Here is a 42,354-nt window from a genome sequence, read left to right on the forward strand (position 1 = left end):
TCAAATCCATGACGCCCAGCTTCTGCTCCAGAGCATCGTCGTAGGAGAGCTGGTCGTATTTTACGGCGTCGGGGTACTTCACCGGGTCCTTATTGTACACGCCGTCCACCTTGGTGGCTTTGATGACGACGTCCACGTCCACTTCGATACCGCGCAAGCAGGCGGCCGAGTCCGTGGTGAAGAAAGGGTTACCGGTGCCTGCAGAGAACAGCACCACGTCGCCGGAGGTCAGATAGCGAATGGCGGTGCGGCGGTCATAATGTTCCACCACGCCGCTCATGGGAATCGCCGACATCACCCGTGAACGAATATTGGAGCGCTCCAGCGCATCGCGCATGGCTAGCGCATTCATCACGGTGGCCAGCATTCCCATGTGGTCACCCGTCACTCGGTCCATGCCCGCTTCGTTCAACGCAGCGCCACGGAACAAGTTACCCCCTCCAATCACGATACCTACCTGCACACCGATCCCGACCAGCTGGCCGATCTCCAGTGCCATTCGGTCCAGTACTTTGGGGTCGATACCAAAATCATGCTCTCCCATCAGCGCTTCGCCCGACAGCTTCAGCAAAATACGCTTGTATTTCGATTTCGACTTGTCGATTTTCGTGGCAGCGGGGGCAGACTCTTGAATCTCACGTGACATGGCATCTCTCCTGAGGCAGACCTGGACACAGGTGGGCGAGACAGCACCTGTATTTCACAGGGGCCGGATACACGAAGGCGTGCGCTCGCGCGCACGCCATCATCTTACAGAAACCTCTGACCTTAGCGACGGCCAGCCTGTTCCATAACTTCTTTGGCAAAGTCGACTTCTTCTTTCTCGATGCCTTCACCCACTTCAAAGCGAATGAAGCTGACCACTTCGCCACCGGCTGCCTTGACGAACTCGGCAACGGACTGGTTCGGGTCCTTGACGAACGGCTGCTCGGTCAGGCTGTTCTCGGCCAGATACTTCTTCAGGCGGCCTTCGACCATCTTCTCGGCGATCTGCTCGGGCTTGCCCGCCATGTCCGGCTGCGCCAGGATGATGGCTTTTTCCTTGTCCAGCTCTTCCTGGGGCATGTCGGCCGGGTGGGCCACTGCCGGGTTGATGGCAGCCACGTGCATGGCAACGTCCTTGGCAACCTCGGCATTACCGCCTTTCAGCACGGTCAGTACGCCAATGCGGCCACCGTGAACGTACTCGCCAACCAGACCAGCGTCTACAGCGTTGACGACGACGGCACGACGCACGCCGATGTTCTCGCCGATTTTCTGAACCAGCTGCTCACGCGCAGACTCCAGATCACCCGCCATGACGGCCGCCACGTCTTCGCTCTTGGCAGCGAAGAAGGCATCCGCAATCTTGCCGGTGAAGGCAATGAAGTTATCGTCGCGGGCAACGAAATCGGTTTCAGAGTTGATTTCGACCATGACGCCGTAGCTGCCGTCTTCAGCGACACGCGTTACCACGGCGCCTTCTGCAGCGGTACGACCCGCTTTCTTAGCGGCTTTTAGGCCAGAGCTTTTACGCAGGTTTTCGATCGCCACGTCAATGTCGCCGCCGGCTTCGGTGAGTGCTTTTTTGCACTCCATCATGCCAAGACCGGTACGTTCGCGCAGTTCCTTAACCTGAGAGGCGCTGATAGCTGCCATGAGATTTCACCTCGGAAATGGTTCTAACTGAGAGTTAAACGCGCTACAGAGTATACCCACGATAGATGACCGTTGCGTATCACAGTGCAGAGCGCTTGCCGGCACCTGGTGTCCGGCGTGATCGGCCCGTTTGGGAGCACCCAAAGCGGGAAAAAGGGGGCATAAGGCCCCCTCTTGACGATGCGGCTCAACTGCCCGCCGCACCCACTGCCAGCGTTACTCGGCAGCAGCGTCAGCGTCGGCAGAAGCGGCTTCTTCCGTCACTTCGACAAACTCTTCGGGACGACCTTCTTTCGCACGGGTGCACGCGTCGGCAATCGCCTTCACGTAGATCTGGATCGCGCGGATGGAGTCATCGTTACCCGGGATCACGTAATCAACGCCATCCGGGTTAGAGTTGGTATCTACCACGCCAATGACCGGGATACCCAGCTTGTTGGCTTCGTTGATCGCGATGCGCTCGTGGTCAACGTCGATCACGAACAGTGCGTCCGGCAGGCCGCCCATGTTCTTGATACCACCAATAGAACGCTCGAGCTTCTCTTGCTCACGCGTGGCCATCAAGACTTCTTTCTTGGTCAGCTTTTCGAACGTGCCGTCTTCGCGCATGACTTCGAGGTCACGCAGACGCTTGATGGACTGACGAATGGTCTTGAAGTTGGTCAGCATGCCGCCCAACCAGCGATGGTTGACGAACGGCTGGCCAACACGGTTGGCTTCTTCCTTGATGATCTTGCTCGCGCTGCGCTTGGTACCAACAAACAGGATCTTGTTGTTGGAAGACGCCATCTTCTCGATCACGTCGATCGCTTCGTTCAGCGCCGGCAGAGTGTGCTCAAGGTTGATGATGTGAATCTTGTTGCGCGCGCCGAAGATGTATTTGCCCATCTTCGGATTCCAGTACTTGGTCTGGTGACCGAAGTGAGCGCCTGCCTTCAGCAGGTCACGCATATTGACGTGAGACATGGTAAAACTCCTGAAACTCGGGTTAGGCCTCCACGCACCCCATGGATCCGACCAGTAGCACCGCCAGGCGTTGCTAAAGGCACCCGGGACCATGTGCCGGTGCATGTGTGTTTTCAAGGCTTGCTATCTTGCAACCCAGCCATGCTGAGTTGCGCTCTTGTTGCCCTTGCCTGCCGCCTGCGCCAGCAAAAGAAGCTGCGGATGGCGATTGCAGGAAAGCGCGCGGCTTTATACCATAGATCATTGCCAAGATGAAGTCGCCGCTGCGTTTACCCGCCGAAAATGCTACTCATCACCTACTCTGAAGCCACATCGAGAATTCATGAACGTTCCTATCAAGACGCCTTCTGAAATCGAGAAAATGCGCGAAGCCGGACGCCAGGCCGCCAGCGTCATCGAAATGATCACGCCGCACATCCAGGCAGGCATCAGCACCGGCGAGATCGACCGCCTGTGCCACGAGTACATCGTCAACGAACTGGGCTCGGTCCCGGCACCGCTGAACTATCACGGTTTCCCCAAGGCCACCTGCACCTCGATCAACCACGTGGTATGCCACGGCATCCCGGATGACGCCAAAAAGCTGAAAAGCGGCGACATCATGAACCTGGACATTACCGTGCGCACCCCCGACGGGTACCACGGCGATTCCAGCGTGATGTTCGTGATCGGCGAGACCATCCAGGGCGAGCGGCTGTGCCGCATCACCCAGGAGTGCCTGTACAAGAGCATTGCCCTGGTCAAACCCGGCGTGCGTCTTTCCGAGCTGGCCCGCGTGATTCAGCAGCATGCCGAAGCCCATGGCTACTCGGTGGTGCGTGACTTCTGCGGCCACGGCATCGGTGCCGACTTCCACGAAGACCCTCAGTTCCTGCACTACGATGGCTACGCCCCGGATGCCGACATTCGCCTCGACGCGGGCATGTGCTTCACCATCGAGCCGATGATCAACGTGGGCGGCTACAAGACCAAAGTGCTGCGCGACGGCTGGACCGCGGTGACCAAGGACCGCAGCCTGTCGGCACAGTGGGAGCACACGCTACTGGTCACCAAGACCGGCGTGGAAGTGCTCACCGCACGCAGCAACGAAGACCTCGGCTTTTTGAACGCCTGATGCTACTACACCACTACCGGTTCGAGCCGGACACGTCGCTTTTCGACCTGGACCTGTTTCGCACCGAACTGTCCGGGGCGCGCTCACCTATCGCCCCGTTCAAGGCGGCGCTCAAGGAGATTCAGGCGCGCCTCGACGAACAGTTTCGCGCGGGTGCGGACATACGTGATCTGGTACGCGGCCGCGCGTGGTATCTCGACCAGCTGCTGGCAATTGCCTGGCAGCGCCACGCCTGGCCCGACGACGGCATTGCGCTGGTGGCGGTGGGCGGCTACGGGCGCGGGGAACTGCACCCCCACTCGGACATCGACCTGCTGCTGCTGCTCGAACACGATGACGACACCCCCTACCGGGAGCCGCTGAGCGCCTTCGTGACGTTCCTGTGGGACATTGGCCTGGAGATCGGCCATAGCGTGCGCTCGCTCAACGACTGCGAGCGGGAATCCGAAGCCGATGTGACGGTCATCACCAATCTTCTGGAGTCGCGATTGATCGCGGGCCCCGAGACCCTGCGCGAACAGATGCGTGAGCGCCTGAGCGCGCCCCACGTATGGCCCGCCAACCGCTTTTTCGAGGCCAAGTGGCAGGAGCAGATCTCCCGCCACTACCGCTACAACAACTCCGAGTACCACCTGGAGCCCAATCTGAAAAGCTCGCCCGGCGGCCTGCGGGACATTCAGATGATCGGCTGGGTCGCCAAGCGGCACTTCGGCACCGAGCAGTATACCGACATCGTCGCCAACGGGTTCATGAACGACGCCGAGCTGCGCATCCTCAGCCAAGGGCAGTCGTTTCTGTGGCAGGTTCGCTACGCCCTGCACATGCTCACCGGGCGCGCCGAAGACCGCCTGCTGTTCGACCACCAGCGCACCATCGCCGAGATGTTCGGCTTCAAGGACACGCCCGAGCGGCTGGCCGTCGAACAGTTCATGAAGCGCTACTACCGCCATGTGACGGCGCTGGCAGGCCTCAACGACATGCTCCTGCAGCACTTCGATGAAGTGATCCTGCGCGGCAAGGAGTCGCTGGAAACCGTCAAGCTCAACGACCGTTTCGAGATCAAGGGGGGCTACATTCAGGCCCGCTCGCGCAGCCTGTTTCGCGAACGCCCGGCCGCCATGCTGGAGCTGTTTCTGCTGATGGCCAAGCACCCGGAAATCGAAGGCGTGCGCGCCGACACCATTCGTTTGATCCGTGACCACCGCCACCAGATCGATGACCACTACCGGGAAGACCCGCGCCACCAGCGGCTCTTCATGGCGCTCATGCGGGCGCCGGGCAACGTGCCTCGTCAGCTCCGGCGCATGAACCGTTACGGCATTCTGGGCAAGTACCTGCCGGAGTTCGGCCGAGCGGTCGGGCTGATGCAGCACGACCTGTTTCATATCTATACCGTGGACGCCCACACCCTGCGCCTGCTGAAATTTCTGCACGGCTTCCGCAAGCCCGAGGCAAAGGACGACTTCCCGGTGGCCGCCAACCTGATCCACCAGCTACCCAAGCTGGACCTGCTGTGGATCGCTGGCCTGTTCCACGACATCGGCAAAGGGCGCGGCGGAGACCACTCGGAAATCGGCGCCCGTGACGTGGCGCAGTTCTGCCGTCGTCATCACGTCTCCCAGCACGATACGAACCTGGTCAGCTGGCTGGTCGAGCATCACCTGCTGATGTCGATGACCGCCCAGAAGCGCGACATCAGCGACCCGGACGTGATCCGCGACTTTGCGCTAGTCGTGCGCGACGAAACCCGCCTGGACTACCTCTACGTGCTCACCGTGGCCGACATCAATGCCACCAACCCCACGCTATGGAACGGCTGGCGGGCCTCGCTGCTGCGCCAGCTGCATGCAGAGACCAAGCGCGCCCTGCGCCGAGGGCTGAAAAACCCGCCGGACAGAGACGACTGGGTGAGAGAAACACGCACCGAGGCCCGCTCACTGCTGCAGACCGTTGGAGTGGATAGCCAGCAAATCGATCGGCTATGGGAGTCCCTCGGGGAGGACTACTTCCTGCAGTACGCCCCCAGCGAGATCGTGTGGCAGACCCAGGGTATTCTGGCCCATCAGCCCTCTCCCCTGCCGCTGGTGCTGATCAGTGCCCCCACCGCCGACATGGCCGAAGGCGGCACCAAGGTGTTCATCCACACCCGCTCCGTGGATGATCTGTTTGCCGCCACGGCCGCGGCCATGGAGCAGTTGGGGCTGTCCATCCACGATGCGCGGATCGCCACGTCTCATAACGACTGGACGCTGAATACCTTCATCGTGCTGGATAGCCATAGCCAGCCAATCCGTGACCCACAGCGCATCGAAGAGATGCGCAGCCACCTGGTGGAAGAGCTGGACGACCCGGACGACTACCCCGAGATCGTCACCCGGCACACCCCGCGCCAGCTGAAGCACTTCAAGGTGCCCACGGAAGTCGTCATCGAGCAGGACCCGGCCAATGAGCGCACGCTGCTGGAGCTGACCGCCCCTGACCGCCCCGGCCTGCTGGCCCGAGTGGGGCGTATCTTCATGGAGCAGGATATCGCCCTGTCGGCCGCCAAGATCGCCACCCTGGGTGAGCGCGTCGAGGACGTCTTTTTCATCACCACCAAGGCCGGTGAACCGCTCACCGACCCCGCCCGTCAACAGCAGCTTCGTGAGCGGCTGATCGACGTGTTGAGCGTCTAGCCCAAGTGCCTGGCCGAGCAGCCCCTGGTCGTTGGGTTTGAGCCTGCCCCAGGGGTTGCCTATAATCGGCGGTTCGATAAACGGTACGGACTCGCCATGAACTCAGACCTGAACGCCCTGCACCCCTATCCGTTTGAAAAGCTGGCCGCCCTCAAGGCGACGCTCACGCCTCCGGCGGGGCTTGCGCATATTCCGCTGACCATTGGCGAGCCCCAGCATGCCCCTTACCAAGGCGCACTGGACGCACTCATTGCCCACCAGCTGGAGATGGCGCGCTACCCAGCCACCAACGGCCTGCCCGCCCTGCGCGAGACCATTGCCGCCTGGGCCACCCAGCGCTTTGGCCTGGAGGGGCTGGACGCCGAACGCCAGGTGCTGCCGGTGAACGGCACCCGTGAAGCCATCTTCGCCTTCGTGCAGGCGGCGCTGGACCGCACCCGCCCCGCCAAGGTAGCGGTACCCAACCCGTTTTATCAGATCTACGAAGGCGCCACGCTGCTGGCAGGCGGCGAGCCGCTCTACCTGGACTGTACCGCCGACAACGGCTTTCGCCCGGACTTTTCAGCCGTCAGCGCCGACACCTGGCGCGACGTGCAGATCGTCTTTCTCTGCTCACCGGGCAACCCCACCGGCGCGGTGACCCCGCTGGCCGAGTTCAAGCAGCTCATTGCCCTGGCCGACGAGCACGACTTCATCATTGCCTCCGACGAGTGCTACTCCGAGCTCTACCTGGACGAAGCCACTCCGCCGCCCGGGCTGCTGCAGGCCTGCGCCGAGCTGGGCCGCGATGACTACCGCCGCTGCGTGGTGTTTCATTCGCTCTCCAAACGCTCCAACCTGCCGGGGTTGCGCTCGGGTTTCGTGGCGGGCGACGCCGATCTCCTCGCCCCGTTCAAGCGCTACCGTACCTACCACGGCTGCGCGATGTCACTGCCCCTGCAGCACGCCTCCATCGCTGCCTGGCAGGACGAAGCCCACGTGTGCGCCAACCGTGACGCCTACCGCGAGAAATTCAGCGCTGTCACCGAGGTTCTTGCGCCGGTCATGTCGTTCCCGACGCCCGAAGCCAGCTTCTACCTGTGGCCCGCCGTGCCGGGGGGCGACGATATCGCCTTTGCTCAGCGGCTGTTCAGCGAACAGCATGTCAGCGTGCTGCCTGGCAGCCTGATGGGCCGCCCAAGCAAGGAGGGGCATAATCCAGGCGCAGGTCGTCTACGCTTAGCGTTGGTGGCAGAGCTCGAACCGACCCTGGAAGCAGCCAAGCGTCTGCGCCAGCTGATCGAGCGCAGCTAACGCCGCCGATACCCCACGACAAGGAGGCTTTTCCATGCTGACGCTATATATCATCAACACCTGCGACACCTGCCGCAAAGCCCGCAAGGCGCTGGAGGAGAGCGGTATTCCCTTCAAGACCCATGACCTGCGCAAGGATGGCCTGTCGGCCAGTCTGCTGGAGCATATTCTCGAGCGGGTGCCGCTGCTGGAAGCCATCAATAAACGCAGCACCACTTGGCGCAACCTGCCCCAGGAGGAAAAGGATCAGCTGGACGCCACGTCGGCCCGTCGGCTGCTGCTGGAACAACCCACGCTGCTCAAACGTCCGCTACTCGAAGTCGACAACAGCACCATCCTGGTCGGCTACCGCGACGGCGATTACGACAAACTGAGCGGCTGAACGCCCCCTCTTAGACACACAACCTTGAAGGAAGCCCCGTTATGCTGAGCTTTGCGCTTGGAATTGGTACCCAAAACACCCAGGGTGACTGGCTGGAAATCTACTACCCGGCCCCGCTGCTGAACCCCGACGAGCGCCTGGTGGCCGCCGCCAGGGAAGCGCTGGGCGCCGCTGCCGAGAACAGCCCTGTCAGCTTCCTGCCGGAAGACTGCACCCGCCTGGCCAAGGCACTGGAAGCCGCGGGTCATTCCGAGCAGGCAGCGCTGGCCGAGTCTTTCGCCACCAGCCAGCGCCCGCTGGTAGCAATGTTCCTGGACACCGACCAGGCGCCGCAAACCGTGCCGGAGGTCTACCTCAAGCTGCACCTGCTGTCCCACCGTCTGGTGAAGCCCCACGGCCTGGACCTGACCGGCATGTTCGGCCTGCTGCGCAACATCGCCTGGACCAACGAAGGCGCCATCGACATTGAAGAGCTGCCGGCTCGCCGCCTCAAGGCACGCCTGGCAGGCCGCGCGCTGTCCGTTGACTGCGTCGACAAGTTCCCCAAGATGACCGACTACGTCGTGCCCACCGGCATCCGCATTGGCGACACCGCCCGCGTACGCCTGGGCGCCTACCTGGGCGAAGGCACCACGGTCATGCATGAAGGCTTCGTCAACTTCAACGCGGGCACCGAAGGCCCGGGCATGATCGAAGGCCGCATTTCAGCGGGCGTCATGGTCGGCAAAGGCTCCGACCTGGGCGGCGGCTGCTCCACCATGGGCACCCTCTCCGGTGGTGGCAACATCATCATCAAGGTGGGCGAAGGCTGCCTGATCGGTGCCAACGCCGGTATCGGCATTCCGCTGGGCGACCGCTGCACCGTGGAAGCGGGCCTGTACATCACCGCTGGCTCCAAGGTGACCGTCCTCGACGACCAGGGCCAGGAGGCCAACACCGTGGCCGCCCGTGAGCTGGCTGGCCAGGACGACCTGCTGCTGCGCCGCAACTCGCAAAATGGCCGCATCGAGTGCCTCACCAACAAGAGTGCCATTGCGCTGAACGAGGCGCTGCATGCCCACAACTGAGTCTGCTGCCCTGTCACCGACGCTCACCCTGGCCTTTGACCTGCTGGGTCGCGCGTCGGTGACCCCGGACGACGAGGGCTGCCAGGACCTGATGATCGAGCGCCTCACGGCGCTCGGCTTCCATGTCGAGCAGCTGCCGTTCGGCGATGTGAAAAACTTCTGGGCCGTGCGCGGCCATCATGGCCCGGTGCTGGCCTTCGCCGGGCATACCGACGTGGTGCCCAGCGGGCCGCATACCAGCTGGGAGTTTCCGCCCTTCGAGCCATGCATCGACGAGCAGGGCATGCTCTGCGGGCGCGGTGCGGCCGACATGAAAGGCAGCCTGGCCGCCATGCTGACCGCCGTGGAGCGCTTCGTGGCCCGCTACCCCGACCACGACGGCCGTATCGCCTTCCTGATCACCTCCGATGAGGAAGGCCCCGCCGTGGACGGCACCCGAGCCGTGGTGGAGCACCTGCGCGAGCGCAACGAACGGCTGGACTACTGCATCGTCGGCGAGCCCTCTTCCACGGCGCGGCTGGGGGATGTGATCAAGAACGGCCGACGCGGCTCGCTGGGCGGCGTACTGCATGTCAAAGGGGTGCAGGGGCATGTGGCTTACCCCCACCTGGCACGCAACCCCATTCACCAGGCGCTGCCTGCGCTCGATGCCTTGGCACGCGAGCACTGGGATGCTGGCAACGACTTCTTTCCCGCCACCAGTTTCCAGATTTCCAACGTGCGCGCGGGCACCGGGGCGACCAACGTGATCCCTGGCGACATCGAAGTGGTGTTCAACTTCCGCTACTCCACGGAAGTGACCCACGAAGCGCTGAAAGCCCGCACCGAAGCGATTCTGGATCGCCATGGACTCGAGTACCATGTGGACTGGACCCTGAACGGCGAGCCCTTCCTGACCGCCGAAGGCGAACTGGTCGATGCGGCCATTCGCGGCGTGGAAGCCGTCACCGGCGCGCGCCCGCAGCTGTCGACCAGCGGCGGCACCTCCGATGGCCGTTTCATTGCCACCCTGGGGGCACAGGTGGTGGAGCTGGGCCCGCTCAACGACACCATTCACAAGGTGAACGAGCGCGTGCTGGCCAGCGACCTCGATGCGCTCAGCCGCATCTACGAAGCCACCCTGCAGGCGCTGCTCACTACTGACGAGGTATGCGTATGATGGAGCGGTTTCCGGATATCGAAGTGTACCTGGCCCGCGTGTCGCTGGACGATCTCAACGCCTGGCTCAGCGAGGCGCTCGCCGCCCCACCGCTGGGCCCGGCGGGCAAGGGCAAGTGGAAAACCCGTGGCCAGCATCAGGGGGAAAGCGTCCCGGTGCTGCTGGTGGACAACGCCGCCGACGGCTTTGCCAGCCTGTGGTTCGACAGCGCCCACACCCCCTGGCACACCGACCAGGAGTGCGCGCAGCACGCGGCCGAAGCGCTCAACGTGGAAGTCCGCTGTTCGCTGGGCGGCTGGCACCCTGGCGATGACCCGGACCGCTTCTGGCAAGTGCTGCCCGGCGGCCAGGAAAAAGCCATCGAATGGCCAGACTCCGGTCGCTAAACGCAAAAACCCCCGCACAAGGCGGGGGTTTTCCTGTCAGCAACCGCGCCGGAGCGCTTATTCGATAATGCTGACATCATCGGCCTGAAGGCCACGGTCGTTCTTGATCACGTGGTAACGCACGATTTGGCCTTCGGCCAGCATGCGTGGGCCACGACCGCGTATCGCCCGAAAATGCACGAAGACATCTTCGCCATTGTCCCGGGTGATGAAGCCGTAGCCCTTGTTGGTGTTGAACCACTTGACCTCGCCCTCTTCACGGCCATCGTTGGGGTCGATGATATCCTCTTCTTCATCGTCCACCACGGGTGCTGCCTGGGGCTGACGCGTGGCAGGTTTGACCCTGGCCACATCGGCCTTTACCACCATGGGTGGTGCCAGAGCCGCAGCCGCCAGCGTACCGACGAACAACATTGCAAAACAGCCAAGTGCCACAGCGGCATACACACTGAAAGCAGCCTCGGCCAACCACTGTTCAGCCAGCGGTGCATTGGTTAAATGAACAATCCCCGCCAGAAGAAGCGGCGTGGGGGCGGCCAGTAAGATACTGATAAAGAAACAGCGAAAAACAACTTTTGGGTTCATGGATGATAAAAGCTCTCTTGTTGTATGGGTAACAGAAGCAAGACAATACTCGGCCTACCAGGCCCTTGCCTAACAGTACCGAGCATACTACATACGGTGACGATGTTATCATGACAAACGACTCAACGCCTGCCGAGCTCACTCAACGTCTTGAATCGTTGGAAAGTCGGCTGGCTTATCAGGAACATTGGCTGGACACCCTCGACCAGGCCGTCGCCCAGCAGGAGCGCCGCCTCGAAAAGCTGGAACAGCTGAGCGCCCTGATGCGTGAACGGCTCCGCGAACAGCATCAGGCGCTGCAAGCCAGCGACTCACAGGGCGGCTTTCGCCCCGAAGACGACATCCCGCCCCACTACTAATGGACTAACCGCTTCCTCGGGTCACTTCACCACGCTGGCCGGTTCGATGCTTTCCAGGCCAAACGCCTGGGCGACGGCCCGGTAGGTAATCTGGCCATCGTGGACGTTCAGCCCGGGCAGAAAATGGGCATCGTCTGCCAGCGCCTGGCGCCACCCCTTGTCGGCAAGCGCCAGCACGAACGGCAGCGTCGCGTTGGTGAGCCCCAGGGTAGACGTGCGTGCCACGGCGCCGGGCATGTTGGCCACACAGTAGTGCACGATGCCGTCCACGAGATAGGTGGGCTCGGCGTGGGTCGTGGGCTTGCTGGTTTCGAAACAGCCGCCCTGGTCGATGGCCACGTCCACCAGCACACTGCCGGGTTTCATTTCGGCCAGCATGGCACGGGTGATCAATTTGGGAGCTGCCGCGCCGGGAATCAGCACCGCGCCCACGATCATGTCGGCAGTGCGTGCCGCATGGTCCAGCGCATCGGCGGTGGAGTAGACGGTTTTGATACGCCCCTGGTAGCGCGCATCCAACGCTTCCAGCCGGGCCACCGAGGTATCGAGAATCGTCACCTCTGCCCCTAGTCCCAGCGCCATCCGCGCTGCGTTTTCCCCCACCACGCCACCACCAATGACCGTTACCTGCCCCGGTGCCACACCGGGCACACCGGGCAGCAGCACCCCCGAGCCCCCCTGGGCCTTCTCCAACCCGTGGGCACCGGCCTGTATGGCCATGCGCCCCGCCACGGTGCTCATCGGGGCCAGCAGCGGCAACCCACCGCGAGCATCGGTGATGGTTTCATACGCGATGCAGGTGGCTCCGCTTTTCATCAGCCCTTCGGTCAGTGCCCGCTCGGCGGCCAGATGCAGATAGGTAAACAGCGTGTGCGCTGGCGTCAGGCGCGCCACCTCTTCCGGCTGGGGCTCCTTGACCTTCAGAATCAGCTCGGCGCGTTGCCACAGCGCCTCGACGTCGGCCTCCAATGTCGCGCCCGCGCTTTGGTAGGCATCATCCTGAAAGCCAGCGCCTTCGCCCGCGCCTACCTGGACACTGACGGAGTGACCACGTCCAACCAGCTCACGCACCCCCGTGGGCGTAAGCGCAACGCGGTACTCGTGGTTCTTGATCTCTTTGGGAACGGCAATGTGCATGGCGGACTCTCCTTGGGTCATCAACATCACTGGGTGCTCAATGCATTACAGCACAGCAGGCGTGAACCACCAGCCCAAGGGAGCAAAACGAAAAAAACGCCGGTAAAGGCGTTTTTCAACAGAAAATTATAGCGCATAAAGCCATCGAGTGGAAAAATCAACCTTTACACTAGAGGCTGAGCCACAACCAGGCATGCCCCCCCATTAGTGCTACCCAACCGTGCTGCACAGTGTTTTTCCTGATGTTAGGATGATAACCACAGTCTCACTCGATACCGGTCATCCCGGCGAGCCAAATGGACTGGGTGTTGACGGAGACGAACAATGCATATCGAAACGATTCGAATTAAAAATTTCAAGAGTTTTCGCCACGCAAGGATGGAAGGCTTGCCACGCTTCTGTGTTGTCGTCGGTGCTAACGGCTCAGGAAAATCAACCCTATTTGATGTTTTTGGTTTCCTCAAGGATTGCTTAACCTTCAATGTTAAGCAAGCACTGCAGGTCCGTGGCGGGTTTAAAGAAGTACTTAGCCGTGGTGTAGACAGTAATGAATCCATTGAGCTGGAAATAAAGTTTCGTATGGATATTGCTGGCGTCGAACGATTGATCTCATACTTGATCGAAATAGGAATGGAAAATCGACAGGTGACAGTTAGGCGTGAAGTGCTTCGTTACAAACGTGGTCGCTATGGTTCACCTTATCACTTCCTGGATTTTTCAGGCGGCGTGGGCTACGCCATCACGAATGAAGAAGATTTCGACAAGCAAGATGAAGAACTTCAAAGGGAGCAGCAAAATGTTGGCAAAGATGCATTGGCGATTAAAGGCTTAGGACAATTCGAACGATTTAAAGCAGCCAATGCATTTCGTCAACTAATAGAAAACTGGCATGTTTCAGATTTTCATATCAATTTGGCTCGTGGTAGCAAAGAAGCCATTGGAGAATTCGAGCACCTCTCTATATCAGGTGATAACTTGCAGTTAGTAGCAAGAAATATTTATGAAAATCACCCTGGCATTTTTGACCAAATGGTCGAAGCGATGAAACATCGGGTTCCAGGCATTAATAAAATAGAACCCATCCAGACGCAAGATGGACGGCTGATTCTAAACTTTCAAGACGACTCATTCATCGATCCATTTATCGACCGGTATGTATCTGACGGCACCATTAAAATGTTTGCTTATCTAGTACTACTCTACGATCCTGAGCCACACCCCTTGCTTTGTATCGAAGAACCGGAAAACCAGCTTTATCCTACCTTACTGTGGGAATTGGCAGAAGAATTTCGTGCTTACGCTGAGAGAGGAGGACAAGTTTTTGTATCGAGTCACTCTCCTGATTTCCTTAATGCCGTACAGGTGGAGGAAGTCTACTGGCTCGTGAAAGAGAAAGGCTATACAAACATATGTCGAGCCAAGGACAGTCGACAGCTTGTTGCCTTTATCGAGGAAGGGGATCAGATGGGTTATCTTTGGAAAGAAGGTTTTTTTGAAGGGGCAGGACCAGAATAATGGAACTAGTTTTCTTTTTGGAGGAGCCCTCAGCCAAGGCAATGTTGCAAGGGATAATACCTCGCCTCTTACCAGGCATCGAAACTCGCTATATTGTTTTTGAAGGGAAGCAGGATTTAGAAAAACGCCTGCCGATACGTTTACGAGCATGGCAAAACCCAGAGTCATGCTTCCTGGTCATGCGTGATCAGGACTCAGGTGACTGCCTGCAAATCAAGCAGCGTCTAATGACGCTATGCAGCGAGGCAGGCCACCCTGATGCCATCGTTCGCATTGCCTGCCATGAGCTTGAAAGCTTTTATCTTGGAGACCTCAAGGCGGTTGCACAAGCCCTTGGGCCTGCCAGCTTGGCAAAGCAGCAAACGAAAGCCAAATACCGCACCCCTGACCGTCTGAATAACGCAGCCCAAGAGTTGAAGCGCATTGCTCCAAAGTACCAAAAGCTATCCGGCTCTCGTGCGTTAGGCTTAGCGATAGCACTGGAGGGGAATCACTCACAAAGTTACAACCAGCTATTGGCAGGTATTAAAAAGGCATGCGGCATTCGGTAGTCAACACTACCAAAACACGGCTGTTTATTCCGCCACCACCGCAGCGCCATAAATGCGCTGGTACTCCTCCGGCAAGCGCTTGGGGCGACCGCTGGAAAGCGCGACACAGGCAAACCGCGTGCGCGCCTTCAGCAGCGTCTTGCCGTCTGCTGGCCGTATCAGTTGAAAGCGGCGCGTCAGGCTGAAGCGGCCGTCGCAGTCGACGATCCAGGTGGCCAGGCAGAGCGTGTCGTCTTGAAAAGCAGGGGCGAGGTAGTCCAGCTCGTGGCGGTGGACCACCATCGCCCGGTCCAGCGCCCGATAGCGTTCCAGCGACAGCCCCAACGCCTCGGAGTGGGCCCAGCTGATCTGCTCTACCCAGCGCAGGTACTCGCTGTTATTGACGTGCCGGTAAGCGTCGATGGCTTCCGGCGCGACCTGCAGCGTGAGTACGAACGGCTCTGGCAATGCCCACTCCATGTGGCCACCTCCTTTCCTATGACGACGGCGCTCGACAGCGGGCGATGCTCAGTCGCGGAAGACCCGCACGCCCAGCGCTTTCAAGTAAGCAGTTTCGGGAATCGCCGGGTGCACGGGGTGATCCGGCCCTTGATGGCCCTGGAAAATCACCTGGCCATGGCGGTCCTGATGGCGCACGGCACCGCGCACCACATCCACCAGCCGCTCGTGGGCCAGATGCATGGAGCAGGACGCCGACAGCAGCAGGCCATCGCGCCCCAGCAGGCGCATTGCCTCGCGGTTGAGTCGTGCATAGGCGCGCTCACCGTTGGGGATATCCTTGCGCTTCTTGATGAACGCAGGCGGGTCGAGAATCACCACGTCGAACTGCTCGCCATCGGCTTTCAATGCGGCCAGCGCTTCGAAGGCGTCGCCTTCCCCCACGGCCACCTGCTCCTGCACGCCGTTCAGCTCGGCATTGCGCGCCACTTGTTCCAGGGCAACGCCGGAGGCATCCACACACAGCACTTCGGAGGCGCCGCTGGCGGCAGCCTGAACGCCCCAGCCACCCACATAGCTGAAGACGTCCAGCACGCGCTTTCCAGCAACCTGACTGTTCAACCAGGCCCGGTTGACGCGGTGGTCGAAGAACCAGCCGGTCTTCTGGCCGTTGAGTACCGGCACCGCAAAGGTCACGCCGTTTTCCACCAGCAGCACTTCGTCGGGCAGGGTGCCCTTGACCACTTCCACGTGGGCTTCCAAGCCTTCCTGGCGGCGGCCCCCGGTATCGTTACGGAATACGATGACCTCAGGCTTGATGACCTTTTCCAGCGCATCGACGATCTCGTCGGCCAGCGCCTGCATGCCGGCGGTATTGAGCTGCACGACCAGCACATCGCCAAAGCGGTCGATGATCAGTCCTGGCAGCAGGTCGCCCTCGCCATGAATCAGACGATAGAAGGGCTGATCGAACAGGCGCTGGCGCAGCGCCAGCGCCTGATTGAAACGGTGCACGAACAGCGAGCGATCCAGGCGCATTTCCGGGTCGCGGGACATGATCCGCGCACAGATCAACGAGTGCGGGTTCACGTAGGCCACGCCCAGGGTCTTGCCGTTGGAGGCCTCTATCAAGGCAGGCTCGCCCGCCTCGAAGGTCTTCAGCGGCGTTTCCTTGATATCGACTTCGTTGGAGTAGATCCACAGATGGCCAGCCTTCAAGCGGCGATCGGCATTTTTATTCAGGCGCAGGCGTTGAGTCACAACATTCTCCAGATAAACAAAACAGTTAGCCGCCCAGGGCGGCGCTCAGCGCTGGCAACCGGGGCAGAATACGCTGGCCCGCTGCCCCAGGGTAATGCGCTTGAGTTCGCTGCCACAGCGCAGGCAAGGCTGGCCATGGCGACCGTAGACATTCAATTGCTGGGCAAAGTAGCCCGGCTCCCCCTGGCCGCTGACGAAATCGCGCAGCGTGGTGCCGCCCTGGGTAATGGCCGCCGCCAATACTTCCTTGACCGCCTGGGCCAGCGCTTCGTAGCGCGCCAGTGAAATGCGTCCGGCGGCCCGGCGCGGGTCGATGCCCGCCATGAACAGCGCCTCGGCGGCATAGATGTTGCCCGCCCCCACGACCACGCGGTTATCCATCAGAAAAGGCTTCACGGCGACGCGCTTGCCGCGCGACAGTGCGTGGAGCCACCGGCCCGTGAAGGCATCGCCGAGGGGTTCCGGGCCCAGGTGTGCCAGCCGCGTATCGCACTGTGCATCGGCGTGCTGCCAATCGACGAAGCCAAAGCGGCGCGGGTCGTGATAGCGCAATACATGACCGCTGGCGGTGACGATATCCACATGGTCATGCTTTTTGGGCAGATCACCCAGCCGGGCAATCCGCAGGCTACCCGACATGCCCAGGTGCCACAGCAGCGTGGCGTGGCCGGTAGGCGTGGCCAGCGGGATCTGCAGGTATTTGGCGCGCCGGGCAAGCTCACCCACGCGAGCCCCGACCAGCCGCTCGGCCAGATCATCCGGCACGGGAACGCGCAGGCGCGGCTGGCGTACCAGCACTTCGGTAATCTCCTGCCCTTCCAGGTAGGGCGCGATACCACGCCGCGTGGTTTCCACTTCAGGCAATTCGGGCATGATGAAAGCCTATGATGACAGCACAGTGACAGCGATGCTAACACGCGAAACGCGAACGTTAGACATGCAAAAACCCGGCTTGGGGCCGGGTTTTTCAACAGGCGCTCGCCTGCAGTGAAAGCCGATCATCGTAACCGAGGTTACTTGATCTTGGCTTCCTTGTAGATGACGTGCTTACGGACGACCGGGTCGTATTTCTTGAATTCGAACTTATCCGGGGTGTTCCGCTTGTTCTTGTCAGTGGTGTAGAAGTGGCCAGTACCGGCACTAGACACCAGCTTGATCTTATCGCGCATGGTTTAACTCTCCCAAAAATGCTGAGCCAGAAACTGGCTTAGATAGCGTCGCCGCGTTTGCGGATGTCGGCCAGAACCGAGTCGATACCTTTCTTGTCGATGATGCGCATGCCTTTAGAGGAAACGCGCAGCTTGACGAAGCGGTTTTCAGACTCCACCCAGAAGCGATGGGTGTGCAGGTTCGGCAAGAAACGACGACGAGTCTTGCGCTGGGAGTGAGAAACGTTATTACCAGTTACCGGACGCTTGCCGGTAACCTGACATACTTTGGACATGAGAGCCTCCAACCGCTTGGCGAGTTGTTCAAAACTGTCGGGCAAACCGGAGCAGGGAGGGAGTCGACGCAGTTAACCGCCTAGCTGTACCCAAATCCGTTATTCAACCCAAGTTCAAAGGTGGCACTTTATACCAGAGCACCCGACCACCGGCAAGCGAAACCGCCCAAAAAGGCCAAAAAAGCACGTTTTTGGACAATTTTCGTCACGACAGCCGCAGCATCGAGCGGACCAGCCTGCCTTTTCGATACTACTGGAGTGCGTGCGCATGACCTGCCCGCTAGAGCCAGCCGCGCTCGGCAAAAGACACCACGTCTCCGTCTCCCACCACAAAATGATCCAGCACTCGCACGTCAAAGAGAGCAAGGGCATCTTTCAAGCGTTCGGTGATACGTCGATCAGCGTCGCTGGGCTCAGCCACACCCGAAGGGTGATTGTGGGCCAGGATGACAGCGCCAGCGTGGAGTTCCAGCGCACGCTTGGCAACTTCGCGGGGGTAAACGGATGCGCTGTCTAGGGTACCGCGAAACAGGGATTCATAGCGAATGATTCGGTGCTGAGTATCCAAAAAAAGTACCGCAAACTCCTCATGCCCCAGGTGGCGCAGCTGCGAACTCAGGTAGTGGCGCACCAGGGCAGGCGAGGTCAACGCGTTGCCGCGTGCCAGCTGGCTGGCCAAATGTCGCCGCGATAGCTCCAGCGTGGCCTGCAGCTGGGCAAACTTGGCATCGCCCAACCCACGAGCGGTGCAAAACTGCTCTCTGTCTGCCTCCAGCAGCTGTCGCAACCCGCCAAAGCTCGCCAGCAGGTCACGCGCCAGGTCCACTGCCGAACGCCCCTGAACTCCCACCCGCAGAAAGATCGCCAGCAGTTCGGCATCCGATAACGACTGCGCCCCCATGGTCAGCAGTTTTTCACGGGGTCGCTCACCTTCTGGCCAATGATTGATACCCATCCATGCCCCCCCAGCCTATGCCCTAGGCGTGTGGCTCACGCCCTCGCCTTCACCATTCCTCACTATACCTGGCGTTATAACACGTCCACCGAGCATGCCAAAATAAACCGCCAAATGGTATGGTAAGCCTCCTTACGACCGTCATACGGAATCGCCGACCATGGCATCACTCTCGCAAGCGTCCGAGTCCCCACGACCACTCTCAGAACCATCGCCGACCGCCCTGCTCGCAGGTAAGCGCGTGCTGCTGGGCGTCAGCGCCGGAATTGCCGCGTATAAAAGCGCGCTGATCGTGAGGCTGCTGAAGCAGGCAGGCTCTGAGGTGCGCGTGGTGATGACCGAGGGTGCTCAAGCCTTCATCACCCCCCTGACGCTGCAGGCCCTCTCTGGCGAGCCCGTGCGCACATCGCTGCTGGACCCCGAGGCAGAAGCCGGGATGGGGCACATCGAACTGGCCCGCTGGGCCGATGCCCTGCTGGTGGCCCCGGCCACGGCCGATGTGATGGCGCGCCTGGCGCACGGCATGGCCGACGACCTGCTGACCACCCTGTGCCTTGCTTCAGAAGCGCCACGGCTGATGGCCCCCGCCATGAACCAGGCCATGTGGCGCCATCCTGCCACACAGCGTAACCAGGCACAGCTGGCCACCGACGGCTGGCAGCTGATTGGCCCTGCCGCTGGCGAGCAGGCCTGTGGCGACGTTGGCCCTGGGCGAATGAGCGAACCCGAAGAGATCTTCGCAGCCCTTCAGCAGCACTTCACCAAAGCAGCCAAGGTTGCGCCACCCGCTCAGGGCGCAACGCGCCCTCACGTGGTGATCACCGCGGGCCCCACCCGTGAAGCCCTGGACCCGGTGCGCTACCTGTCCAACCACAGCTCGGGCAAGATGGGCTTCGCCCTGGCCGCCGCCGCCGTGGCGCAAGGGGCTCGCGTGACCCTGATCAGCGGCCCGGTCAACTTGCCCACTCCAGCCGGGGTCGAGCGCCAAAACGTGGAAACCGCCCGGGAGATGCACCAGGCCGCGCTACAGCTGGCCCCCCAAGCAGCGCTGTTCATTGGCTGTGCCGCCGTGGCCGACTACCGCGCCGCCAGCGCCGCCGAGCACAAACTCAAGAAAACCGACGATCAGGACACGCTGACCCTGACGCTGGTGAAAAATCCGGACATCATTGCCGACGTGGCGGCCTTGCCCAACGGGCAACGCCCTTTCGTGGTCGGCTTTGCCGCCGAAACCCAGGAGGTCGAGCGCTACGCCCGCCACAAGCTCGACCGCAAGGGCCTGGACATGATCGTGGCCAACGATGTGGCCCAGCAAGGGCTGGGCTTTGGCAGCGACGACAACGCCGCCCTGCTGCTCTGGCGTACGCCTGGCGGCACGCAGCAGCACAGCGCGCCGCCCCAACCCAAGACCGCGCTGGCCACCCTGATCGTGCAGCAGGCGCTCTCCCTGCTGCCTCATACTTCTCACGGAGCTTCCTCATGAACCGCCCTCGCCTACAGTGCAAGATATTGGACGAGCGCTTGCGCGACTATCTGCCCTCTTACGCCACCGCTGGCTCGGCGGGCATGGACCTGCGCGCCCTGCTGGACGAACCGCTGACGCTGGCGCCAGGCGAATGCCAACTGGTGCGTACCGGCCTGGCCATCTACATCGAAGACCCCAACCTTGCCGGCATGATCCTGCCGCGTTCGGGGCTGGGGCATAAGCACGGCATCGTGCTGGGCAACCTGGTGGGGCTGATCGACTCCGACTACCAGGGCGAATTGATGGTCTCGGTATGGAACCGCGGGCAGGCCAGCTTCACGGTCACGCCGTTCGAGCGCCTGGCACAGTACGTGCTGGTGCCGGTGGTGCAGGCCGAACTGACCCTCGTCGACAGCTTCACCGATTCCACCCGTGGCAGTGGCGGCTTTGGCAGCACTGGCCGCCAGTAAGCACTCACTAGCGCGCTCTTTCAGGGATTGACCATGACCGTACCCGCTTCGATTTTTCGCGCCTACGATATTCGCGGCATCGTGGATGACACTCTCAGCGAAGCCACCGCCGAGCTGATTGGCCGGGCAGTGGGCTCGGAAGCCACCGCCCGCGGTGAACACACCGTGATCGTCGCACGGGACGGCAGAGTCTCGGGGCCACGCCTGCAGGCGGCGCTCATCAAAGGGCTCCAGGCCGCCGGGCGCGATGTGATCGACCTTGGCATGGTGCCTACGCCAGTGCTCTACTTTGCCACACACACCCTGCCCGAGAGCTGCTCGGGGGTAATGCTGACCGGCAGCCACAACCCGCCCGACTACAACGGCTTCAAGATCGTGCTGGCCGGAGAAACCCTGGCCAGCGACGCGATTACCGCCCTGTACGAGCGCATTCAGTCAGGCGACTTCACCGAGGGCCATGGCCGTGTGCGCGCCCACGACCTGCGGGCCACGTATCTGGCACGTATTCTCGAGGATGTGCAGCTCGCAAGGCCGCTCAGTGCGGTGGTGGATTGCGGCAACGGCGTGGCGGGCGAGCTTGGCCCTCAGCTGGTCGAACGGTTGGGGGTGGCCACCACAGCGCTGTTCGCCGAGATCGATGGCCGCTTCCCCAACCACCACCCCGACCCCGGCAAACCGGAGAACCTGCAGGATCTGATGCGCAAGGTGCAGCAGGTAGGCGCAGACATCGGCCTGGCCTTCGACGGCGACGGCGACCGCCTGGGCGTGGTCACGCCGCGCGGGCGAATGATCTTTCCCGACCACCTGATGATGCTGTTCGCCACCGACATGCTCTCCCGCAACCCTGGTGCCAAAGTGGTGTTCGACATCAAGTGTACCGGGCACCTGGCACGGGTGGTGAGCGAGGCAGGCGGCGAGCCGGAGATGTGGCGCACCGGCCACTCGCTCATCAAGGCGCGCATGAAGGAAACCGGCGCCTTGCTGGGGGGCGAGATGAGCGGTCACATCTTCTTCAAGGAACGCTGGTACGGTTTCGATGACGGCCTGTATGCCGCCGCCCGGCTACTGGAAATACTGGCCCGCTACCCAGGCGATGCGGATGCCTTCTTCGACCAGTTTCCCCAGGCAGTGAGCACGCCCGAAATCAACATCACCGTGGCGGATGCCGACAAATTTGCCATGGTCGAGACGCTTGCCAGAGAGGGCGACTTCGGCGAAGGTATCAAAACCACGCTGGATGGTATTCGCGTTGACTACCCCGACGGCTGGGGATTGTGCCGAGCGTCCAACACGACGCCCGCGCTGGTGCTGCGCTTCGAGGGGGAAGACAGCGCGGCCCTGGAACGGATACGCGAGCGCTTCGCACGCGCCCTGCAAGGTGTTTCACCTACGTTGACGATCCCGGATACCCCCATCACATGATCATGCCACGGAGCGCCCACCACCCGCGCGACGATGAAGCAGACATTAAAAGCAGATATTACTAGAGCAAAGGGACAATCTCATGAGTTCAGCTAGCCGCGACCCCCAGGTCGTTGTGGAGGTGCTATCCGAAGCCCTTCCCTACATTCAGCAGTTTTCCGGCAAGACCGTGGTCGTGAAGTACGGCGGCAACGCCATGACCGAAGATACGCTGATCGACTCCTTTGCTCGTAACATCGTGCTGATGAAAGAAGTCGGCATCAACCCCGTGGTGGTGCACGGCGGCGGCCCGCAAATTGGCAGCCTGCTGGAAAAGCTCAATATCGAATCGCGCTTCGTCAACGGCATGCGGGTCACCGACTCGCAAACCATGGACGTGGTGGAAATGGTGCTGGGCGGCCTGGTCAACAAGAGCATCGTCAACCTGATCAACCAGAGCGGCGGCAAGGCAATTGGCCTGACCGGCAAGGATGGCGCCCAGATTCGTGCCCGCCAGTTGAAGGTGGAGCATCAAAGCCCGGAAATGACCGCCCCGGAGATCATCGACATCGGCCACGTGGGGGAAGTGGAAGCGATCTCCACCGACCTGATCGAGATGCTCGCGGCCCGCGACTTCATTCCGGTCATCGCCCCTATCGGCGTGGACGCCCAAGGCAACAGCTACAACATCAACGCCGACCTGGTGGCCGGTAAGCTGGCGGAAGCGCTGAACGCCGAAAAGCTGATGCTGCTGACCAACGTGGCGGGCCTGATGAACAGCGAAGGCCAGGTCATGACCGGCCTGACCACGGCCCAGGTAGATGCCCTGATTGCCGATGGCACCATCTACGGCGGCATGCTGCCGAAGATTCGCTGCGCCCTGGACGCCGTCAAGGGGGGCGTTAACAGCGCCCACATCATCGATGGCCGGGTGCCGCATGCCGTGCTGCTGGAAATCTTCACCAACGCTGGGGTAGGCACCCTGATCACCAACGCAGGCTAACTGTGACGGAGGGCAAGAGTCATGAGTGACGACCGCAAGCCTCGCCGTCGCGAGCAAATACTGCAGGCCCTGGCCATCATGCTGGAAGAGGACAGCGGCAAGCGGATCACCACCGCCGCCCTGGCCCGCCAGGTGGGGGTTTCCGAAGCGGCGCTGTACCGCCACTTCCCCAGCAAGGCGCGCATGTTCGAAGGCTTGATCGACTTCATCGAAGAGAGCATTTTCGCGCGCATCACCCGGATACTGGAAGACATCCCCGACGCCACCACCCGCTGCAGCACGATACTCTCACTGCTGCTGGGCTTTGCCGAAAAAAACCCCGGCCTGGCCCGGGTACTGGGCGGCGACGCCCTCACCGGCGAAACGGCACGCCTGCGCCTGCGCGTTCACCAGCTGTTCGAACGCCTGGAAACCCAGCTGAAACAAATCCTCCGCGAAGCCGAGCTGCGCGAAGGGCTGCGCCCCAGCATTGCCGCCTCCGCCGCTGCCAACCTGCTGATCGCGCAAGCCGAAGGGCGCATCGCCCAGTACGTGCGCAGCGACTTCAAACGGCTGCCCACCGAGTACTGGGAAGACCAGTGGGCGCTACTTTCCAGCCAACTGCTGCAACCCAGCCCACAGCTCGCCTGACTACGGGCACACTTCTAAACGTACAACCTACGCATACAACGCACACGCCCCACCAGTGGTCGCCATCAGCTACCACTGGTAGGGCGTGTGTCGTGGTGGTTGTCAGCCCACTGGGCCAGGCATCGGTACGAAGCGTTACACCCTCGCCCGCCCTTGAATCACCGCCTCGAACCCAGCGGACGTAATTGGTTGCTTCTCGGCATCCAGCGCCGTGCCCCCCAGCTTGGCCAGCTTTTTGGAAAGCGACACCAGCTTGGCCAACTGCAGCTTGCTGGGAGCCAGCATGCGCTGGGTCTTGGCGATCCTGAGGCTAACGCCCTTCACCGGCGGATGACTGGCTTGGGATTCCGTCAAGGGCGGCAACTGGCCCGACCCTAGCGCGTTTTCGATCAGAATCGGCGTGCGAGAAGAATCCCCCGCCACGGCAAAGGTCTTGGTGCGCTGTTCATACACCGCACCTGCCGAACTCAGCACTGCACTCAAGCGGTCGTTCAGCGCAGGCGACGGCTCCTCGAACAGCACTTTTACTTCCCAAGCCGCATTTTCCGCATTCAATAAGGCCGGTGCTTCTGGGGCCACGACAGGTGGCGGCGCACCACCCAACGCCCCTGCCGTCACCGGTACCGCGCTTGCCCGCCGTACCAGCATCATGTACCCCGCCACACACCCGCAAGTCACGCTCAACCAAAGCGCACCAATCGCCACCACCAACACCAACGTTTGGGTATCCATCGCCCTGTTCTCGTTTTGTTAGCCAAGCAACAAACTGCTTATCAAAACAGACCATAGTTCAGGGGAGGCGGTTTGCAAGCTAACATTTGGTCTAGGGGGGAGGCGTTTATTTCAAGGAAAGAGCAGCACCAGAACGCGGTGGCTAATTGAGGCCTTCTTCTACCTTCAGCATGGCCAGCGTATGGGCCCGCTGCTGCTTGACGGCGGTATCCAGAATATCCAACAATGCCTGGTAATCTTTCGGCTGCGCTTCTTCCAGGCCGTGCCTTTCAACGTTTGCCAGCGTTTGGCGAGTATCATGTATCAGTGCTTCCAGGGCCAGAATCACTCGCTCGTGCTCGTCCGCCGTCATCACGTATCACTCCCCTTTCTGCAGCCGCTGCACCCGCTCATATAACTGCTTGGCGGTGGCAATGGCCGTGGCTTCGTAAGCATCCAGGGTCAATAGCTGGTCATTGGCAGGGTTCTGCATCGCTGCATCCAGCACAGTCTGATAGCGCTTTAGCAAATGTGCCAGGTTCAAGCGGATCATGGTGAGTTCAAGCTGGAACTCCGCCTGTAACCGAGTCATTCGCTCGATATCTGCAGGCACGGCCTCGCTTGTGGCAATGGCCCCCATAGTCAGCGCAACGCGCTTTTCAACGGCATTTAATTTGGGGATCAGTTCATTGACCACGTACAGCGCAGAAATGGTGGCGGAATGCGGTTTCACAAGACTCCCAGCGGTGCTCAAAATTAAAGCACTACCCTACCACCCCCTCAGCCTGATCTAAGGCTGAATTACCCCTTGGTAGAGCGGGTATATTCCCGCGCCATCTTGGGGCTAATGCGCTACTTGCAAGGAAGCGCCCCGCCCTACGGCGTAGTAGATCAAGCCTGCCTGCTTGACCAACTCTGGCGCATATAGGTTACGCCCATCCACCACAATGGGGTAGCGCAGGATGTTTTTCAGCCAGTGAAAATCGACCGCTCGGAACTCCTTCCATTCGGTGCAGATCACCAGCGCATCGGCGCCTTGCAGCGCCTCTTCGCGGCTGGCGGCTAACGTGAGCGCTGCCTGCTGGCTGTATAACCGCTGGCACTCCGCCATGGCTTTGGGGTCGAACGCCTGCACCTTTGCCCCAACGCGCCATAGCGCCTCCATCAAGGCTCGGCTGGGGGCTTCACGCATATCATCGGTGTTAGGTTTGAACGCCAGCCCCCACAGAGCAATAGTTTTACCTGCCAACTCGCCATCAAAGGCCTTTTGTAGTTTGGTGAACATACCCTCTTTTTGGCGCTGGTTCACCGTTTCCACCGCGTTCAAAAGTGCCGGGGTATAGCCTACCTGCTCAGCCGTGGCGGCCAGGGCTTTCACATCCTTGGGAAAGCACGAGCCCCCGTACCCACAGCCGGGGTAAATAAAGTGATAGCCAATGCGCGGGTCGGAGCCAATGCCTTTACGCACCTCTTCAATATCTGCCCCCAAATGCTCGGCCAGGTTGGAGATCTCGTTCATAAAGCTAATCTTAGTGGCCAGCATGGCATTGGCGGCGTATTTGGTCAGCTCTGCCGAGCGAATACTCATGAACACCAATTTTTCCTGCAGGCGAATGTAGGGTGCGTAGCACTCGCGCATGAGCACTCTCACCCGCTGGCTGTCGGTGCCTACCACAATACGCGCCGCGTGGTTGAAATCCTCAATGGCGGAGCCTTCTTTCAAAAACTCCGGGTTGGAGCACACCTCAAACGGTATGCTAGCACCACGCTGCGCCAATGCCTGAGTAACCGCTTCGTGCACACGGCCTGCGGTACCTACCGGGACGGTCGACTTCGTGACCACCACTTTTTCATCGTGCATGTAGCGGCCAATCGTGCTGGCCACGGCTAGCACATACTGCAAATCGGCGCTGCCATCTTCATCCGGCGGGGTGCCGACAGCAACGAACTGCAGCACCCCAAACGCCACCGCTACCTCAGCATCGGTGGTGAAGCGCAGCCTGCCCGCCTCATGGTTGCGCTGCACCAGCTCGCTCAACCCCGGCTCGTAAATGGGTACGGTTCCACGCATTAGCTGAGTTACCTTCTCGGCATCCACATCCACACACAGCACCTGGTGGCCCACATCGGCCAGGCATGCCGCCGTGACCAAGCCTACGTAGCCGCTGCCAAATACGGAAATCTTCATACCCAACCCTTCCCGGTAACATCACCCACGGCCTATGCCGACTGATGACATGCACCTTACAAAGCCCAGATGACAGGGCTGGGGCAGTGGGATGACGGTTCTATGGCGGCAGCTGGGGAAGGGCCCTGTGAGTGGCGGCTTTAGCCCGCGATGACGGCGGCACCCGTGCTTGCTCAGGCAGTCGCCCAATGAATTGGCCTCCCACAGGGGGGCCTGGGTTGAGAAGGCGGGTGTTGTGGTAAAGTATCAATCCAGCTACAGGAGCCCGCATGGTCAGCAAGGTGCATAACCGTCACGATCACAGCTATAAACTGATGTTTTCGCATAAACAAATGGTGCGGGACTTGCTCACCGGCTTCGTCAAGGAAGCCTGGGTCGAGCAGCTGGATTTTAACCACATGGAACAGGTCAGCGGCTCCTATATCACCGATGAACTGCGCGACCGTGAAGATGACATGATTTGGCGAATATGGTGGCGAGACCGCTGGCTATACGTTTATCTTCTACTGGAGTTTCAGTCATCGGAAGACAAGCACATGGCCGTGCGGATCATGAGCTACCTGGGGCTGCTGTACCAGGATCTGATTCGCCAGGACGCGTTTACCCCGAGCGGCAAGCTGCCACCTGTGTTGCCCATTGTGCTCTACAATGGAGAGAAGCGCTGGACAGCGGCACAAAACGTCGCGGATCTGGTCGAATCAGTACCGGGTGGGCTGGAGCGCTATCGCCCCCACCTTAGCTATTTGCTGATAGATGAAGGCGCTATTGTTGACGCGCCTGGATGGACGGATGAAACGCGCAATATCGTGGCAGCGATATTTCGTATCGAGAAACATCGCGATGAAAACGATGTTTCAGACGCCATGGGGCATTTAGCAGACTGGCTCAACGGCCCAGAACAAGCCAGCTTGCGGCGGGCGATCATCGTATGGTTCTACCGAGTGTTCCTGCCCAACCGAGCCCCAGGGCTTGAATTTCCTGAGGTGAGTGATTTCACCAACTTGCATGAGGTACACGACATGCTGGCAGAGCGAATTAAAAAGTGGCCTGAGCTGTGGGAAGAAAGAGGTCGTCAGGCAGGTGAGAAGCTGGGTATAAAGCTGGGTATTGAGAAAGGCGAGAAGCTGGGTATTGAAAAAACCGCTCGCAACTTGTTGAAGCTGGGCGTGCTCAGTGACGAGCAGATAGCCACAGCAACCGGGATGGCGGTTGACGAGATTACCAGGCTACGCAAGGAAGATAAGCACTGATCCCGAGCGATACCCTTCCTTTGCCCACAAAAGGGCAGCCACCGAATGGGGCTGCCATGAGGTACACGACATGCTGGCAGAGCGAATTAAAAAGTGGCCTGAGCTGTGGGAAGAAAGAGGTCGTCAGGCAGGCGAAAAGCTGGGTATTGAACAAGGCGAGAAGCTGGGTATTGAAAAAACCGCTCGCAACTTGTTGAAGCTGGGCGTGCTCAGTGACGAGCAGATAGCCACAGCAACCGGGTTGGCGGTTGACGAGATTACCAGGCTACGCAGGGAAGATAAGCACTGATCCCGAGCGATACCCTTCCTTTGCCCACAAAAGGGCAGCCACCGAATGGGGCTGCCCTTGTCGTTTCTGCCTGTTTTTTTATTCCTTCCGATGACTTTCTGCTCAACGCCCTGGCAGTCGCTCGATTGCCCTGCCCCCCTGGGCTTGAGGCTGCAGTGTACCAGCGGCCGCTGGGAAATAGCCTGGTGGGAGGCGGCTTTAGCCCGCGATGACGGCGGCACCCGTGCTTGCTCAGGCAGTCGCCCAATGAATTGGCCTCCCACAGGGGGCTTGAGCGCTACCGACCACACTTGGCCTATCTGCTTCTTGATGGAGGCGTGATTGTCAGTGGATCACTGGGTGGGATCAAATGTGCAACTGAAGTGCCCCTCTTCGTGGCGGCGGAAATCCTTTGGGGTGGGAACACAACCACGACGAGCAAGACATGCTGGCGGTGCTTGGAACGTTAGTTGAGTGACTCAACGCCCCAGAGCCAACGGGCCCAAGGCGAGCGTTTGTTGGAGTGCAACAACGAAGCCATCTCATGCTCCGCACAATAGCCTACAACCCAGCAATTGACACCTGAAATCAACCCCTCTATATTAATAGTCATGATAAAGGAGCGTGTTTATGGAGGATCCAGGGTTAGATACTTTATTAGCCCTAAACGATATTCAGTACGGTATTCACGGTGATTTTTGGGTCAAATTTGAAGTACGGCGAGTCATCCCAACACCCAATATTCCCCATGGAATCAAATACAGCCTGACGCTGCACCATAAAAGCGGAACACGGCTACTTGGATATGACAACGCCCATGGGCCAAACATTAAACGCAGAAAATTTGCGGGGCGACGCGATGAATGGGATCACCGCCACTACCGTAGCGTCGTTAGTGATTACTTCTTTGATTCTGCCGCTCAGTTAATCGAAGATTTTTGGAAACAGGTCGATGAAATACTTCGAGAGGAAGGAATATGACCACAGTCAAAATTGGTATCATGAACCGTGATGAATTCCGCCAGCGCACCATCTCGATTGCCAAAGGCCTCTATCAACCTACTGCTGAAGAGCCCAAGATATGGTTCGATAGCGTCGAGTCCATGTCTCGTCTGTTGAATACAAAAAACCTTGAGCTACTTAAAACGATTCGCCAATGCAAGCCACAATCCTTGGGAGAGCTTGCTGAAATCACAGGGCGTCGCAAAGAGAGCCTGAGCCGCACCATTAAAAAGATGGGTGACTATGGCTTGGTAGAAATCAAAGAAGGTCCTCGGCATGCTAAAACGCCTGTTGTGACGGCTGACAGGTTTGAAGTCACGCTAATGTAAGATGTGCCTGCCGGTAACCGGTAACTGCAAGGTTAGTGGAGCGCCTACTGATAAGCGGGTATACGGCGACGCGGCTTACCAGTCTTTGCTCCACCGCATATTCACTTAACGCCAGCTGCCGGGATGAGGCATGGAACAAATGGCCCAGCCAGAAGGCCTGTGTCGAGGTCAGGTCGGTCATGGTGTCCTCCTTGGAATCGGGTCACTAGTCTGACGCGTGCTACTCAGCTGTAGAAGATGGGGTTGGTGGAGCGCTTACAAGAAAACGACCGAAAACCTACAGCGTACCTTTTTTCAAATCGCTATAAACACCCTCCTCTCTCAAGACGCTTATAACTTTCTTCGTGCTGATAGCCATCCCCTTTTCCCTTAGCGAATTTGCTACAGATAGACCGCTGCTGTGATCTCCTGATCTTGCTTCCTCTAAGATGTTATCTCTCTTATCTTGACCTATTTTCCTAGCTAGCTTTTTTGGCCTTTTGCTACGAGGAGCTAAAGCTATCTCCAAACTCTCAAAAACCTCTTCAAGCGATTGCTCCTCCTCAGAATTACTAAAAAAATCCTTTAGCATATTTTTATACCTAAAGTAACTGGATCGAGAGATGTCCGCTTTCTCGCATGCACTGTCAACAGTGCTTCCATTACTTACTTCATCAAGAGCAATTCTAAATTTTATATGTCGGCCAAGGCATATTTTTCCAGACATATGGCACCAAGTTATATATATAAAGGTAAATACATGATCATATTAAGGAGAAACACTTATGATCATGCCGAAAACAATTAAATTCGTTGCTAAAGCCGCTAAAGAACATCTTATCCAAGAGCTAATAAACCATATTATAACATATGTAATTACCAGCCAACTTGGATTGGCCACAATGCTAACAATAGGACCTTTCATTATTCTATGTATAATTTTATACTTACTGCATAAACGCAACGCTGCTTAAAACTCCTGCTAACCCCCTTTAAGACAGCAGTGCTTGAGTATGCTCACGCTGCTGTTTTATCGCGTCGTCCAGAATCGTCATCAGATTATCGTAATCCGCTGGCATCTCTTCATCCATTCCGGTTTCTTCAAAGCGGGTTAACGTGGCTTGAGTGTCATCGATTACTTTTTGTAGCTCATTAATGACGTGCTGGTGGTCGTCCGATGTCATGCGGGCTCTTGGGTTTGTAATGCCTGCACACGACGATACAGCTGTTTAGCGTTTTCAACCGCGGTGGCTTCGTAAGCATCCAGGGTGAGCAGCATATCTTTACGCGGGTCGTTCATCGCTGCTTCCAGCTCGTTACGGTAGCGTTTTAGCAAATGCTCCAGGTTCATACGGATCATGGTGAGTTCCAGCTGGAACTCTGCCTTCAGCTTGGCATAGCGCTCTTTTTTCTCGGGCGCTGTGCCGCTGGCTTCCACAACGGCGCTGATCGTTAGCTTGATCTGCTTTTCAACGGCGTTGAGCTTGGGGACGAGGTCGTTGACGACCTCTCGGGCTGAGATGGTGGTGCTTGCTTGAGTCACATTCATTCCTGGCTTTGCTGAATTTTCTATTTTTTATCGCTTTTGGCACACCAATAGCGAGAACGGCTATCATTCCACTACCCCCCACTCCACAAAAAGAGGATCGAGTTTTTCGGCGGGGTGGAAGTAACTCAGTGGCTGCCGCCCCCTAACCATTTCTACTACCTTATTAAAGAGATGGGACTTTGCTTAACCATTGCATACCTCGATTAGAGGCATGCACGACCTGCACACCGAATAACATTACTGATCATACACTAACAAAAAAGCAACTTAATGCATAATCCTATAGAAAAAAAAAACAAAAGCGTCAACTCGGCTTCTCGTTTTTCACATAACCCAATATCTCAAGCTGCTTAGAAATAGCATTATCGATCAACCTGACTATTTCTTGAGTTTTCTCGTCACTTTCGCACTTCCCACTCTCTAATTTTTTGGCTCTTCGTCGTTAGGTGTGGAATCAGGCCCCAGTCTTGGTTCACCATAATGCCTCCACGACGACAGGAGGCATGGAATGGACGGCACCCAGATTCTGACTCTCGGCCTAGGTCTGCAAGCGCCTTGGATTCTCAAGGACCAGTACCTGGATACGTCGGTATCGCCCCACCGGTTAGAGCTCTTTGTTGAGGCCGAGCGTGGCAGCCTCTATCCCTGTCCGGATTGCGGCAAGGCCTGCCCAGCTCACGACTTCGCCGATAAGACCTGGCGGCACCTGAACTTCTTCCAGCACCACTGCCATTTGCATGCCCGCGTGCCTCGCACCAAGTGCCCCGAGCATGGCGTCAAGCGTATCGAGGTGCCCTGGGCACGACCGGGCAGTGACTTCACCCTGCTGTTCGAACAAGCAGCCATGTCATTGGTTAAGGAGATGCCTGTACTGGCTGTATCGCGGCAGTTGGAAATAACTGATAAGCGCCTATGGCGCATCGTGCATCACTACGTAGGCCGCATGCTGGGGGAGATGGATCTGAGCAACGTGGCCGCCGTCGGAGTCGACGAGACCGCATCCCGACGCGGCCATCGCTACGTCACCGTGTTCCTCGACATGCAGCGCAAGCAGGAGCCGGTACTCTTCGCTGTGCCCGGGCACGGCAAGGCCGCCATCGCCGCCTTCAGCGCTTTCCTGGCGACACATGGTGGCGATCCAGACAACGTAGTCGAGGTGTAAGCGTTCATTCCACGACGTTCTGCCACCCCGCTAAAATTCGCCCTAAAGTAACCTCACAGTTTCCAAGCGAGGTTACCCCCATGAGAAAGCACCGCACACCCGAACAGTGGCAGGCCCTGGTCAATCAGCAGCGAGACAGTGGTCTGTCAGCTTCGAAGTTCTGCAAACAAGAGAACATCGGCTACGCCAGTTTCTGCAACTGGCGCAAGCGCCTGTCCGATCAGGCGGCCGGTGACTCAGCGGATTCCGGCGAAGCCGGTTTTCTGGACCTGTCCTCTCTGATGGGTGCAGCGCAGTCCGGCCCAGGCTGGAACATTGTGCTCAGCCTCGGCAACGGCGTCGAATTGCGGCTGAGCCAGAACGGATGATCGGGCTCGATAGTCAGGCGCGCATCTGGCTGTGCACCGAGCCCACGGATATGCGCAAATCGTTCCGGGGCCTGAGCGCCCTGGTCCGGAATCAGTTGAAGCACGACCCACTCAGTGGCCAGTATTTCGTCTTCGTCAATCGTCGCAAGACCCAGATGAAGATGCTGTATTTTACCGCTACCGGTTATTGCCTGTGGGCCAAGCGCCTGGAGCAGGGGCAGTTCCGGGTGCCGTTATCCGCCTCCGGTCAGCGAGCCCTGACCCTGACGGATCTGCAACTACTGATCGATGGCATCGAGGTGCAGAAATACCGCCAATTCAAGCGTTTTCGAGGGGTATAGAAGACGGACTTCCGGTATAATGTCGGCCATGAATTCAACGGCTTCCGACCCCCAACCCAATGCACCTTCCTACTCGGCCCTGGCCGAGGAAAATGCGTTGCAGCGCGAGCAGTTGGAGGCCCAGGCGGAATCCATTCGGCAGTTGAAACACCAGTTAGACTGGTTCAAGAAGCAGCTGTTCGGCCCCAAATCCGAGAAACAGGTTTACGATATTCCGGAACAGGACAACCTGTTCCAACCGGATGACGCACCGCTACCGGAACAGCCTGCCGAGGAAGAAAAGCGCACCATCAAGGCCTACCAGCGCGGCACCGGCAAAAAGCAGCGCGATGACGACTGCCTGAACGACACCGGCCTGCGCTTTACGGCGGATGTACCGGTGGAAGTGATCGAGCAACTGCCGCCGGAGCTGACCGGGCCGGACGCCGACCAATACGACATCATCGGCACCAAAACCACCTACCGTCTGGCCCAGCGGGCCTCCAGCTATGTGGTGCTCAAATGCGAACGCCCGGTGTTCCGTCGTAAGGGCACGGATCAAAAACCTGTGACAACACCAGCCCCGTTCAACGTGCTGGACAACAGCCTGGCCGATGTCAGCCTGCTGGCCGGGTTGCTGGTGGACAAGTTCCAGTTCCACCTGCCGCTGTATCGCCAGCACCAGCGCATTCAACAAGCGGGTATTACCCTCAGCCGCAGCACCCTGACGAACCTGGTGAAGCGGGCCATCGACCTGCTTCGGCCCATTGTGGACGCCCAGACCGACAACGTGCTGCGCAGCCGGGTGCTGGCCATGGACGAAACACCCATCAAAGCGGGCCACCAGGGCCGGGCAGGCCCGCAGAAAGGCAAGATGAAAACAGGCTGGTTCTGGCCCCTATACGGTGATGACGACGAAGTGGTGTTTACCTACTCGAACAGTCGGGGCCGACTGCACATCGAGCAGGTTCTGAACGACCAATTCAGTGGCACTCTGATCAGCGATGGTTATGCCGCATATGCCCGCTATGCCGCGGCCCAGAAAGGCATTACTCATGCTCAATGCTGGGTGCATAGTCGCCGTTGCTTCGTTGAGGCCCAAAAGGATCATCCTGAGAAGGCCACCGAAGCCCTGCAACAGATCGCGAAGCTGTACCAGATTGAAGATACCATTAAGGAAAAGGAGCTCACCGGCGAGAAGAAGCGTCAATACCGGCTGGACCATGCGAAGCCGGTCGTCAGCGGCTTCTTCCAATGGTGCCGGGATCAGTTGGGGCAAGGCGGCCTGTTACCCAGTGAACCGTTAACCAAAGCCCTGAATTACGTGCTCGGCCGGGAAACGAGCCTGACGGTGTTCCTGGAAGATCCGGGCGTACAACCCGATACCAATCACCTGGAACGGGCCCTACGGCCCATCCCCATGGGCAAGAAAAACTGGATGTTCTGCTGGACCGAACTGGGCGCGGAACACCTGGGCATCATCCAGAGCCTGATCAGCACCTGCAAGCTGCACGATATTACCCCCTACACCTACCTGGTGGACGTGCTGCAACGCATCAGCCAGCACCCGGCCAGTGACGTCAGCGACCTGACGCCTCGTCTCTGGAAAACCCGGTTTGCCGACAACCCATTACGGGCGCTGATCGACCCACGCCATCCTGATCGACAGAGCAAACAGCCGGAGGCTACCGTCCGTGCGCATTGAGGACATGAGCATCGACCAGTTGCTGGAATTGAATCAATACGTCTGCCGGCGCATCGACGAACTGAGGGATCAGGAAAATCTGCAGGCACTGAGTCAGTTGCGGGTGGGCCTGAAAGTAACCTTCGAGGGCCGGGAAGGCCCGGTGCTGGGGATCGTCACCAAGATCAACCGCAAGAGTGTGATTGTTCTGGCCGAGGACGGCACCAAACAGTACAAGGTCTCGCCGGAGTTATTAAGGCCTCTGCGTGACGTGAAGTAGGTCAACTACGTCGTGGAATGAACGCTTACGTCGAGGTGGTCTGCGATATGTCACAGGCCTTTCTCAGTGGCATAGGAGAGCACCTCCCAAAGGCTGAAGTAACCGTTGATTGGTTCCATATTGTGCAAACCTTCACCAAGGCGCTGGATGATGTACGTAAGAAGGAGCGCCATGAGAACGGGCACCCCAAGGGACTGCGATGGGCCGTGTTGAAGAGTCTGGATAACGGCAATCTGACCTCTGGACAGCTAACGGCTCTACAAGAGCTGGTTGCCAATCAGAGCGCCACTGCCGATGCCTGGGTGATCAAGGAAAAGCTGCGCTGGATTCAGAAAGCTCCAACGCCGCGAGCGGCCCGGTGGCGCATCACGAACTACCTCAATGTCATGCGCGAAGCGGTCACCGGAAGGCCGCTACTCAAACCGATGACGAAGGCCCTGGCAACGCTGGAGCGACATGCTGAAGCAGTGGTCAGGCGTTGGATATCTGGCCTGACCAACGCACGACTGGAAGGAATGAACGGCCTGTTCCAAGCCGCCCGTTCACGCGCACGCGGCTACAGGAATGAGGCCAACTTCATCGCCATGATCTATCTGATTGGCAGTCCTGTAGGGCGCCTGCTCGATCAGGCTAAATCCACATGAAACGTCGAAGAACCAATTTTTTTAACTCCTTATCTAACAGCAAGTTCATTTCATTGACAATTTTTTGAATTTTTTTAAATTCTTTTAATTTAGATTTATCCACATACCCTCCCAAAAAACTTTAATACACAACACAGCTATCTATATGTTTTATACAAACCTCCCACACATTTCCCACAAATCTCCTTACCCCTATTCGCTCGCCTTGCACACTCTACTCTCGCATCTTCTTTTGTTTTACAATCAAAGACATGCACCGAGCTTGGCTTTACGCTTTCATCACCGCACAATGGTGTAGTTTTTGCACGCGCTAGAAAACACTCACCGCTAGAATCTTTTTTAGCTTTGTAAAGATGAAGCTCGTTAGTCTCCTCATATTCAACCAAACTATAAAAGTCGAACTCAGATTCTAAATATTTTGCCAAATTTGAGATTGCCATAAGCACTTTCCTTAAAATAAAAGGGCCGACAAAGTCGGCCCTTCATTTACCACTAACTTACCTAACCCATTAACCCAGCAGAGAAAGCACGTTCTGCGGAATCTGGTTAGCCTGTGCCAGTACGGAAGTGCCGGCCTGCTGCAGGATCTGCGCGCGGGTCATGTTGGCGACTTCGACGGCATAATCTGCGTCCTCGATGCGCGAACGGGCGGCGGAGAGGTTGGTCTGGGTGGTGCCCAGGTTCTCGATAGCGGATTCCAGACGGTTCTGGATGGCACCGAGGTCGGAACGCAGGGCGTCAACTTCTGACAGAGCGTTGTCCAGCTCACCCAGCGTCGAGCGCTCAGCGGCAGTAGTCTCATCAGTGGTGAAGTTACCATCGGCATCTTGGAAGATGCGCTGGCCGGAGTCGTTGGTAATGTTGCCATTCGCTTGAGCGAAGTAGCTAACGTCGGTGGTTAGTTCTGAGGTCAGGCTACCATCGTCAGCGCTAAGGCGAACCGCACCGCCTGATGCACCAAGCGCATCGTCAGCAGTACCTGTATCAACGGCAAATGCACCAAATTCAGCCCCGGTCACCGCACCACCAGAAACTGTGAAATTGATGGTTTGAGTGCCAAGCACAGCATCGCCATCTTCATTTTCAACATTGACTGCGATGCTGTAAGTGCCATCAGCCGCACCCTTCAGAGCATCATTGATAGAAGCAGCTGTTACTTCCTGACCAGACAGGCTGACTTCGTAGTTGGCGCTATAGGTATTACCAACGTTAGTGGCATCACCTGTGCCACCAGCAGCCTCAATAGTAACAGAGGCTCCACCTGATGCTACCAGACCAGCCAGGTCAGAGGCAGTTGCATCAGACCCACCGATCTGGAACCTGCCGGTATCTGTATTGTTAGCAAAAAGGTCACCGCCACTGCCAACGAAAACTGTGGTCTCTACGCCATCGATAGTTACAGAGAGTTCGGCACGTTCACCTGCGGTATCACTCTGCGCAGCAGAGCTTAAATTTGCTGTGAGAGTCGCTGCATCAAGTGCAATATCCCCATCAGTGATTGCAGTTGCAGCCGGAGCAATACCACCAGTTTCAAACTTGGTGTTGTTAGCAAACTCAATGGTTGAGCCAGCTTGAGTGGCCAGTGATTGAGACAGGTTATCGATGGTAGCGGCAGGCGGGCTACCGGCAGCATTCTCGGTCAGGTTGCCGGTGGAGTCGAGATAGAGTGTATTGCCACTTGAAGCGCTGGTAATCTTACCGTCTGAGGCAATGGCAATGCGAGTAGTTTCGCCACCAATTTCCACATCGGCTTCGACCGTTTCACCAGCAGTTGCAGGGGTCATCGCTGCAGCAATGGCATCGGCGCCACTACCCAGTGCAAAGGTTTGGCTCTGCTCGAAATTCCCCTCCGCGTTGACGGTGTAAGTCGCATCGCCAACTGTAATAGCGCTGCCTTCAGTCGTCACGCTGGCCAGCACATTGGCTGCAGACGCGAGATTGTTATCAGTCTTCAGCTCATATTCATTGGTAGTACCAACACGCTCAGCACCAGCCAGTGTCAAGCTATCCAGAGACGCGGCAGTATTGGCGACTTCGCCCTTACCGGTTACATTGAAGCCTTCCAGACCCAGTGTCTTGACATTAATTTCTTTCAGGCCAACGGAAATCACTTCACCGTCGTTGGCACCTACCTGAATCCGCATATCGCCGTCAGACTGCAGCACCTTGGTGCCGTTGAAGTTGGTCTCTTCGGAGATGCGGTTGATCTCATTCAGGCGCTGATCGATTTCGTTCTGGATCGACTGGCGGTCTTCTGCAGAGTTGGTGCCGTTTTCGGCCTGAACGGCCAGCTCACGGACACGCTGGAGGTTATCGTTGATCTGGTTCAGGGCGCCTTCAGCAGTCTGGGCAACGGAAATACCGTCGTTGGCGTTACGCTGAGCCTGGGCCAGACCGGTGATCTGGGAAGACATGCGGTTGGCGATGGCCTGACCGGCCGCATCATCCTTGGCGCTGTTGATACGCAGGCCAGAGCTCAAGCGCTCCATGCTGGTTTGCAGCGCGTTTTGGCTCTTTTGCAGGTTCTGCTGGCCGATCATCGAAGTGATGTTGGTATTGATCACTGACATGGTGATTCTCCTTGCGTGTGAACTGGCCGGAAGGCCCGCTGTTCGGCGACATGAAGCGCCGTTGTATTAATTAACGGCAAGGGGGGAAGATTCTTTAGGAAGAAGGGCAAAGATTTGTGTAATTTTTGGTAACTGAAGGAGTGGGGCTATTTGGGGGTGGGGGTAAATCGGTCGCGGGCTGAAGCCGCCTCCCACGGTGGCTCTCAGGTTGGTTCATGCCGGGTTCGCTGTCTCTTGGTTTGGTTGGGGCGCCTGGCGCGTAATTCGGTCGCGGGCTGAAGCCGCCTCCCACAGTTGCTGGCCTTCAGGCTGGCAGTGTGCGCTCCAGATGTGAAACGCCCCCAAAAAAGGGGGGCTGGGCGTGTATTGGGATGGGTTAGCGCTTGCGACCTAGCTGGTAGTCCAGGGCGTCGAACTGTTGGGTGAGGTAGCTGCTCATGCTGTTCATCTGGGCGATCATGGCGTCTAGCTGGCTGAACTGGGTGCGGTAGCGGGCAATGGTGCCCTCAATGGATTTTTCCATGCGCTCGAAGCGCTCGCCCAGGCTTTTAATACGGTTTTCTGCGCCGCTAATGGCCAGCTTGACCACGCCATTGTTGCTTAGCATTTGGTCGATTGTCGTGGAAAGCTTGCCAGCCAGACCGTTCTCTTTTTTATCACCCGCGAAGAAGTCGCTCAGCGCCTGTGGGTTATTGGCTACCAGGTCGGATAGCTTGTCGTCATCCACTGCCAGCTTACCGTCGCGCTGCAGGGTAATGCCTAGCTGGTTCAGGGTGCCTAGCTCGCCACCTTCCACGCCACCGGTCAACACGCTGCGTAAGCGGCTTTCAATGGTGCGCACGGTACTGTCGCCGACCAGTTCGCCTGCGGTTTCGCTGTCGCCGGTAAAGCTGGTGAGTTTGGCAATGGTGCCTTTCAGGTCGTTGAACGCTTTCACGAAGTCGTTGATGGCTTCGCGCTGCTTGAGGGTGTCGCGCTCGACGGTAATGGTACTGGTGGCCGTTTCGCCTTCGGCAATACTCAACTCGGCCAGGTTGAGCGTAACCCCTTGAATGGCCCCTTCAATCTGGTTTTTGGCACTGCTGATGGCAATGCCATTGACCGTGAGCGCGGCATTTTCGCCAGAACGCTTGGTGTCGGCATCTTCGCTAAAGGGCCCTGCTACCGTTGCCGCAGGGTCCTGGCTGGTATCTACAAAGCTGAAGCCTTCAATCGAAGCATCCGCACCTGTAGCCTTGGAGCTGAGCGCCAGGCGGTAGCCTTCCCCATCGTTGATGATGGTGGCGTTAACACCGGCATCCTTGTGGGCGTTAATGGCGTTACGAATGGCTTCCAGGCTGCTGTTGGGGGCAATGGCAATATCGACCGAATCCGCGCCGCCAAAATTGAGCCGTATGGCCGTGGCGCCTTGCAGGTCTAGCGCGGCGTTTTTTTCACCCGTGATGCGGTTAGATGCCAAGGTGCCAGAGGTGGCCAACTGCGACACCTCTACCCGGTAGCTGCCGGGCAGCGCGCTGGCGGTGGTGGTGGCTTTAATGGCATCGCCCCGCACGTTGGCGGAAAGGCTTTGGTAGAGCTTGGGGTCGTTGATTTTAGCCAGCGCATCCTGAAAACCGTTCAGCGACGTTTGCAGCTGGCCGAAAGCCGAAATTTTGGCCTGCTGCTGCTCTTTTTGGCGGGTAATGGGCACGAGTTTGCCCCGCTCCGCTTCTTGAAGCTGATCTAATAAACCGGTGAGATCCAGGCCGGAGCCAACGCCTAGAGAGGTTATTGTCGCCATACCGTCGTTCCTCGGTGCAAAAGGCTAAACCCATGCGCGATGACGCGCTTGTGTCGTCGCTCCTGAGGGGGGTTAAGCAGAGCGATCAAAGGTAAAGTCATTATCGGCGCATCAGCGGAAAACTTGAATGGGGTGAGTGTTTTTTTAAGCTTTGCCTGCACGTCATAAAGTATGCCAGTCACAAAAACGCCTGCTGTTTCCAGCAGGCGTAAGGTAAGGCGGGAGAGCGCTTAGCGGCGGCCCAGCTGGGCATCCAACGCATCGAACTGCTGGGTCAGGTAATCGCTGGTCTGGTTCATTTGGGCAATCATGCCATCCAATTGGCCAAACTGGGTGCGGTATCGGGCAATGGTTTGCTCGATTGACTGTTCCATGCGCACATAGCGTTCGCCCAGGGATTCTACGCGGTTTTCAGCCCCGCTGATGGCCCCCGAGACCGCGCCATTGGTGCCCAACAGCTGCGTTAGCGTCTGGTTGATTTGACCGGCCATGCCCGCGTCGCTGGCGTCGCCTGCAAAGAAGGTGGAAAGCGCCTCCTGGTTGTTGGCAATGGCATCATCTAACTTGTCGCTATCGACGGCCAAAGTGCCATCGCGCTGAAGGGTAATGCCAATATCGCTCAACATGGAAAGCTCGCCTTCCATACCACCACTTAACACGCTGCGTAAGCGCGATTCGACTGTGCGCATGGCGCTATCGCCGGTCAATTCGCCAGCAACGCCCGTTTCGGCATTAAAGCCGAGTTCACCAATGGTTCCTTTCAGGTCGTTGTAGGCGTCTACGAAGCTGGTGATTGCCTCTCGAACGGCGCGGGTGTCTTGTTCTACGGCCACGGTGCTGGTGCCTTCTTCTTGCAGGTTGAGCGTGACCCCTTGAATGGCGCCTTCCACTTGATTAGTGGGGCTGGTGATCTCAACGCCGTTGACATTGAGCAGGGCATTTTGCCCAGCTTGTACCACATCGGTCGCCAGCTCACTGCCGAAGGCGGTGCCAAAGGTCACACCTTCAATGGAAGCTGCGGCCCCTGTTTGGGTAGAACTTAACGCCAGGCGGTACTCTTCACCGTCGAAAATAATCGACGCGGAGACGCCGCTGTCTTGCTGGGCATTGATGGCATCGCGCACGCCTTCCAGCGTGCTATTGGCGCTGATAGCCACGTCGACATCGTCCTGGCCGGCGAAGGTCAGAGTCAGAGAGGTGTCTTCTGCGGTCAGGGCTACCGTGGCATCCGGCACGGAGGTGGTGGCCAGCGTGCCTGCGGTCGCGAGCCGGTCAACGGTAACGTTATAAGCACCGGGCTGGGCTTCGCCATCAGCGGCGGCCGTAATGGCGCTGCCACCAACGTTGGTTGACAGGCTTTCGTACAGGGCGCTGTCGTTGAGCGCCGCCGCCGACGTTTGAAACTGAGACATGGCGCTTTGCAGCTGGCCGTAGGCGGAGATTTTGGTCTGCTGGGTTTCCAGTTGCCGCTCGATGGGCGCCAGCTTGCCCCGCTCGGCTTCTTGCAGTTGGTCTAGCAAGCCGTTGAGATCAAGCCCTGAACCGATACCCAATGATGAAATGGAAGCCATACGCTAATGTCCTTTGTTTATACGCCTCGCTATGTGCTCCGACGCCAATGAATCGTTTAACAGTGTGCTGTATTACTAATAACCTTCGGCCATTTAACCCCAGTCTTTAGGGTTCATCCAATTTTTCATTATTTTCTTGCCGAGCGCATTGTGTTGGCAAAGGCGAATTTCAGCGGCTCACAAGTGAAATCTACGGGCTTTACGTTGCAGACATGTGGCAACCACCCTGCGCGCCCCTCATGGCTCAACATAGACCTTGGTCTAACATCTCGGCTCATTTATAATGCACCGCAGCACATCCTTTTTCCGTGCGATTGCAGGAGTCATCCATGCCCGCAGAAGCGTTATCTCAGGCCTCCAGCGCTGCCTTTCATTTGCAACGCAGCCTGCGCCACTGCCTTTCCCGCGCTGCCGAGCTGCTTTACGAAAGCGGCCACGTCCTTGAAACCATCACCTTGTCGCAACGCGGATTGTCCCGCCATGAGCTGAACACGCTGCGCCAGCAGCAAACTGGCTGGGCCATGTGCCAGCAGGTGTTGGAAGAGAGCGGTGCCGCCACCTACAACAGCTATGGCCGCTGGGTGTTGACGGGCATGGGCCGCGAGCTGATGTTCGATATGTTTGGCCAAGGCGCCGCCGACTGCGCATAAAAAAGGTTCATCGCATTCTGGCGTGAATCAATTGGCCTCCCACAAGTGAGTTGGGCAATGACCCGGCGGGAGGGGGGCTTTAGCCCGCGATGATGGCGGCACCGGTGCTTGCCCAAGCAGTCGCCCAATGAATTGGCCTCCCACAGGCAGGCTAAA

The 42,354-nt window shown here is 58.5% G+C and carries 48 protein-coding genes and 1 pseudogene (1 of these 49 cut by a window edge); 26 read left to right on the plus strand and 23 right to left on the minus strand.

What is annotated here, in order from left to right; translation table 11 throughout:
* From pyrH to rpsB, 3 genes are all read right to left on the minus strand, one after another.
* Positions 1 to 646, minus strand: partial view of a UMP kinase gene (pyrH, locus tag HSS18214_RS0109405; RefSeq protein ID WP_016915047.1) — the 5' portion only. It extends 122 nt beyond the left edge of the window; only the first 646 of its 768 coding nucleotides appear in the window; its start codon is at positions 644 to 646; the stop codon falls past the left edge of the window.
* A 122-nt stretch (positions 647 to 768) separates the two neighbouring features.
* Positions 769 to 1,638, minus strand: coding sequence for a translation elongation factor Ts (tsf, locus tag HSS18214_RS0109410; protein WP_016915048.1), 870 nt, complete (start codon positions 1,636 to 1,638; stop codon positions 769 to 771).
* Between the two features lie 216 nt (positions 1,639 to 1,854).
* The gene (gene rpsB, locus HSS18214_RS0109415) at positions 1,855 to 2,604 is read right to left on the minus strand and encodes a 30S ribosomal protein S2 (RefSeq protein ID WP_016915049.1); all 750 of its coding nucleotides are present in this window, start codon (positions 2,602 to 2,604) and stop codon (positions 1,855 to 1,857) included.
* 322 nt (positions 2,605 to 2,926) lie between these two features.
* On the opposite strand from rpsB, the gene map reads away from it, so the two are divergent.
* The 7 genes from map (at position 2,927) to HSS18214_RS0109450 (ending at position 10,680) form a co-directional block, all read left to right on the plus strand.
* Positions 2,927 to 3,718 carry a type I methionyl aminopeptidase gene (map, locus tag HSS18214_RS0109420; protein ID WP_016915050.1) on the plus strand — a complete coding sequence of 264 codons (792 nt, stop codon included), beginning with the start codon at positions 2,927 to 2,929 and terminating at the stop codon, positions 3,716 to 3,718.
* Complete coding sequence (locus HSS18214_RS0109425; protein ID WP_016915051.1) at positions 3,718 to 6,393, plus strand: [protein-PII] uridylyltransferase; 2,676 nt, start codon at positions 3,718 to 3,720, stop codon at positions 6,391 to 6,393. Before map ends, HSS18214_RS0109425 begins: the two co-directional genes overlap by 1 nt.
* Positions 6,394 to 6,489: 96 nt before the next feature.
* Positions 6,490 to 7,686: a succinyldiaminopimelate transaminase gene (dapC, locus tag HSS18214_RS0109430; RefSeq protein WP_016915052.1), complete on the plus strand. Its 1,197-nt coding sequence runs from the start codon at positions 6,490 to 6,492 to the stop codon at positions 7,684 to 7,686.
* 34 nt (positions 7,687 to 7,720) lie between these two features.
* On the plus strand, positions 7,721 to 8,068 hold the full coding sequence (locus tag HSS18214_RS0109435) for a Spx/MgsR family RNA polymerase-binding regulatory protein (protein WP_016915053.1): 348 nt from the start codon (positions 7,721 to 7,723) through the stop codon (positions 8,066 to 8,068).
* Between the two features lie 41 nt (positions 8,069 to 8,109).
* On the plus strand, positions 8,110 to 9,135 hold the full coding sequence (dapD, locus tag HSS18214_RS0109440; RefSeq protein WP_016915054.1) for a 2,3,4,5-tetrahydropyridine-2,6-dicarboxylate N-succinyltransferase: 1,026 nt from the start codon (positions 8,110 to 8,112) through the stop codon (positions 9,133 to 9,135).
* Positions 9,122 to 10,294, plus strand: a complete 1,173-nt coding sequence (gene dapE / locus HSS18214_RS0109445; RefSeq protein ID WP_016915055.1) for a succinyl-diaminopimelate desuccinylase — start codon at positions 9,122 to 9,124, stop codon at positions 10,292 to 10,294. Before dapD ends, dapE begins: the two co-directional genes overlap by 14 nt.
* Complete coding sequence (locus HSS18214_RS0109450) at positions 10,291 to 10,680, plus strand: hypothetical protein (RefSeq protein ID WP_016915056.1); 390 nt, start codon at positions 10,291 to 10,293, stop codon at positions 10,678 to 10,680. Before dapE ends, HSS18214_RS0109450 begins: the two co-directional genes overlap by 4 nt.
* A 57-nt stretch (positions 10,681 to 10,737) precedes the next feature.
* Here the strand turns inward: HSS18214_RS0109450 and HSS18214_RS19670 are convergent, their stop codons facing one another.
* Positions 10,738 to 11,265 (minus strand): cold-shock protein, encoded by a 528-nt coding sequence (locus HSS18214_RS19670; protein ID WP_016915057.1) that lies wholly within the window; start codon positions 11,263 to 11,265, stop codon positions 10,738 to 10,740.
* 110 nt (positions 11,266 to 11,375) lie between these two features.
* Here HSS18214_RS19670 and HSS18214_RS0109460 point away from each other — a divergent pair, with 110 nt between their 5' ends.
* A complete protein-coding gene (locus HSS18214_RS0109460) occupies positions 11,376 to 11,624 on the plus strand; it encodes a SlyX family protein (RefSeq protein WP_016915058.1) in 249 nt (82 codons plus the stop codon).
* Positions 11,625 to 11,645: 21 nt separating this feature from the next.
* On the opposite strand, the gene ald is transcribed toward HSS18214_RS0109460, so the two are convergent.
* The gene (gene ald / locus HSS18214_RS0109465; protein WP_016915059.1) at positions 11,646 to 12,761 is read right to left on the minus strand and encodes an alanine dehydrogenase; all 1,116 of its coding nucleotides are present in this window, start codon (positions 12,759 to 12,761) and stop codon (positions 11,646 to 11,648) included.
* A 324-nt stretch (positions 12,762 to 13,085) separates the two neighbouring features.
* Here ald and HSS18214_RS0109470 point away from each other — a divergent pair, with 324 nt between their 5' ends.
* Both HSS18214_RS0109470 and HSS18214_RS0109475 read left to right on the plus strand, forming a co-directional pair.
* Positions 13,086 to 14,276: an AAA family ATPase gene (locus tag HSS18214_RS0109470; RefSeq protein ID WP_016915060.1), complete on the plus strand. Its 1,191-nt coding sequence runs from the start codon at positions 13,086 to 13,088 to the stop codon at positions 14,274 to 14,276.
* Positions 14,276 to 14,827 carry a DUF4276 family protein gene (locus tag HSS18214_RS0109475; protein WP_016915061.1) on the plus strand — a complete coding sequence of 184 codons (552 nt, stop codon included), beginning with the start codon at positions 14,276 to 14,278 and terminating at the stop codon, positions 14,825 to 14,827. Before HSS18214_RS0109470 ends, HSS18214_RS0109475 begins: the two co-directional genes overlap by 1 nt.
* 24 nt (positions 14,828 to 14,851) lie before the next feature.
* On the opposite strand, the gene HSS18214_RS0109480 is transcribed toward HSS18214_RS0109475, so the two are convergent.
* The 6 genes from HSS18214_RS0109480 to radC form a co-directional block, all read right to left on the minus strand.
* Complete coding sequence (locus tag HSS18214_RS0109480; RefSeq protein ID WP_016915062.1) at positions 14,852 to 15,286, minus strand: acyl-CoA thioesterase; 435 nt, start codon at positions 15,284 to 15,286, stop codon at positions 14,852 to 14,854.
* Positions 15,287 to 15,334: 48 nt separating this feature from the next.
* Positions 15,335 to 16,525 carry a class I SAM-dependent rRNA methyltransferase gene (locus HSS18214_RS0109485; RefSeq protein ID WP_016915063.1) on the minus strand — a complete coding sequence of 397 codons (1,191 nt, stop codon included), beginning with the start codon at positions 16,523 to 16,525 and terminating at the stop codon, positions 15,335 to 15,337.
* Between the two features lie 45 nt (positions 16,526 to 16,570).
* Entirely contained in the window at positions 16,571 to 17,398 is an 828-nt protein-coding gene (mutM, locus tag HSS18214_RS0109490; protein ID WP_016915064.1) for a bifunctional DNA-formamidopyrimidine glycosylase/DNA-(apurinic or apyrimidinic site) lyase, read from the minus strand.
* Positions 17,399 to 17,538: 140 nt separating this feature from the next.
* The gene (gene rpmG, locus HSS18214_RS0109495) at positions 17,539 to 17,694 is read right to left on the minus strand and encodes a 50S ribosomal protein L33 (protein ID WP_009098622.1); all 156 of its coding nucleotides are present in this window, start codon (positions 17,692 to 17,694) and stop codon (positions 17,539 to 17,541) included.
* 38 nt (positions 17,695 to 17,732) lie between these two features.
* A complete protein-coding gene (gene rpmB, locus HSS18214_RS0109500) occupies positions 17,733 to 17,969 on the minus strand; it encodes a 50S ribosomal protein L28 (RefSeq protein WP_016915065.1) in 237 nt (78 codons plus the stop codon).
* A 280-nt stretch (positions 17,970 to 18,249) separates the two neighbouring features.
* Positions 18,250 to 18,924 (minus strand): RadC family protein, encoded by a 675-nt coding sequence (gene radC / locus HSS18214_RS0109505; protein WP_016915066.1) that lies wholly within the window; start codon positions 18,922 to 18,924, stop codon positions 18,250 to 18,252.
* 160 nt (positions 18,925 to 19,084) lie between these two features.
* Here radC and coaBC point away from each other — a divergent pair, with 160 nt between their 5' ends.
* From coaBC to slmA, 5 genes are all read left to right on the plus strand, one after another.
* Positions 19,085 to 20,407, plus strand: a complete 1,323-nt coding sequence (gene coaBC / locus HSS18214_RS0109510) for a bifunctional phosphopantothenoylcysteine decarboxylase/phosphopantothenate--cysteine ligase CoaBC (RefSeq protein ID WP_026001848.1) — start codon at positions 19,085 to 19,087, stop codon at positions 20,405 to 20,407.
* Complete coding sequence (dut, locus tag HSS18214_RS0109515) at positions 20,404 to 20,859, plus strand: dUTP diphosphatase (protein WP_016915068.1); 456 nt, start codon at positions 20,404 to 20,406, stop codon at positions 20,857 to 20,859. Before coaBC ends, dut begins: the two co-directional genes overlap by 4 nt.
* Before the next feature lie 33 nt (positions 20,860 to 20,892).
* Positions 20,893 to 22,281: a phosphomannomutase/phosphoglucomutase gene (locus HSS18214_RS0109520; RefSeq protein ID WP_016915069.1), complete on the plus strand. Its 1,389-nt coding sequence runs from the start codon at positions 20,893 to 20,895 to the stop codon at positions 22,279 to 22,281.
* Positions 22,282 to 22,363: 82 nt separating this feature from the next.
* A complete protein-coding gene (argB, locus tag HSS18214_RS0109525) occupies positions 22,364 to 23,263 on the plus strand; it encodes an acetylglutamate kinase (RefSeq protein WP_016915070.1) in 900 nt (299 codons plus the stop codon).
* A gap of 21 nt (positions 23,264 to 23,284) precedes the next feature.
* Entirely contained in the window at positions 23,285 to 23,893 is a 609-nt protein-coding gene (slmA, locus tag HSS18214_RS0109530; protein ID WP_016915071.1) for a nucleoid occlusion factor SlmA, read from the plus strand.
* Positions 23,894 to 24,028: 135 nt separating this feature from the next.
* Here slmA and HSS18214_RS0109535 read toward each other — a convergent pair whose 3' ends face one another.
* The 4 genes from HSS18214_RS0109535 to HSS18214_RS0109550 all read right to left on the minus strand — a co-directional run bounded on the left by HSS18214_RS0109535 (position 24,029) and on the right by HSS18214_RS0109550 (position 26,792).
* Positions 24,029 to 24,625, minus strand: a complete 597-nt coding sequence (locus HSS18214_RS0109535) for a hypothetical protein (RefSeq protein WP_016915072.1) — start codon at positions 24,623 to 24,625, stop codon at positions 24,029 to 24,031.
* A gap of 142 nt (positions 24,626 to 24,767) precedes the next feature.
* Positions 24,768 to 24,977, minus strand: coding sequence for a hypothetical protein (locus HSS18214_RS0109540; protein ID WP_016915073.1), 210 nt, complete (start codon positions 24,975 to 24,977; stop codon positions 24,768 to 24,770).
* A gap of 6 nt (positions 24,978 to 24,983) precedes the next feature.
* Positions 24,984 to 25,337 carry a hypothetical protein gene (locus HSS18214_RS0109545; RefSeq protein WP_016915074.1) on the minus strand — a complete coding sequence of 118 codons (354 nt, stop codon included), beginning with the start codon at positions 25,335 to 25,337 and terminating at the stop codon, positions 24,984 to 24,986.
* A 111-nt stretch (positions 25,338 to 25,448) separates the two neighbouring features.
* Positions 25,449 to 26,792, minus strand: a complete 1,344-nt coding sequence (locus tag HSS18214_RS0109550; RefSeq protein ID WP_016915075.1) for a UDP-glucose dehydrogenase family protein — start codon at positions 26,790 to 26,792, stop codon at positions 25,449 to 25,451.
* Positions 26,793 to 27,061: 269 nt separating this feature from the next.
* Between HSS18214_RS0109550 and HSS18214_RS0109555 the strand changes: the two genes are divergently transcribed.
* The 4 genes from HSS18214_RS0109555 (at position 27,062) to HSS18214_RS0109570 (ending at position 29,641) form a co-directional block, all read left to right on the plus strand.
* The gene (locus HSS18214_RS0109555; RefSeq protein ID WP_016915076.1) at positions 27,062 to 28,042 is read left to right on the plus strand and encodes an Rpn family recombination-promoting nuclease/putative transposase; all 981 of its coding nucleotides are present in this window, start codon (positions 27,062 to 27,064) and stop codon (positions 28,040 to 28,042) included.
* A gap of 70 nt (positions 28,043 to 28,112) precedes the next feature.
* A complete protein-coding gene (locus HSS18214_RS0109560; RefSeq protein WP_016915077.1) occupies positions 28,113 to 28,331 on the plus strand; it encodes an RpnC/YadD family protein in 219 nt (72 codons plus the stop codon).
* A gap of 609 nt (positions 28,332 to 28,940) precedes the next feature.
* The gene (locus HSS18214_RS0109565) at positions 28,941 to 29,291 is read left to right on the plus strand and encodes a toxin-antitoxin system TumE family protein (protein ID WP_016915078.1); all 351 of its coding nucleotides are present in this window, start codon (positions 28,941 to 28,943) and stop codon (positions 29,289 to 29,291) included.
* Positions 29,288 to 29,641 (plus strand): HVO_A0114 family putative DNA-binding protein, encoded by a 354-nt coding sequence (locus HSS18214_RS0109570; protein WP_016915079.1) that lies wholly within the window; start codon positions 29,288 to 29,290, stop codon positions 29,639 to 29,641. The genes HSS18214_RS0109565 and HSS18214_RS0109570 overlap by 4 nt, the downstream gene beginning before the upstream one ends.
* On the opposite strand, the gene HSS18214_RS0109575 is transcribed toward HSS18214_RS0109570, so the two are convergent.
* From HSS18214_RS0109575 to HSS18214_RS0109595, 4 genes are all read right to left on the minus strand, one after another.
* The gene (locus HSS18214_RS0109575; protein ID WP_016915080.1) at positions 29,628 to 29,822 is read right to left on the minus strand and encodes a hypothetical protein; all 195 of its coding nucleotides are present in this window, start codon (positions 29,820 to 29,822) and stop codon (positions 29,628 to 29,630) included. The genes HSS18214_RS0109570 and HSS18214_RS0109575 overlap by 14 nt on opposite strands.
* 96 nt (positions 29,823 to 29,918) lie before the next feature.
* The gene (locus tag HSS18214_RS0109580; protein ID WP_016915081.1) at positions 29,919 to 30,212 is read right to left on the minus strand and encodes a hypothetical protein; all 294 of its coding nucleotides are present in this window, start codon (positions 30,210 to 30,212) and stop codon (positions 29,919 to 29,921) included.
* Positions 30,213 to 30,612: 400 nt separating this feature from the next.
* Positions 30,613 to 30,804, minus strand: a complete 192-nt coding sequence (locus tag HSS18214_RS0109590) for a hypothetical protein (RefSeq protein WP_016915083.1) — start codon at positions 30,802 to 30,804, stop codon at positions 30,613 to 30,615.
* Positions 30,801 to 31,163: a hypothetical protein gene (locus HSS18214_RS0109595; RefSeq protein WP_016915084.1), complete on the minus strand. Its 363-nt coding sequence runs from the start codon at positions 31,161 to 31,163 to the stop codon at positions 30,801 to 30,803. The genes HSS18214_RS0109590 and HSS18214_RS0109595 overlap by 4 nt, the downstream gene beginning before the upstream one ends.
* Before the next feature lie 514 nt (positions 31,164 to 31,677).
* Here HSS18214_RS0109595 and HSS18214_RS18020 point away from each other — a divergent pair.
* The 6 genes and pseudogenes from HSS18214_RS18020 to HSS18214_RS18025 all read left to right on the plus strand — a co-directional run.
* Positions 31,678 to 32,328, plus strand: a pseudogene (locus tag HSS18214_RS18020) (ISL3 family transposase); the annotation flags it as partial.
* Between the two features lie 83 nt (positions 32,329 to 32,411).
* On the plus strand, positions 32,412 to 32,699 hold the full coding sequence (gene tnpA, locus HSS18214_RS0109605; protein WP_016915086.1) for an IS66 family insertion sequence element accessory protein TnpA: 288 nt from the start codon (positions 32,412 to 32,414) through the stop codon (positions 32,697 to 32,699).
* Complete coding sequence (gene tnpB, locus HSS18214_RS0109610) at positions 32,696 to 33,040, plus strand: IS66 family insertion sequence element accessory protein TnpB (protein WP_016915087.1); 345 nt, start codon at positions 32,696 to 32,698, stop codon at positions 33,038 to 33,040. Before tnpA ends, tnpB begins: the two co-directional genes overlap by 4 nt.
* 28 nt (positions 33,041 to 33,068) lie before the next feature.
* Entirely contained in the window at positions 33,069 to 34,724 is a 1,656-nt protein-coding gene (gene tnpC, locus HSS18214_RS0109615; RefSeq protein WP_193365618.1) for an IS66 family transposase, read from the plus strand.
* Positions 34,714 to 34,983 carry a hypothetical protein gene (locus tag HSS18214_RS0109620; protein ID WP_011783506.1) on the plus strand — a complete coding sequence of 90 codons (270 nt, stop codon included), beginning with the start codon at positions 34,714 to 34,716 and terminating at the stop codon, positions 34,981 to 34,983. Before tnpC ends, HSS18214_RS0109620 begins: the two co-directional genes overlap by 11 nt.
* A 17-nt stretch (positions 34,984 to 35,000) precedes the next feature.
* On the plus strand, positions 35,001 to 35,627 hold the full coding sequence (locus HSS18214_RS18025) for an ISL3 family transposase (protein ID WP_016915089.1): 627 nt from the start codon (positions 35,001 to 35,003) through the stop codon (positions 35,625 to 35,627).
* Positions 35,628 to 35,764: 137 nt separating this feature from the next.
* Here the strand turns inward: HSS18214_RS18025 and HSS18214_RS19065 are convergent, their stop codons facing one another.
* The 4 genes from HSS18214_RS19065 to fliD (HSS18214_RS0109640) form a co-directional block, all read right to left on the minus strand.
* On the minus strand, positions 35,765 to 36,067 hold the full coding sequence (locus HSS18214_RS19065; RefSeq protein WP_156808503.1) for a hypothetical protein: 303 nt from the start codon (positions 36,065 to 36,067) through the stop codon (positions 35,765 to 35,767).
* A 69-nt stretch (positions 36,068 to 36,136) separates the two neighbouring features.
* Positions 36,137 to 38,197: a flagellin N-terminal helical domain-containing protein gene (locus HSS18214_RS19515; RefSeq protein ID WP_016915090.1), complete on the minus strand. Its 2,061-nt coding sequence runs from the start codon at positions 38,195 to 38,197 to the stop codon at positions 36,137 to 36,139.
* Between the two features lie 376 nt (positions 38,198 to 38,573).
* Positions 38,574 to 39,977 (minus strand): flagellar filament capping protein FliD, encoded by a 1,404-nt coding sequence (fliD, locus tag HSS18214_RS0109635; RefSeq protein ID WP_016915091.1) that lies wholly within the window; start codon positions 39,975 to 39,977, stop codon positions 38,574 to 38,576.
* A gap of 230 nt (positions 39,978 to 40,207) precedes the next feature.
* Complete coding sequence (gene fliD / locus HSS18214_RS0109640) at positions 40,208 to 41,548, minus strand: flagellar filament capping protein FliD (RefSeq protein WP_016915092.1); 1,341 nt, start codon at positions 41,546 to 41,548, stop codon at positions 40,208 to 40,210.
* Between the two features lie 329 nt (positions 41,549 to 41,877).
* On the opposite strand from fliD (HSS18214_RS0109640), the gene HSS18214_RS0109645 reads away from it, so the two are divergent.
* Positions 41,878 to 42,198: a hypothetical protein gene (locus HSS18214_RS0109645; RefSeq protein WP_016915093.1), complete on the plus strand. Its 321-nt coding sequence runs from the start codon at positions 41,878 to 41,880 to the stop codon at positions 42,196 to 42,198.
* The last annotated feature ends 156 nt before the right edge of the window (positions 42,199 to 42,354 follow it).

Source organism: Vreelandella stevensii S18214 (assembly GCF_000275725.1).
GTDB classification, from domain to species: domain Bacteria; phylum Pseudomonadota; class Gammaproteobacteria; order Pseudomonadales; family Halomonadaceae; genus Vreelandella; species Vreelandella stevensii.

Coding starts and splice junctions, on each gene's coding strand:
- tsf (WP_016915048.1), bottom strand. CDS start 1,638: ATGGCAGCTATCAGCGCCTCTCAGGTTAAGGAACTGCGCGAACGTACC.
- rpsB (WP_016915049.1), bottom strand. CDS start 2,604: ATGTCTCACGTCAATATGCGTGACCTGCTGAAGGCAGGCGCTCACTTC.
- map (WP_016915050.1), top strand. CDS start 2,927: ATGAACGTTCCTATCAAGACGCCTTCTGAAATCGAGAAAATGCGCGAA.
- HSS18214_RS0109425 (WP_016915051.1), top strand. CDS start 3,718: ATGCTACTACACCACTACCGGTTCGAGCCGGACACGTCGCTTTTCGAC.
- dapC (WP_016915052.1), top strand. CDS start 6,490: ATGAACTCAGACCTGAACGCCCTGCACCCCTATCCGTTTGAAAAGCTG.
- HSS18214_RS0109435 (WP_016915053.1), top strand. CDS start 7,721: ATGCTGACGCTATATATCATCAACACCTGCGACACCTGCCGCAAAGCC.
- dapD (WP_016915054.1), top strand. CDS start 8,110: ATGCTGAGCTTTGCGCTTGGAATTGGTACCCAAAACACCCAGGGTGAC.
- dapE (WP_016915055.1), top strand. CDS start 9,122: ATGCCCACAACTGAGTCTGCTGCCCTGTCACCGACGCTCACCCTGGCC.
- HSS18214_RS0109450 (WP_016915056.1), top strand. CDS start 10,291: ATGATGGAGCGGTTTCCGGATATCGAAGTGTACCTGGCCCGCGTGTCG.
- HSS18214_RS19670 (WP_016915057.1), bottom strand. CDS start 11,265: ATGAACCCAAAAGTTGTTTTTCGCTGTTTCTTTATCAGTATCTTACTG.
- HSS18214_RS0109460 (WP_016915058.1), top strand. CDS start 11,376: ATGACAAACGACTCAACGCCTGCCGAGCTCACTCAACGTCTTGAATCG.
- ald (WP_016915059.1), bottom strand. CDS start 12,761: ATGCACATTGCCGTTCCCAAAGAGATCAAGAACCACGAGTACCGCGTT.
- HSS18214_RS0109470 (WP_016915060.1), top strand. CDS start 13,086: ATGCATATCGAAACGATTCGAATTAAAAATTTCAAGAGTTTTCGCCAC.
- HSS18214_RS0109475 (WP_016915061.1), top strand. CDS start 14,276: ATGGAACTAGTTTTCTTTTTGGAGGAGCCCTCAGCCAAGGCAATGTTG.
- HSS18214_RS0109480 (WP_016915062.1), bottom strand. CDS start 15,286: ATGGAGTGGGCATTGCCAGAGCCGTTCGTACTCACGCTGCAGGTCGCG.
- mutM (WP_016915064.1), bottom strand. CDS start 17,398: ATGCCCGAATTGCCTGAAGTGGAAACCACGCGGCGTGGTATCGCGCCC.
- rpmG (WP_009098622.1), bottom strand. CDS start 17,694: ATGCGCGATAAGATCAAGCTGGTGTCTAGTGCCGGTACTGGCCACTTC.
- rpmB (WP_016915065.1), bottom strand. CDS start 17,969: ATGTCCAAAGTATGTCAGGTTACCGGCAAGCGTCCGGTAACTGGTAAT.
- radC (WP_016915066.1), bottom strand. CDS start 18,924: ATGGGTATCAATCATTGGCCAGAAGGTGAGCGACCCCGTGAAAAACTG.
- coaBC (WP_026001848.1), top strand. CDS start 19,085: ATGGCATCACTCTCGCAAGCGTCCGAGTCCCCACGACCACTCTCAGAA.
- dut (WP_016915068.1), top strand. CDS start 20,404: ATGAACCGCCCTCGCCTACAGTGCAAGATATTGGACGAGCGCTTGCGC.
- HSS18214_RS0109520 (WP_016915069.1), top strand. CDS start 20,893: ATGACCGTACCCGCTTCGATTTTTCGCGCCTACGATATTCGCGGCATC.
- argB (WP_016915070.1), top strand. CDS start 22,364: ATGAGTTCAGCTAGCCGCGACCCCCAGGTCGTTGTGGAGGTGCTATCC.
- slmA (WP_016915071.1), top strand. CDS start 23,285: ATGAGTGACGACCGCAAGCCTCGCCGTCGCGAGCAAATACTGCAGGCC.
- HSS18214_RS0109535 (WP_016915072.1), bottom strand. CDS start 24,625: ATGGATACCCAAACGTTGGTGTTGGTGGTGGCGATTGGTGCGCTTTGG.
- HSS18214_RS0109540 (WP_016915073.1), bottom strand. CDS start 24,977: ATGACGGCGGACGAGCACGAGCGAGTGATTCTGGCCCTGGAAGCACTG.
- HSS18214_RS0109550 (WP_016915075.1), bottom strand. CDS start 26,792: ATGAAGATTTCCGTATTTGGCAGCGGCTACGTAGGCTTGGTCACGGCG.
- HSS18214_RS0109555 (WP_016915076.1), top strand. CDS start 27,062: ATGGTCAGCAAGGTGCATAACCGTCACGATCACAGCTATAAACTGATG.
- HSS18214_RS0109560 (WP_016915077.1), top strand. CDS start 28,113: ATGCTGGCAGAGCGAATTAAAAAGTGGCCTGAGCTGTGGGAAGAAAGA.
- HSS18214_RS0109565 (WP_016915078.1), top strand. CDS start 28,941: ATGGAGGATCCAGGGTTAGATACTTTATTAGCCCTAAACGATATTCAG.
- HSS18214_RS0109570 (WP_016915079.1), top strand. CDS start 29,288: ATGACCACAGTCAAAATTGGTATCATGAACCGTGATGAATTCCGCCAG.
- HSS18214_RS0109575 (WP_016915080.1), bottom strand. CDS start 29,822: ATGACCGACCTGACCTCGACACAGGCCTTCTGGCTGGGCCATTTGTTC.
- HSS18214_RS0109580 (WP_016915081.1), bottom strand. CDS start 30,212: ATGCTAAAGGATTTTTTTAGTAATTCTGAGGAGGAGCAATCGCTTGAA.
- HSS18214_RS0109590 (WP_016915083.1), bottom strand. CDS start 30,804: ATGACATCGGACGACCACCAGCACGTCATTAATGAGCTACAAAAAGTA.
- tnpA (WP_016915086.1), top strand. CDS start 32,412: ATGAGAAAGCACCGCACACCCGAACAGTGGCAGGCCCTGGTCAATCAG.
- tnpB (WP_016915087.1), top strand. CDS start 32,696: ATGATCGGGCTCGATAGTCAGGCGCGCATCTGGCTGTGCACCGAGCCC.
- tnpC (WP_193365618.1), top strand. CDS start 33,069: ATGAATTCAACGGCTTCCGACCCCCAACCCAATGCACCTTCCTACTCG.
- HSS18214_RS18025 (WP_016915089.1), top strand. CDS start 35,001: ATGAACGCTTACGTCGAGGTGGTCTGCGATATGTCACAGGCCTTTCTC.
- HSS18214_RS19065 (WP_156808503.1), bottom strand. CDS start 36,067: ATGGCAATCTCAAATTTGGCAAAATATTTAGAATCTGAGTTCGACTTT.
- HSS18214_RS19515 (WP_016915090.1), bottom strand. CDS start 38,197: ATGTCAGTGATCAATACCAACATCACTTCGATGATCGGCCAGCAGAAC.
- fliD (WP_016915091.1), bottom strand. CDS start 39,977: ATGGCGACAATAACCTCTCTAGGCGTTGGCTCCGGCCTGGATCTCACC.
- fliD (WP_016915092.1), bottom strand. CDS start 41,548: ATGGCTTCCATTTCATCATTGGGTATCGGTTCAGGGCTTGATCTCAAC.
- HSS18214_RS0109645 (WP_016915093.1), top strand. CDS start 41,878: ATGCCCGCAGAAGCGTTATCTCAGGCCTCCAGCGCTGCCTTTCATTTG.